53 protein-coding genes, 2 tRNA genes and 1 riboswitch (2 of these 56 running past the window's edge) are annotated in these 57,671 nt (G+C 36.2%); of the genes, 24 read left to right on the top strand and 31 right to left on the bottom strand.

The features are described from left to right. Positions 1-348 carry the start of a thioredoxin family protein gene (locus BUA76_RS13610; RefSeq protein ID WP_072885345.1) on the bottom strand. 834 nt of this gene lie to the left of the window's left edge, so only the first 348 of its 1,182 coding nucleotides appear in the window; its start codon is at positions 346-348; its stop codon lies off the left edge, out of view. 740 nt (positions 349-1,088) lie between these two features. Here BUA76_RS13610 and BUA76_RS13605 point away from each other — a divergent pair. From BUA76_RS13605 to BUA76_RS13585, 5 genes are all read left to right on the top strand, one after another. Next, a complete protein-coding gene (locus BUA76_RS13605; protein WP_072885344.1) occupies positions 1,089-1,691 on the top strand; it encodes an outer membrane beta-barrel protein in 603 nt (200 codons plus the stop codon). Positions 1,692-1,694: 3 nt separating this feature from the next. Continuing rightward, positions 1,695-2,096 (top strand): hypothetical protein, encoded by a 402-nt coding sequence (locus BUA76_RS13600; protein WP_072885343.1) that lies wholly within the window; start codon positions 1,695-1,697, stop codon positions 2,094-2,096. A 10-nt stretch (positions 2,097-2,106) separates the two neighbouring features. Further along, positions 2,107-2,514: a T9SS type A sorting domain-containing protein gene (locus BUA76_RS13595; protein WP_072885342.1), complete on the top strand. Its 408-nt coding sequence runs from the start codon at positions 2,107-2,109 to the stop codon at positions 2,512-2,514. Between the two features lie 4 nt (positions 2,515-2,518). Beyond that, a complete protein-coding gene (locus tag BUA76_RS13590; protein ID WP_072885341.1) occupies positions 2,519-6,577 on the top strand; it encodes a beta strand repeat-containing protein in 4,059 nt (1,352 codons plus the stop codon). 168 nt (positions 6,578-6,745) lie between these two features. Next, on the top strand, positions 6,746-7,453 hold the full coding sequence (locus BUA76_RS13585) for a hypothetical protein (protein ID WP_072885340.1): 708 nt from the start codon (positions 6,746-6,748) through the stop codon (positions 7,451-7,453). A gap of 148 nt (positions 7,454-7,601) precedes the next feature. Here BUA76_RS13585 and BUA76_RS13580 read toward each other — a convergent pair. The 4 genes from BUA76_RS13580 to BUA76_RS13560 form a co-directional block, all read right to left on the bottom strand. Further along, positions 7,602-7,674: transfer RNA gene (locus tag BUA76_RS13580), tRNA-Phe, on the bottom strand. Between the two features lie 116 nt (positions 7,675-7,790). Beyond that, positions 7,791-7,863: transfer RNA gene (locus BUA76_RS13570), tRNA-Phe, on the bottom strand. A 97-nt stretch (positions 7,864-7,960) separates the two neighbouring features. Next, positions 7,961-9,802: a lysophospholipid acyltransferase family protein gene (locus BUA76_RS13565; protein ID WP_072885338.1), complete on the bottom strand. Its 1,842-nt coding sequence runs from the start codon at positions 9,800-9,802 to the stop codon at positions 7,961-7,963. 22 nt (positions 9,803-9,824) lie between these two features. After that, positions 9,825-11,063: an aspartate kinase gene (locus BUA76_RS13560; RefSeq protein ID WP_072885337.1), complete on the bottom strand. Its 1,239-nt coding sequence runs from the start codon at positions 11,061-11,063 to the stop codon at positions 9,825-9,827. A gap of 315 nt (positions 11,064-11,378) precedes the next feature. Between BUA76_RS13560 and fbp the strand changes: the two genes are divergently transcribed. The 5 genes from fbp to BUA76_RS13535 all read left to right on the top strand — a co-directional run bounded on the left by fbp (position 11,379) and on the right by BUA76_RS13535 (position 20,171). Next, complete coding sequence (gene fbp / locus BUA76_RS13555) at positions 11,379-12,395, top strand: class 1 fructose-bisphosphatase (protein ID WP_072885336.1); 1,017 nt, start codon at positions 11,379-11,381, stop codon at positions 12,393-12,395. Continuing rightward, positions 12,395-13,399, top strand: a complete 1,005-nt coding sequence (locus BUA76_RS13550) for an o-succinylbenzoate synthase (RefSeq protein ID WP_072885335.1) — start codon at positions 12,395-12,397, stop codon at positions 13,397-13,399. Before fbp ends, BUA76_RS13550 begins: the two co-directional genes overlap by 1 nt. 565 nt (positions 13,400-13,964) lie before the next feature. Next, the gene (locus tag BUA76_RS13545) at positions 13,965-15,638 is read left to right on the top strand and encodes a glutamine--tRNA ligase/YqeY domain fusion protein (protein ID WP_072885334.1); all 1,674 of its coding nucleotides are present in this window, start codon (positions 13,965-13,967) and stop codon (positions 15,636-15,638) included. Positions 15,639-15,782: 144 nt separating this feature from the next. Next, entirely contained in the window at positions 15,783-17,009 is a 1,227-nt protein-coding gene (locus BUA76_RS13540) for an MFS transporter (protein ID WP_072885333.1), read from the top strand. A 1,131-nt stretch (positions 17,010-18,140) separates the two neighbouring features. Next, positions 18,141-20,171 (top strand): TonB-dependent receptor, encoded by a 2,031-nt coding sequence (locus BUA76_RS13535; RefSeq protein ID WP_072885332.1) that lies wholly within the window; start codon positions 18,141-18,143, stop codon positions 20,169-20,171. A 58-nt stretch (positions 20,172-20,229) separates the two neighbouring features. Here BUA76_RS13535 and BUA76_RS13530 read toward each other — a convergent pair whose 3' ends face one another. Continuing rightward, a complete protein-coding gene (locus BUA76_RS13530) occupies positions 20,230-21,192 on the bottom strand; it encodes a YpdA family putative bacillithiol disulfide reductase (protein ID WP_072885331.1) in 963 nt (320 codons plus the stop codon). A 163-nt stretch (positions 21,193-21,355) separates the two neighbouring features. Here BUA76_RS13530 and BUA76_RS13525 point away from each other — a divergent pair, with 163 nt between their 5' ends. Beyond that, the gene (locus BUA76_RS13525; protein WP_072885330.1) at positions 21,356-22,000 is read left to right on the top strand and encodes a hypothetical protein; all 645 of its coding nucleotides are present in this window, start codon (positions 21,356-21,358) and stop codon (positions 21,998-22,000) included. A gap of 152 nt (positions 22,001-22,152) precedes the next feature. Here the strand turns inward: BUA76_RS13525 and BUA76_RS13520 are convergent, their stop codons facing one another. The 7 genes from BUA76_RS13520 to BUA76_RS13490 all read right to left on the bottom strand — a co-directional run bounded on the left by BUA76_RS13520 (position 22,153) and on the right by BUA76_RS13490 (position 29,190). Continuing rightward, positions 22,153-23,463, bottom strand: a complete 1,311-nt coding sequence (locus tag BUA76_RS13520; protein ID WP_072885329.1) for a glycosyltransferase family protein — start codon at positions 23,461-23,463, stop codon at positions 22,153-22,155. 57 nt (positions 23,464-23,520) lie between these two features. Continuing rightward, positions 23,521-23,826 (bottom strand): GIY-YIG nuclease family protein, encoded by a 306-nt coding sequence (locus BUA76_RS13515; RefSeq protein ID WP_072885328.1) that lies wholly within the window; start codon positions 23,824-23,826, stop codon positions 23,521-23,523. Between the two features lie 72 nt (positions 23,827-23,898). Then, positions 23,899-26,439, bottom strand: coding sequence for a YfhO family protein (locus BUA76_RS13510; protein WP_072885327.1), 2,541 nt, complete (start codon positions 26,437-26,439; stop codon positions 23,899-23,901). A gap of 10 nt (positions 26,440-26,449) precedes the next feature. Then, a complete protein-coding gene (locus tag BUA76_RS13505; protein WP_072885326.1) occupies positions 26,450-26,689 on the bottom strand; it encodes a hypothetical protein in 240 nt (79 codons plus the stop codon). Positions 26,690-26,773: 84 nt separating this feature from the next. Then, on the bottom strand, positions 26,774-27,826 hold the full coding sequence (locus tag BUA76_RS13500) for a DUF6263 family protein (RefSeq protein WP_072885325.1): 1,053 nt from the start codon (positions 27,824-27,826) through the stop codon (positions 26,774-26,776). A gap of 37 nt (positions 27,827-27,863) precedes the next feature. Continuing rightward, on the bottom strand, positions 27,864-28,622 hold the full coding sequence (rlmB, locus tag BUA76_RS13495) for a 23S rRNA (guanosine(2251)-2'-O)-methyltransferase RlmB (protein WP_072885324.1): 759 nt from the start codon (positions 28,620-28,622) through the stop codon (positions 27,864-27,866). 94 nt (positions 28,623-28,716) lie between these two features. Then, positions 28,717-29,190, bottom strand: coding sequence for a DinB family protein (locus BUA76_RS13490; RefSeq protein WP_072885323.1), 474 nt, complete (start codon positions 29,188-29,190; stop codon positions 28,717-28,719). Between the two features lie 251 nt (positions 29,191-29,441). Between BUA76_RS13490 and BUA76_RS13485 the strand changes: the two genes are divergently transcribed. The 10 genes from BUA76_RS13485 to BUA76_RS13440 all read left to right on the top strand — a co-directional run bounded on the left by BUA76_RS13485 (position 29,442) and on the right by BUA76_RS13440 (position 38,224). Beyond that, positions 29,442-30,446 (top strand): AAA family ATPase, encoded by a 1,005-nt coding sequence (locus tag BUA76_RS13485; protein ID WP_072885322.1) that lies wholly within the window; start codon positions 29,442-29,444, stop codon positions 30,444-30,446. Then, positions 30,446-30,901 carry a GNAT family N-acetyltransferase gene (locus BUA76_RS13480; RefSeq protein WP_072885321.1) on the top strand — a complete coding sequence of 152 codons (456 nt, stop codon included), beginning with the start codon at positions 30,446-30,448 and terminating at the stop codon, positions 30,899-30,901. Before BUA76_RS13485 ends, BUA76_RS13480 begins: the two co-directional genes overlap by 1 nt. A gap of 80 nt (positions 30,902-30,981) precedes the next feature. After that, entirely contained in the window at positions 30,982-31,845 is an 864-nt protein-coding gene (locus BUA76_RS13475; RefSeq protein WP_072885320.1) for a DUF58 domain-containing protein, read from the top strand. Between the two features lie 67 nt (positions 31,846-31,912). Next, positions 31,913-32,809 (top strand): BatD family protein, encoded by an 897-nt coding sequence (locus tag BUA76_RS13470; RefSeq protein WP_394332945.1) that lies wholly within the window; start codon positions 31,913-31,915, stop codon positions 32,807-32,809. After that, positions 32,802-33,794, top strand: coding sequence for a VWA domain-containing protein (locus BUA76_RS13465; protein ID WP_072885318.1), 993 nt, complete (start codon positions 32,802-32,804; stop codon positions 33,792-33,794). Before BUA76_RS13470 ends, BUA76_RS13465 begins: the two co-directional genes overlap by 8 nt. Next, positions 33,794-34,801, top strand: a complete 1,008-nt coding sequence (locus BUA76_RS13460; RefSeq protein ID WP_072885317.1) for a vWA domain-containing protein — start codon at positions 33,794-33,796, stop codon at positions 34,799-34,801. The genes BUA76_RS13465 and BUA76_RS13460 overlap by 1 nt, the downstream gene beginning before the upstream one ends. 117 nt (positions 34,802-34,918) lie before the next feature. Then, a complete protein-coding gene (locus BUA76_RS13455) occupies positions 34,919-35,635 on the top strand; it encodes a tetratricopeptide repeat protein (protein WP_317041297.1) in 717 nt (238 codons plus the stop codon). After that, complete coding sequence (locus tag BUA76_RS13450; RefSeq protein WP_072885315.1) at positions 35,635-37,377, top strand: BatD family protein; 1,743 nt, start codon at positions 35,635-35,637, stop codon at positions 37,375-37,377. Before BUA76_RS13455 ends, BUA76_RS13450 begins: the two co-directional genes overlap by 1 nt. 44 nt (positions 37,378-37,421) lie before the next feature. Continuing rightward, on the top strand, positions 37,422-38,024 hold the full coding sequence (locus tag BUA76_RS13445) for a MarC family protein (RefSeq protein WP_072885314.1): 603 nt from the start codon (positions 37,422-37,424) through the stop codon (positions 38,022-38,024). Positions 38,025-38,029: 5 nt separating this feature from the next. Next, positions 38,030-38,224 (top strand): hypothetical protein, encoded by a 195-nt coding sequence (locus tag BUA76_RS13440; protein ID WP_072885313.1) that lies wholly within the window; start codon positions 38,030-38,032, stop codon positions 38,222-38,224. Positions 38,225-38,308: 84 nt separating this feature from the next. Here BUA76_RS13440 and BUA76_RS13435 read toward each other — a convergent pair whose 3' ends face one another. The 9 genes from BUA76_RS13435 to BUA76_RS13395 form a co-directional block, all read right to left on the bottom strand. Beyond that, positions 38,309-39,283, bottom strand: a complete 975-nt coding sequence (locus BUA76_RS13435; protein WP_072885420.1) for a chorismate-binding protein — start codon at positions 39,281-39,283, stop codon at positions 38,309-38,311. Between the two features lie 19 nt (positions 39,284-39,302). Beyond that, entirely contained in the window at positions 39,303-40,199 is an 897-nt protein-coding gene (locus BUA76_RS13430) for an outer membrane beta-barrel protein (RefSeq protein ID WP_072885312.1), read from the bottom strand. A gap of 11 nt (positions 40,200-40,210) precedes the next feature. After that, on the bottom strand, positions 40,211-41,314 hold the full coding sequence (locus BUA76_RS13425; RefSeq protein ID WP_072885311.1) for an RNA polymerase sigma factor: 1,104 nt from the start codon (positions 41,312-41,314) through the stop codon (positions 40,211-40,213). Between the two features lie 112 nt (positions 41,315-41,426). Beyond that, positions 41,427-42,464: a hypothetical protein gene (locus BUA76_RS13420; protein ID WP_072885310.1), complete on the bottom strand. Its 1,038-nt coding sequence runs from the start codon at positions 42,462-42,464 to the stop codon at positions 41,427-41,429. Between the two features lie 87 nt (positions 42,465-42,551). Further along, positions 42,552-42,986 (bottom strand): PaaI family thioesterase, encoded by a 435-nt coding sequence (locus tag BUA76_RS13415; protein ID WP_072885309.1) that lies wholly within the window; start codon positions 42,984-42,986, stop codon positions 42,552-42,554. A 113-nt stretch (positions 42,987-43,099) separates the two neighbouring features. Beyond that, complete coding sequence (locus BUA76_RS13410; protein ID WP_072885308.1) at positions 43,100-43,702, bottom strand: 1-acyl-sn-glycerol-3-phosphate acyltransferase; 603 nt, start codon at positions 43,700-43,702, stop codon at positions 43,100-43,102. Between the two features lie 317 nt (positions 43,703-44,019). Beyond that, positions 44,020-45,741, bottom strand: coding sequence for a PspC domain-containing protein (locus BUA76_RS13405; protein WP_072885307.1), 1,722 nt, complete (start codon positions 45,739-45,741; stop codon positions 44,020-44,022). 10 nt (positions 45,742-45,751) lie between these two features. After that, positions 45,752-46,081 (bottom strand): PadR family transcriptional regulator, encoded by a 330-nt coding sequence (locus BUA76_RS13400; protein ID WP_039367323.1) that lies wholly within the window; start codon positions 46,079-46,081, stop codon positions 45,752-45,754. 211 nt (positions 46,082-46,292) lie between these two features. Further along, a complete protein-coding gene (locus BUA76_RS13395) occupies positions 46,293-47,633 on the bottom strand; it encodes a cytochrome P450 (RefSeq protein WP_072885306.1) in 1,341 nt (446 codons plus the stop codon). 153 nt (positions 47,634-47,786) lie between these two features. Between BUA76_RS13395 and BUA76_RS13390 the strand changes: the two genes are divergently transcribed. After that, positions 47,787-48,377 carry an HD domain-containing protein gene (locus BUA76_RS13390; RefSeq protein ID WP_072885305.1) on the top strand — a complete coding sequence of 197 codons (591 nt, stop codon included), beginning with the start codon at positions 47,787-47,789 and terminating at the stop codon, positions 48,375-48,377. Between the two features lie 200 nt (positions 48,378-48,577). Here BUA76_RS13390 and BUA76_RS13385 read toward each other — a convergent pair whose 3' ends face one another. The 6 genes from BUA76_RS13385 to BUA76_RS13360 all read right to left on the bottom strand — a co-directional run bounded on the left by BUA76_RS13385 (position 48,578) and on the right by BUA76_RS13360 (position 53,783). Further along, a complete protein-coding gene (locus BUA76_RS13385) occupies positions 48,578-48,961 on the bottom strand; it encodes an acyl-CoA thioesterase (protein ID WP_072885304.1) in 384 nt (127 codons plus the stop codon). Positions 48,962-49,067: 106 nt separating this feature from the next. Further along, positions 49,068-49,248, bottom strand: a riboswitch (cobalamin riboswitch). Between the two features lie 41 nt (positions 49,249-49,289). Continuing rightward, the gene (locus BUA76_RS13380; RefSeq protein ID WP_072885303.1) at positions 49,290-50,087 is read right to left on the bottom strand and encodes a hypothetical protein; all 798 of its coding nucleotides are present in this window, start codon (positions 50,085-50,087) and stop codon (positions 49,290-49,292) included. Positions 50,088-50,115: 28 nt separating this feature from the next. Continuing rightward, positions 50,116-50,778, bottom strand: coding sequence for an ATP-binding cassette domain-containing protein (locus tag BUA76_RS13375; protein ID WP_072885302.1), 663 nt, complete (start codon positions 50,776-50,778; stop codon positions 50,116-50,118). Continuing rightward, positions 50,775-51,053 (bottom strand): hypothetical protein, encoded by a 279-nt coding sequence (locus BUA76_RS13370; protein WP_072885301.1) that lies wholly within the window; start codon positions 51,051-51,053, stop codon positions 50,775-50,777. The genes BUA76_RS13375 and BUA76_RS13370 overlap by 4 nt, the downstream gene beginning before the upstream one ends. Positions 51,054-51,137: 84 nt before the next feature. Next, the gene (locus tag BUA76_RS13365; RefSeq protein ID WP_178337339.1) at positions 51,138-51,479 is read right to left on the bottom strand and encodes a YcxB family protein; all 342 of its coding nucleotides are present in this window, start codon (positions 51,477-51,479) and stop codon (positions 51,138-51,140) included. A 156-nt stretch (positions 51,480-51,635) separates the two neighbouring features. Beyond that, complete coding sequence (locus BUA76_RS13360) at positions 51,636-53,783, bottom strand: endonuclease MutS2 (protein ID WP_072885299.1); 2,148 nt, start codon at positions 53,781-53,783, stop codon at positions 51,636-51,638. Between the two features lie 96 nt (positions 53,784-53,879). Between BUA76_RS13360 and BUA76_RS13355 the strand changes: the two genes are divergently transcribed. Continuing rightward, entirely contained in the window at positions 53,880-54,413 is a 534-nt protein-coding gene (locus BUA76_RS13355; RefSeq protein ID WP_072885298.1) for a GNAT family N-acetyltransferase, read from the top strand. Positions 54,414-54,479: 66 nt separating this feature from the next. On the opposite strand, the gene BUA76_RS13350 is transcribed toward BUA76_RS13355, so the two are convergent. The 3 genes from BUA76_RS13350 to BUA76_RS13340 are packed head-to-tail and all read right to left on the bottom strand — an operon-like array spanning position 54,480 to position 56,894. After that, on the bottom strand, positions 54,480-54,986 hold the full coding sequence (locus BUA76_RS13350; protein ID WP_072885297.1) for a hypothetical protein: 507 nt from the start codon (positions 54,984-54,986) through the stop codon (positions 54,480-54,482). Positions 54,987-55,037: 51 nt separating this feature from the next. Further along, the gene (locus BUA76_RS13345) at positions 55,038-56,309 is read right to left on the bottom strand and encodes a hypothetical protein (RefSeq protein ID WP_072885296.1); all 1,272 of its coding nucleotides are present in this window, start codon (positions 56,307-56,309) and stop codon (positions 55,038-55,040) included. A gap of 48 nt (positions 56,310-56,357) precedes the next feature. Further along, positions 56,358-56,894 (bottom strand): YceI family protein, encoded by a 537-nt coding sequence (locus tag BUA76_RS13340; protein WP_072885295.1) that lies wholly within the window; start codon positions 56,892-56,894, stop codon positions 56,358-56,360. Between the two features lie 502 nt (positions 56,895-57,396). On the opposite strand from BUA76_RS13340, the gene BUA76_RS13335 reads away from it, so the two are divergent. Then, on the top strand, positions 57,397-57,671 hold the beginning of the coding sequence (locus tag BUA76_RS13335) for a uracil-DNA glycosylase (RefSeq protein ID WP_072885294.1). The gene runs 367 nt beyond the window's last position; only the first 275 of its 642 coding nucleotides appear in the window; its start codon is at positions 57,397-57,399; the stop codon falls past the right edge of the window.

The following is a 57,671-nucleotide window of genomic DNA, read 5'->3' as shown; positions in this document are numbered from 1 at the left end:
ATTCTGTGAAACAACCTCTCCATCACCATTCAGAAACAGATAGGTAGGGTATGAGCGTACCCCGTATTTCACTGCAATATCTCTTCCTTCACCTTTTTCCATATCAAATCTTGCATTGATAAAATTGGCGTTATAATAATCTCCCACGGATTTTTTAGTGAAAATATTTTTCTCCATCATTTTGCATGGGCCACACCATGAGGTAAACGCATCTATAAAAACGATCTTATTTTCTTTCTTTGCTTTTGCGATAATATCTTTAAAAGGCAGTTCCTGAAACTGAATAGCCTCCTGCGCAAAAACGGTGATTACAGAAAATAAAAACAAAACGGTAACAATCTTCTTCATTTTTCAATAAAAATTTGAAAAGCGAAGATACTTATTTTCAATATAAATGCTGCATAATTAAAGTAGTTTTGATTGATAAAATATCGAAATCATTAGTGTACTCTGTAAAGCATCGTTAACAAAATTAATTCTTCTATTGTAAATTATGAATTTAATTAATTCAATTCGTTTTTTTGAGTGAATTATTTAAATTAACCAATTTTTTATTTATTTTTATTATAAATTAATGTTAAATTTTGAAATATTAATAATTTATATTATTTTTGCTTGATAAGCTTTTGAATTTAACTACACATGAAATGAAAAACGATTATTGTTACTTCTATGTGTTTCGTACACATATTATAGATTTCTTTACAGATAATTCATTATTAAAACTTCCTAAACAATTTAATAGGCAAATAATTTGTCGTCTTAAGGATCACGACATCTATTAAATTCATATAATTCTTATTATATAGTATTATTCTATAACATTCTAAAAAAATATTTAATCTTCAGGATGTTATAGATGAGCCGATAATCCTAGATTAACAATGGATTAGACTTTCCCCAAAAATTTTCTCATATACTTCCCTAAAAAAATCAATCCTATTGGAATTGAAATTATAACTGTATGATGGCAGCCAGAGAAATCTGTTTTGCTAAAGGAAACGTGTTTCAGCTGTTATTCAAATTTCAGTGAATAAACAAAAATGTTCAGTATTGAAATAAGTTAAATATTAATTAAATAAAAAAACATGCGATACTTATTAGTAATTACATTGGTTTTCTGTGCTTCTTTACGAGGGCAGGAGTATAAACATGAAGTAGGCGTAAATGCTTATTATGACAGAGTAAATCAGGATTATATAAAATTTAAAGGTCTTCAGAAACAGAATCTTCTTTATAAAGGAGCATCATCTTTTCAGATCAATTATGATTATAACATCAGTACTACTTTGTATGTGGGAGGAGGTTTAGGGTATAGCAAAAGAGGTTTCATTACCGAAAATAAGGACTATTCGTCGAGCTATATTCAGATACCAGTACGGTTCGGGGTGGAGGTTTACCAGAACAGATATTTTGAGATAAGGCCTTATGCAGGAGGTTATATTGGAATTCCTTTAAAAGCCAATGTAAAGATCAAAGACAATTATTTCTCGATATCTGTAGATAATAAAAGCCTGGATCTTGGAATAGAATCCGGAGTTAACATCGGATTTAAGCTGAATGATCAATATAAAATCAATTTTATTCCAAGGATGCAGTTTGGCTTATCAAATATATACCAGGAATATTATTATGAAAAAAGAAGAAATATTGCTTTCTCCATAGGTCTAGGATTAATTAGAAAAATATAATGTATGAATTATTTTAAGAAAATTAAAATTTTGTTCTCTCTGCTCATACTTATTGCGATTTTGGGATGTAACAGAGATGAAGATTCAGTTTTACTGAAGTTTATAGGAGAGTATACCGTAAGTGATTCTTGTGGATCTGCGAATACAACTTATACGATGATCATCAGGGAAAAAAATGAAAACAACAATGAATTATACCTTGAGAATTTCGGGGGATACGGGCCGACAATTGTAGCAAAAGTGAGTGATCAGAATCCCGATAAAATAATAATTGATACCTATTCTGATAATCTGCAGATCGTTGGTGAAGGAACAATCAATAATGAAAGAGATGAGATTACATTTACTTACGAAACAAGCAATAATAGCAATGCTGTAAGCTGCAGTTCAATAGCAAAAAAATAAAATCTGAATCATGAAGAGAAATATTTATTCTTTAAGTATTCTGTTTGCGTTATCTGTGTCTTCGATATGTCTCGCACAGTCGCAAAATCATGAATATATCATTGAGGAGCTATTTAACAGGTCTGAAGGTTTGGAAATAAATACTTATGCCTTATATCCTGATAATAATATTAAAAGTGAATTATCGGTCGTACTGTATCCTAATCCTGTAGATGATATTTTAAATGTAAATATAAAAGCATTAAAAGGAGATAAAGTTTCATACAATCTAATGGATATGTCCGGAAAACTAATTTCTGTAAAAGAAGAGAAAAATTCAACCTTCAAAATCAATATGGTAAATCTGTTGTCAGGGGTTTACATATTGGTCTTACAGGATGAAGCGTCTAAAAAATCTTATAAAATTATAAAAAAATAACAAAATGAAAATATATAAATATGCCGTATTATTCTTTTTAGGATGTGCCACACATGTCTTAAAAGCTCAGGAAAAGCCTTATAATAGTATGATTTTCCGATCTCAGATATTCGATAAAAGTCATCTTCCTGTTAAAAATGAAAATCTTAGCGTTGAGGTAGAATTGTTTACTAAAGATAAAGTCTGGTATTCTGAAAAGCAACAGATCAACACTAATAATGAAGGTCTGGCTTTTATACAGGTAGGCAAGGGGACATCAATTACTGGAAAATTCAATGAGGTGCCCTTTAGTAATCAGGAGATTAGCCTCAGAGTAAAATACAAGGTGCTAAACAGCAATGGAACGTCGTCCGGTGAATATGTACAGCTTCAGTCTACGGATCTATATGCAGTGCCGTATGCATTTCATGCGCTGACTGCAGATTCAGTCACAGGTAACAGTAAAGATACTGTTTCTACTAGCACTGATTCTACCGGAGACAGCAATTCCACATTAGCTTCCAAAGGAAATACATGGTCTGTGTATGGTAACCGATACGTTGGGATGCGTAATGGATTTTTAGGTACAGTAGATGCATCACCTTTAAATTTTAAAACAAATAATCAAACCCGTATCAATATTACTCCTGACGGAAAAATTAATTTCCTGGGAGACATCAATCTTGGAAATACCAATACCCTCACCGTTACCAATCTTGCAACACAAAATATTACCGCAAATAATGTTGCTGCAAATAATTTGGTAGCACAAACAGGGGTTATAGAATCAACAGCCCAGTCAACAAGCCCGGATACAGGAGCACTTATCGTAAAAGGAGGAACGGGGATAAAGAAGAATTTAAATGTTGGGGAAAATCTTTCTGTTTCCAACAATACAAATCTTTCAGGGAATCTCCAGGTAGCGGGAACTTCAAAATTTGCGGATAAGGCCGATTTTGATAAGGCCGTCAAAATCAATGATATTTCTGAATCGAACAATCTGAATGAAGGATCATTTGTTACAGCAGGTGGTGCCTCTGTAGCTAAAAATCTGAATGTTGGCGGAAACACAAATGTTTCAGGAAATATGAATGCTCTGCAAAACTTGGCAGTTGGACAAAATATTAAAGCAAATGGAACTGATAATGCTACCAATAAAGATCATGGAGCTGTAATTATTGAATCCGGCGGTCTTGGCGTGGAAAAAGATATTGTAGCTGGAGGAAGCATCAGAGCCAATGCAAATATAATATCTGATAACAATCTTACTGTAGCCAATACTACAAATCTTAATACCCTTAATGTTGCCGGAAACAGTACGATACAAGGTATCACTAAAATAGCAAATAATACCTTTTCCACTACTCCTGCAGAAGGCGCTTTGGTTGTACAGGGTGGAGTAGGGATTGGTGAAAATCTTAACGTCGCTCAAAATGCTAAAATCAACGGAGTCCTTACGACAAATAATGTAGCTGTTAATAATGCACTCCAAATTAACGGAACTGCAGATGCAGTTGATCAAAACTCTGGGGCGCTTATTGTGACTGATGGCGGTTTGGGAGTAGAAAAAAACATTTATTCCGGAAAAAATATCACCGCAGTTCAGGATATTACAGCCAATAAAAACTTAACTTCCTTACTTAACACCAATGTTGGTCAGAATCTTACAGTAGCGGCAAATACAACAACCAATAGCTTAAATGTAAATACCATTTCAACACTGGGAGGAGTGACTACCATTACCAACGGAACATCTTCAACAAGCCCTGCAACCGGAGCGTTAATTGTTGGAGGAGGTCTAGGAGTGAATCAAAATGTAAATGTTGGACAAAATCTAAACACTGCTGGAAATCTTAATGTTGCACAAAATGCAAATGTTAATGGAACGCTTACTGCAAACAATTTAACCCTTAATAATACGTTGCAGATCAATGGTACTGCAGATGCAGTCGATCAAAACTCGGGGGCGCTTATTGTGACGGATGGTGGACTGGGAGTTGAAAAAAACATTTATTCAGGGAAAAATATTACAGCAGTTCAGAATATAACCGCGAACGGTAATTTAAATGCACTGCAAAATGCCAACGTTGGCCAAAGTTTAGCCGTTGCAGCCAATACGACAACCAATACTTTGGCCGTAAATAGCACTGCAACAATAGGCGGAATTACCAATATTACCAATGCAACAATCTCCACAAGTCCCTCTACCGGAGCACTAGTTGTTGGAGGTGGTTTAGGGGTAAATGAAAACATTAATGTAGGACAAAATCTTAATGTTACAAAAGATACCAATCTTAATGGTAATCTTTATACGAACAAATTGAGTACATTCAATGATCTTGCTGCTTTCAACAAGCAGGTGGAGATTAAAAGTACGGTTGATGAAGATAACAATAAGGCACTGGAAGTAGACGGAGGTGCGATAATAGGAAAAAGACTCCATATTAAATCTACTTTAAGCCAGCCGTATGGTGATTTTACCAATGCCGCCTTAAAAGTTGACGGTGGAGCGATTATCAACGGAAACCTATCCGTGCTAGGTAAAATCTTTGCACAGAATGCTTCTGTAAATACCCTTACTCCTTTTACGGTAGACACATACACCTATTACAGCAACCCGTTTCAACAACCGCTTTTGAACAACCAGGGATATGGTCCGGATAATTTAATTGATTCCTATGCTTTTAAAGTAAATGCTGTAGATCAGGGGATTGCCATTAAATTAAACAAACATGCAGAAAGCAATTATGGAGCGGCCTATGGAGCCGTAAATTCTACAGATGTTACTACAGGTAATAATTTCATCTCATTTTGGAATAGAGACGGAAAAATGGTAGGTAGAATAGAAGGACAAAATCTTTCAGAACTCATTGATAAAGATGGGGCTTATTTACGAGCCGGTAGGTTTAAAGCTCTTGAAGAGCGTTCTTTAGTACTTAAAATAGCATTTAAAGCTTTTGAAGAGGCTTTAGAGCTCTTAGAAAAACAAAAGTCTGATAAAAGTAAAGAGACCTCAGCAGGTCTAAAACCAGGGGGAGTAACAGGGGGAACTTCCAATGGGGGTTCGGTAGTAGGCGGAGGATCTGCACAGGCTTCTCAGGCACAGGATAGCAAGTCGAACCTTGAGCTTCTTACTGCTACGAAATATGCCGAAAAAGTTGTATCACTTGCCAAAGATATTCTGATAAGTGTAGAAACAATTGATGTATTCTCAGATCTGAGAGAGGGACTTGAAAATACTGTTGGTGTAGTATACTCTTCAAGTGCGGGAGATTATGCAGAATATTTGGAATTGACGGATCACAGTGATTTTAAAAAAATTATTCCTGCACAGGTGGTTGGGGTTAAAGGCGGTAAAATTTCTCTTAACACAAATGGCAGTGATAAAATAATGGTAGTTTCAACAAATCCTGCGGTAGTAGGTAAAACTCCTTCAAAAGAAAATGAGAAAAAATTCAAGGCGGTGGCTTTTATGGGGCAGGTTCCTGTCTTTGTACTTAATAAAGCAAAAATCGGAGATTACATTATCCCATCCGGGAACAATGACGGATATGCTGTGGCAAAATCGAAAGATATGATGGAAATTGATGATTATAAAAATATCATAGGAATTGCTTGGGAAGAAACAAATGTTTCGAAACTGATTAATGTCGTAGTGGGTATCAATACCAATGATGTCGTAGGCGTCATTAAAGAACAACAGACTAAAATCACAGATTTAGAATCCAGACTGACTAAAATTGAGAATTATTTATCAAAAAATCCTGATGCAGCATTTACTACAAAACAAGTTAACAATGATCAGGAAATAATCAATGATGATTCAAAATTGACATCATCCAAAAATCTTATAAAAAATGATTCTTTTAATAAAATAGTTGCGAGTATTGTGCAGAGCCTGAAAGAACAAAATATTGATGCATTAAAAAATAAAGACTTATATATTGAAAATGAGGTTAATAATTATTTTGCAGGTATTTTCTTTGCCAAAGAGCTTAATCAGAAACTAAACTCCGATGAACAAAAGTTTCTTAATCAGTGCTTTAAATTTGTTGTAAATCAGGTAAAGGCAAATTTACTTTAAATAAAAAATCAATTAAATCTATTTAAAAACTTTCATTATAATAGATATTTTCATTACAGAAAACGCTTATAATATATACAATTGAGTTATAAGCGCTTCTGTTTTTAATGACCGTACTTTATAAATGAAAGAATTCAACATATTGTAATGATTAAAAAATAAAACGGAATGAGAATTTTAAATGTATTAATATATTTTTGTGTCGGTACAAATCTCTTTTTTTCTCAGCAAACGATAGAGAAGAAAAATATTTACTTTCCTATGGATGAAAGGCTTATACAAAGAAAGGCTTTGCCAGATCCTGTACAGGATAGTCTGCTTTTGGAAAGTTTTGAAAAAATCCCTTTTTACAAAGCGGTATACACAGAGAAAGATTTTCCCTATGCAAGCAAAGAACATTATTATTTCCCTACGGATAGTATTTCATCATATAGTCCGGGTTTGGTAGATCATCAGGCAGCTTATATACCGGATATTTATTCCAATACTGATAAAGTAATTTATAACCGCAATGTTGATCTTCTTGAGCTTACAATGCCTAATAAACATAATTTAATAGTAGGGGATTATATAATGCTTGAAACAAAAGACGGAATGAAATTGGAATCTAAAGTTGAAAAAGTTCCTAACGAATTTACATTTTCAATAAAAAATAATCTTCCTAAGTCCTATTCTTATTTTGTAAGAGGAAAAAAAATTTCTGATTTAAAGCATCTTGATAGAGATGAGCTGATCGTTCTGAATATGAAAATCAGCCAGCTTTTGGAACTAAAGATGAAAGAGTGGGCGAAACGAACTGAACTTCTTGAAAATAAGATGGAGTCTATGGAAAAAGAATTGAGAAGAATAACAAGCATTTTAAATAAAATTCGATAATGTCAGTATCAGTGGTATACTTTGTAAACAATTGATTAACCCGGTTACGAAAACTTGACGGGGTTCAACTTGAAAGAATTTGATTTGCTAATTAAAAGAAAAATCCTTCAGAATAATTTGAAGGATTTTTTGTAATTGTTATTGATTGTGGTTTCTCCAGGAATCGAACCAGGGACACATGGATTTTCAATCCATTGCTCTACCAACTGAGCTAAGAAACCATTTAATTTTTACTTCTTTTTTTGAAGTGCTGCAAAAGTAATAATAAATATCACATCCCGCAATTAATTTTAAAAACTTAGAAAAGAAAACCACCTTTTGGTGAAGGTGGTTTTTGTGGTTTCTCCAGGAATCGAACCAGGGACACATGGATTTTCAATCCATTGCTCTACCAACTGAGCTAAGAAACCATTCTTTTACTTCGTTGTTTTAAAGTGATGCAAAAGTACTAAGTTTTCATATATGAAGCAAGTATTAACATTACTTTTTTTAACAAAAATTAAAAACCTATTGATTTTCAACCGAATTATTTTCCTGTTCCCTGCGGATCTGCTCACTCATCTCTTCCAATACAGGCTTTATCGTGTTTTCAGGCAGATCACTTATTCTGATATACATCAATCCGTCAATCGCGTCATTAAAATTCGGATCAACATTGAAAGCAATTACTTTCGCATTTTGCTTGATGTATTTTTTAATTAAAACAGGCAGTCTTAGTTCAGGTTCAAGATCATCAATGATTTTATCCAGCTTGTTCAGGTCAGATTCCATCTCTTCGAAAAAAAGATGCTTATCCCTGTCACGAAGCTTTACTTTGTATTCATTTCTTGGCGTAATGTATTGAGCTACTGCCGAATCATAATAATTCGAGCGCATAAACTCAATCATCAGAGATTTGGAAAACTCGGAAAATTTATTGGAAATGCTTACGCCGCCCATCAGAAATTTATGATCCGGATTTCTCAGGCAAACATGCACAATTCCTCTCCAAAGAAGGAAAAGCGGAAGCGGTTTCTGCTGATAATCCTGGCAGATATATGCTCGTCCCATTTCAATCACCTTTTTAAAAAAAGGATGTATGTCCTGTTCAAATTCAAACAATGAGCTGGTGTAAAATCCTTTGATTCCGGATTTTTTCATCACCTCTCTTCCTAAAGCCATTCTGTAAGCTCCTACCAGTCTTTCTTCGGCGCTGTCCCATAAAAAAAGGTGATGATAATGTTTATCATATTCATCCAGATCGAAAGGAAGGTTGCTGCCTTCTCCCACAGCACGGAATGTAAGTTCTCTTTGTCTGCCGATTTCCCTCATAATGGAAGGGATTTCCTCATATTTGGTAAAATAAACTTCATAGTTTCCATTGCTGAAAAACATCTTATCGGTACCTTTCAGCTTTTGGATATCTTTAAGAATATCTTCTTTAGGCGTTTCGTCGATGATGTTCTGAACAATATTTTCTTCCTTCAGCAAAGGAAACTTTACTGAAAGATTTTTAAGATTGATGCTTTGTGCCAGAGATTTTCGCTTTTCATAGTAAGATTTCATCATATAAACCTTACGTTTCAGAAAATCGCCAAGCTCTTCAATACTTTCCATATCATCCATTGCCTTTACGGCAATTGGTCTTCCGATACGAATCCTGATCGGCTTTTCCCTGTCATTCATCATTTCCGCAGGAAGCATAAGGGTCTGTAAACTCGGATGGATTTTCGCCATCTGATAAAAAAGCCTGCTGTTCTTGGCATGAAAATACATAGGAACAACCGGCACTTTGGCCATTCTGATGAGCTTAAGCGCCGGTTTTTCCCATTCCTTATCTAAAATTTCTCCGTACGGATTATTTTTATTGGAAACTTCTCCTGCCGGAAAAATACCTACACAGCCTCCGTTTTGAAGATGTTTTAAGGTTTCACGCATTCCGGATGAGCTGCTGTACGCATCTTTCCTTTTTTCGAAAGGATTTACCGAAATCACATAAGGTTCCATGGGTTTTATTTTTTCCAGCAGGAAATTTCCCATCACCTTGAAATCGGGGCGCACCTCGGAAAGAACTTTGCACATCAAAATACCGTCTATCGCACCAAGCGGATGATTGGAAACAAGAATGAACGGCCCCGTTTTCGGGATTTTTGCCAGATCTTCCTCAAATGCTATGTAGCTTAAATTTCGTTCTCTTACGAATGAATCGAAAAAGTCTTTGCCTTCCTTGTCTTTTAATTTATCGTATAATTTGTTTACTTCATTTATTTTGGCAACGCTCATCACAGCAGATGCCACAGGATTCTTCAAAAACCCTATTTTATGTAAGCCGGAAGCCTTTATCAAATCGTTTTTCGATATTAAACTCATGTGTGTTTAGTCGCAATTAGTTTTATTGTGTTACCATTTGAAGGGTATTCTTTGAAATCTGCTCCAATAATACACTTTTTTCCTGGTAAAATTGATCTATATGATCCATCTTCGCATTCCTTACCGTAAATAAAGATACGTTTTTTATCACTTCCGTGCGGAATACTTTCTGAAGTTCTTCATTCAGCTCATCAATATTGTTGAATTTATCTTCAAGGCACAAAGCCAGGGAAATCGCTGAATTCTGCATCAAAGAAACCTTAATTTTATTTTTCGATAAATACCCGAAAATCAGACTCATGTGATCTTCTGCAATAAATGAAAAGTCTCTTGTTGAGATTTTTAAAAGAGTCTGGTTTTCTTTTAAAATATAAGTTTCCTCACTCTGGTTTTTCTCGGAAGCACCTACTTTGGTTCCTTCTTTAGTAGGATCTATAAAAGATTTTACATAAAATGGAATATTCTTTTGCTGAAGCGGCTGAAGTGTTTTCGGGTGAATGACACTCGCTCCGTAATACGCCATTTCAATAGCTTCTTCGTACGAAATATGAGAAAGCAGTGTTACATCTTTAAACTTTCTCGGATCTCCGGTCATTACACCCGGCACATCTTTCCAGATCGTCATCGCATCTGCATTTAAGCAATATGCGAAAATCGCAGCAGAGTAATCCGAACCTTCTCTTCCCAGCGTTACGGTAAAATTATTATCATCAGAACCTATAAAACCCTGGGTTACATAGCAGATTTCCTTGTTGAGATTTGAGATGAATTCTTCAGTTTTAGCCCAGTCTACAACACCTTCTCGGTAGGAATTGTCGGTTTTTACATAATCTCTTGCATCCAGCCACTGGTTGGTAAACTGGATTTCGTTTAGATATTCACTCACAATTTTGGTAGAAATCATTTCCCCACAGCTTACCACCTGATCATATACAAAGTTGTAGTTAGGAGATTTATTTCTTCTTAAAAAAGAATCAATATCATCAAAAAATAAGTTGATCTCTGCAAACACAGCATGATTTTCAGGGAAAAGCCCTTCCGCAATCTCAATGTGTTTTCGTTTTATCTTTTCAATCTCAGTTTGATAGTTATCTTTCCTGAAATAAAGCTCCACTACTTTTTCCAGTTCATTCGTTGTTTTTCCCATTGCTGATATTACCAGCAGACACTTTGCAAATCCCTGGCTTTTTAATACCATGGCTACATTTTTTACACTTTCGGCATCTTTTACCGATGCTCCACCAAACTTGAAAATTTTCATTAAATTCTTAATAATAAAATTGTTAGATAAAATTTGTGGGGAATATTTTACGGGTGACAAAATTATAAATTTACAACGAGATATGAAATAGCGTTGAATCACAACAGCCTTAAGATTTCATTAAAATCATTAATGCTGAGAAATTATCATAAGATCATTTAGTGATTTGGGGCTCATTTTTTATGATAAGGGGTGCGTTAAAAACAGAGAAAGCCATGTATTGTATTGATAAACAAAGAGTAAGCTCTTTTGTTAATAATTCTTTTAAATTGCGATAAATTTTACGAAATTTGAGGAAAACGTAAAAAGGAAAATATGTCAGAAAGACCATTACAGACTTTAGGAGAATTTCTTATTGACAGACAGGATGATTTTCAATATTCCACCGGGGAGTTTTCCAGGCTGCTGAGCGCAATAAGACTGGCTTCTAAAGTAGTAAACAGAGAAGTAAATAAAGCAGGAATTGTAGACATTGCAGGCGCTGCCGGAAACCAGAATATTCAGGGAGAAGAACAGCAGAAGCTCGATGTGATTGCCAACGAAATTTTTATTACCGCTCTGTCTCAAAGAGAAGTGGTCTGCGGAATTGCCTCTGAGGAAAATGATGATTTCATTGATATAAAATGCGGTGAAAACGGTCATTTAAGCAAATACGTTGTATTGATTGATCCTCTGGACGGCTCATCAAATATTGATGTAAATGTTTCCGTAGGAACTATTTTTTCTATTTACAGAAGGGTTACAGAACCCGGAACTCCGGTTCAGCTTGAAGATTTTTTGCAAAAAGGAATCAATCAGATTGCTGCAGGATATGTGATTTACGGATCATCAACCATGATTGTGTACACTACGGGAAATGGAGTAAATGGATTTACGCTTGATCCTTCGTTAGGTACTTACTATCTTTCTCATCCGAACATGATGTTCCCAAAAACAGGAAAAATTTATTCCATCAACGAAGGAAATTATATCAAATTTCCGCAAGGCGTAAAAAATTACCTTAAATATTGCCAGATGGAAGAAGGAGACAGGCCTTATACTTCCCGGTATATAGGTTCGCTTGTTGCAGATTTTCACAGAAATATGCTGAAAGGAGGGATTTATATTTATCCGTCATATTCTCAGGCTCCGAACGGGAAACTAAGGTTGCTGTATGAATGTAACCCGATGGCATTTCTTGCAGAACAGGCCGGAGGAAAAGCAACGGACGGATTCAGAAGAATTCTTGAAATAGAACCGGAAGAGCTGCATCAGAGAATTCCTTTCTTCTGCGGAAGTGTTGATATGGTGGAAAAAGCGGAAGAATTTATGAGAATCGACAGCGTAAAATAATGACAGCAGAATATTTCAGATATGTATTAGAATTCAAGCGCCCGAGTGGAACATCTCGCGGCGTTTTGTATGAAAAGGAAACTTTTATTCTTACGATCTATGAAAATGAAAATAAAGGAGTAGGAGAATGCGCAGTTTTCAGAGGGCTCAGCTTTGACGACAGGCCGGATTATGAAGAGAAGCTTCAATGGCTTTGCGAAAATATTCAGCAGGAGTATGAATATTTAAAAAAAGAACTGAAAGATTTTCCTTCGATATGGTTCGGTTATGAACAGGCTATTTTAAACCTGAAACACGGAGATCGTATTTATTTTCCCGGTGAATTTACTGAGGGAGATAAGCCTGTGGTCATTAATGGTTTAATATGGATGGGAGATATTGGATATATGGAAGAGCAGATTCAGGATAAATTGGATCAGGGATTTCATTGCATCAAATTAAAAATCGGGGTCGACTGGAAATCCGAACATGAGATTCTTCAGAAATTAAGACAGAAATTTTCAAATGAGATGCTGGAGTTGCGCGTTGACGCCAACGGAGGTTTTACAAAACATGAAGCCAAAACGGTTTTGCAGCAGCTGTCAGATTTACATATTCATTCCATTGAACAACCCATAAAAGCGGGAAACTGGAATGATATGGCTGAATTGTGCGCAGAAACTCCTACAGCTATTGCTTTAGACGAAGAATTAATAGGAATTGTTGATATCGATCAAAAAGCTGATCTTCTTGAAGCTATAAAGCCACAGTATATTATTTTAAAACCATCATTAATTGGTGGATTTTCAGGTTCGGACGAATGGATTGAGCTGGCAGAAAAACGCAATATCGGCTGGTGGATTACTTCCGCACTGGAAAGCAATATCGGCCTGAATGCCATTGCCCAGTACACATTCACCAAAAAAAATCCGATGCCGCAGGGTCTGGGTACCGGATCTTTATTTGTTAATAATTTCGAATCCAATCTTGATTTGAAAGGAGAATTATTATACTTTAAAGTTTAGTCAGAAGATTGGAGCCTTTCAGATTACTTTTACCTTATCCTTATTTTAAATGAAATATAGGATAATATAATTTCATACTGTGAGATTCATTTCTTGCTAGATAACATCTTCTACGAAAATTGCCTTTTTAATGTATTCTAAAAATGAAGAAAACGTTCTTTTAACCTTTTTCATAACAATATTATTTAGTTTGTGTGCGCTTATTTGTTTGCAATCTTTGTGCCATAATATGGTATTTTTCAGTATTGAATGTGATATATTTCAGGAGGTTTTTATAAATAGCTGTTTAATAGGATATTGACCTTTCCAGTGTTTTTTTGTTTAACGGAAAATTAAATTACAGTTAATCTTAGACTTCAGAATGATTTTGAAAATAGAGGTCCTTTTCAGAGTATAGAATGGATATGGACATAATGTATAATTTAGCTATGGTTTTAGTTAGGGCAAAGATAAACTAATATATCGAATAATACCACTAAAACCCATTAACTATAATTTCCGTAAAACTTTAAAATTTCCTAAATTTGCAAATTGTCGCAGATGCGGCATCCTTAAAGCGAATTCAATGGAAGAAGAAAAAAAATCACTCAATTTTATTGAGCAAATTATCGAAGATGATTTGGCAAACGGCCTCAAAAGAGATCAGATCCGTTTCCGTTTTCCGCCTGAACCCAACGGTTATCTGCATGTAGGGCATACAAAAGCCATCTGCATCAACTTTGGATTGGGCGAAAAATACAACGCTCCCGTGAACCTTCGTTTCGACGATACGAATCCTGAAAAAGAAGAGCAGGAATACGTAGATTCTATCATGAAAGATGTTGAATGGTTAGGTTTCAAATGGGATAAAGTGTTGTACGCCTCCGATTACTTCCAGCAGCTTTACGACTGGGCGGTTCAGATGATCAAAAATGGTAAGGCTTATGTAGATGAGCAACCGTCTGAAGTGATTACCGAACAGCGGAAAAATCCTACCGAACCGGGTATTGAATCTCCATACAGAAACCGTCCGGTAGAAGAATCTTTAGACTTATTCGAAAGAATGAAAAACGGAGAATTTGAAGAAGGCTCAATGTCTCTTCGTGCAAAAATAGACATGACGTCGCCCAATATGAACATGCGTGACCCTGTGATGTACAGGATTTTAAAAAGACCTCACCACAGAACAGGTACTGCATGGAAAATTTACCCGATGTACGACTGGGCACATGGTGAATCCGATTATATTGAACAAATTTCACACTCCTTATGTTCTTTGGAATTTGAAAACCACAGGCCGTTGTATGATTGGTATCTGGATCAGGTATACGACGAAACGAAAGTAAGAAATAAGCAGAGAGAATTCGCACGAATGAATGTCTCTTATATGATTACTTCCAAAAGAAAACTGCAAAGACTGATTGCTGAAAAAGTAGTAAACGGATGGGATGACCCAAGAATGCCTACTATTTCAGGAATGAGAAGAAAAGGATATACTGCAACAGCGATCAGGAATTTTATTGAAAAAGTAGGAGTTGCCAAAAGGGAAAACCTTATCGAAATTCAGCTGTTGGAATTCTGTGTTCGTGAAGACTTAAATAAAGTTGCAAAACGGGTAATGACGGTCGTAGATCCTGTAAAATTAGTCATTGAAAACTATCCTGAAGAAAATGAAGAATGGCTGGAAACGGAAAACAATCCGGAACAGGAAAATGCAGGAACAAGGCAAATACCTTTCTCAAGAGAATTGTATATCGAGCGTGAAGATTTCAAGGAAGAAGCCAATAATAAATTCTTCAGACTGAAACTGGGTGGAGAAGTCCGCTTAAAATCTGCTTACATCATTAAAGGAGAAAGAGTGGAAAAGGATGAGAACGGGAATATTACCACCATCTACGCAACGTACGACGAAAAGTCCAAGTCAGGCAGCGGAACGGAAGAAAGTCTGAGAAAAGTAAAAGGAACCATTCACTGGGTATCTGCAAAACACGCTATTCCTGTGGAAGTCAGAAATTATGATAAACTCTTTACGGTGGAACAGCCGGATGCAGAGAAAGAAGTAGACTTTTTAAACTTTATCAACCCGGAATCTGTAACCGTGGTAAAAGGATTTGCAGAGCCAAACCTTAAAGATGTTGAAGTAGGAGAACCGCTTCAGTTTCAGAGAATTGGCTATTTTACAAAAGATCAGGATTCTACCGAAGACAATTTGGTATTCAACAGAACCGTGACTTTAAAAGACTCTTATAAGCCGGAGTAATAATTTATTTATACCAATATAAATGAACAGGGCTTAATTTTTTAAGTCCTGTTTTTTTATTTAAACAGATAATAGTGAAGAAAAGAGTCCCGAAGGGACGACTTAAACCAAAATAGGATAAAATCCTATTAAAAAAATAAAATCATGAAATTAATATATCTATATACCAATTCATTCAAAGGGCTTTCCAAAGAAAGCTGGATGCTGGCCCTGGTAATGCTCATCAACCGGGCCGGATCCATGGTACTTCCGTTTTTGGGAGTATATATGACCAGCCATTTACATTTCAGCATAGAAAATACGGGAATTGTATTAAGCTTTTTCGGGATCGGTTCCGTTATAGGCTCATGGCTGGGCGGATTTATTACCGATAAAATCGGAGAATACAAAGTGCAGTCTTTCAGTTTATTGCTGAGTGTACCTTTGTTCTGCCTCATTCCTGTTTTCAAGACGGAAGTTGGGGTCGCAGCCATTATTTTGGTTCAGAGTATTGTAAGTGACGCTTTCCGGCCGGCCAACTCCGTAGCCATTACCAAATATGCGAAGCCCGAAAACATTACCCGTGCATTTTCATTAAACAGGATGGCGGTCAATTTGGGGTTTTCTATTGGTCCCGCATTGGGTGGTATTTTATCGGCGATTTCTTACGAATTCCTGTTCTTTGCCAATGCTTTAACCGCTTTGTCGGCCGGGATTCTTTATATAGTTTTCTTTAAAAAACGAAACAAACTCGCCCGTCTGAAGGCCCAAAAAGTAAAAGAAGTAATCGAAATTAAAAAGGACAGTTCTCCGTACCGGGATGGTAAATTTTTACTATACTGTTTTTTCTGTATGTTGTTTTCCATCTGTTTTTTTCAGTTGTTCAGTACACTCACTATCTTTTACAAAGATACGGCTCATCTCAGTCAGCAAAATATCGGTTATCTGTTAGGCTACAGCGGCTTTGTAGTGGTGTTACTGGAAATGGGGCTCGTTCAGGTGGCGGAAAAATATTTCAGTCTTGCCGTGACCATGTTTCTCGGAACTTTTATCTGCGGAATTTCCTATGCAATGCTGGGTTTTGATCACAGTATGCTTACTTTGATCGTCTCCATGAGCTTACTATGCGTTGGGGAAATCTGGGCGCTGCCTTTCATGTCTACCATTACGGCATTGCGATCCGGAAAAAATAATAAAGGTGCTTACATGGGGCTAAACGGGATATCATTTTCCATAGCATTTATCGTAACCCCTTATCTCGGAACTTTAATTGCGGAAAAACTAGGTTTTACCACCTTGTGGATCGGAACCGGAATTCTAGCGACAGCCATTGCTATGGCATTTTATTTCATCGTTCCGTGGATGATTGGCAACAGAAAACACGCTGAATAATTTTTTGGGCGTGTCCCTCATGCCAAAGCTAAACCTCATAGGTTTTTAAAACCTATGAGGTTTCCCTACAATTCGGGCCGGGCTGCTTTGGGGTCCGCTTCGCTTCCGTACGCGTTCGTTTCTCACGCGCACCGGCTCCTGCGTCGCCGCCCGCCGCATCCCTCACGCGAGGACATGTTATAAAAGAACCTGTCAAATAGAACTTGACAGGATTTTATAATTACTTAAATTGAATATACATAAGCATCTCAATGCCCTTTTAAATAAATCTATGTAAATCTGTAAAATCAGTGGGAGAAAATAATAAGTTTTACAGAAGCAACTGCACACAGTTTGTCATCCTGAAAGGATCTCAACGCTCTTATTAAACTGAAACTATTTTTAAGTTCCCACAGATTGCACAGATCTCACAAATGATTATGTATATTTAAATTAATCTGCTTCATCCGTGCAATCTGCGGGAGAGACATAATACTACAGCATTAATCAAAAAAAATTGTCATTCCCTAAGCATCTCAACAACATTTTAACAAAGCTTTTAGGATAAATTAATCTGCCCAATCCGTGCAATCTGCGGGAGAGACATAATACTACAGTATTAATCAAAAAAAATTTTTGTTATTCCCTAAGCATTTCAACAATATTTTAATAAAAGCTTTTAGGATAAAATAATCTGCTTCATCCGTGCAATCTGCGGGAGAATCATAATACTACAGCATTAATCAAAAAAAAATTTTGTTATTCCCTAAGCATTTCAACAATATTTTAACAAAAGCTTTTAGGATAAAATAATCTGCTTCATCCGTGCAATCTGCGGGAGAATCATAATACTACAGCATTAATCAAAAAAAATTGTCATTCACTAAGCATCTCAACAACATTTTAACAAAAGCTTTTAGGATAAATTAATCTGCTTCATCCGTGCAATCTGCGGGAGAATCATAATACTACAGCATTAATCAAAAAAAAATTTGTCATTCCCTAAGCATCTCAACAACATTTTAACAAAGCTTTTAGGATAAATTAATCTGCGCCAATCCGTGCAAATCTGTGGTAAAAAAAATCACAAGGTCACCATAAAATTTTAAAAATATTAGACAGAAAAGAACAATTTTTGCTTACACCTACGCAATGAAAAAAATCTACCTTCTTCTACCCACCATTTTTACAGCTTTCCTGTCAGCACAAAAAAGAGATTCCGCAGAACTGATCTCAGAAGTGCAGATCGATGCCTATAAAAAACCGGCAGTTTTTATCTCTTCCACAAAGTCCGTCTCTGTGGTTTCACAAAATCTCCTGAACCAGAATCCACCCGAAAGAATGCTGGAATCCATCAACCAGACAGCCGGGGCAAGAATGGAAGAACGGTCTCCAGGAAGTTATCGGATTTCTCTTCGCGGCAGCACCCTTCGTTCGCCGTTTGGAGTACGGAATGTAAAAGTCTATCTTGACGATTTTATCTTTTCCGATGCTTCAGGAAATACCTATTTCAATGTGATTTCTCCCGAACTCATTAAAAAAATGGAAATTTATAAAGGCCCGGAAAGTGGCGATTATGGAGCGGTCACAGGAGGTACCGTATTGTTGAAAACCTTAGATTCAGAAAATACTTCCGCTAATCTGGAATTGGGAAGCTACGGAACATTTAACCAGAGTTTTGATCTTTCCAGACAATTGGGAAAACATTTTGTGGAGGTTTTTCAGAATTATTATCAGACAGATTCTTATCGCGAGCAATCCAAAGTCATACGAAAACAGATCTTCCTGAAAGATCATTTTCAATATTCACAAAGAGGTATACTGAAAGCAATGGTGTTATATGCTGATCTCGATTACCAGACTCCGGGCGGATTAACTTTTGAGCAAATGCAGATCAACAGAAAGCAGGCAAGACCTTCAACCAAAACACTCCCGGGAGCAAAAGATCAGGATGCAGGAATTCGAAATAAAATGATATTGGCTGGTGTTTCCCATCAATATAATTTCAGTCCGGATTTTTCCCATTTCATTATGATTCAGGGATCTTATGTAGACTTTGAAAATCCGTTTATCACCAATTTCGAGAACCGGTTTGAGAAAAATTTTGCCTTACGGACCCATCTGAACTATGAAAGAAGCTGGGAGCATATTTCACTGGCGTACCGCTTCGGTTTTGAAGGCGGAATTAATGATATCTTCGTTAAAAATTATGATAACAACAGAGGAAAAGAAGGAAATCCGCAAAATTTCGATAAGATTAAAAATACTTCAGGATTTTATTTTCTTTCACAAAAACTGAATATTGATGAAAAACTTTTCACGGATATTTCTTTAAGCCTGAATTCAAATGTTTACGAATGGGAAAGGCTTTTTCCACGCAACGAAATGGGGAAAACCCGGTTTAATAATCAGTGGCTGCCCAATTTTGGACTCAACTATCTTTTTGCAAAAGGATTTTCGGTACGAGCCAAGATAGGAAAAGGCAATTCCGCTCCGACAAACGAAGAAATCCGGACATCTGATCAGCAGTTTAATACAGAACTCCGTCCTGAATACGGATGGAATAAAGAAGTTGGGATACGCAAGCAATTCGGAAATGCAGTTTTCGTAGAAGGAAGTTATTTCGATTTCAGGATGAAAGATGCTATTGTAAGAAGACAGAATGAGGCCGGACAGGAATTTTTTGTCAACTCCGGAGCAACCGTTCAGAAAGGACTGGAAGTATTGCTGGAATCCAAAAGTTTTAACCTTAAAAATGATATTTTCAGCGGGTTTAAATTCAGGTTTTCCGGAAGCTTTTATCGCTTTACCTTTGAAAATTACCGGCAGAATGACAGTGATTTTTCCGGAAATGATCTCACCGGTGTTCCCCGGACAACGGTAAACAGTTTGATCAATTTTATCCTGCTTAAAAAACTGTCTGTTGATTATTCCCATTTTTATACCTCAAAAATACCACTGAATGACGCCAATTCAGTCTGGTCGGAACCAAGCCTCGTGGGAAATATTCAATTTAGATTTCCTGTAGAACTTGACAAAACAAAACTAAATCTCTTTCTGCAGATCCAGAATCTGTACAACGAAGATTATGTTTCGGGTTTTGATATCAATGCTTTCGGAAACCGATATTACAATCCGGCGGCTAAAAGAAATTTTATTTTCGGAGTAAAGGTTAATTTTTAGTTATACAGGCGTTTTAAGTCAGAAAATCTGCACAATTTTTAAAGGCTTTTTTAGTGAATTACTTGGATAGAATATGCCGGATAATCATTTCCGCATGAATTCTGGAATTTTCAATAAACCACAAATGGGTATCTTTTCCTCCGCAGACAACGCCGGCAAGATAGAGATTTTTAACATTAGTTTCCATCGTTTCGCTATTATAGAAAGGATTGAGGCAGTCTCCCTGTAATTCAATTCCTGAATTTTTTAAGAAATCAAAATCGGGAAGGTAACCCGTCATGGCCAAAACAAAATCATTTTCAATTTCATGAATCCCTCCTTTTTCATTCTTAAAAGTAACGGTTTTCTCCTTAATCTCGAGAAGCTCCGAATTAAAATGGGCGCTGATGCTGCCTTCCTCAATTCTGTTTTCAATATCCGGTTTTACCCAATATTTCACACTTTTAGAAATCTCAGAGTGTCGGATAATCATTGTCACTTCTGCTCCTTTCCGGTACGTTTCCAAAGCAGCATCCACCGCCGAATTGCTGGATCCCACCACAACAATTTTCTGTTTTGCATAAGGATAAGGCTCCGTGTAATAATGTTTTACTTTATCCAGATTTTCTCCCGGAATATTCATCATATTCGGAATATCGTAGAAACCGGTTGATATGATTACATTTTTTGCACTATATTTTCCTTTAGTCGTCTTAATTTCAAACAGATCATCTTCCCTGGAAACTTTCTCTACCTTTTCATAAAGTTTGATATTGATATTCCGTTGTCTTGCAATTCCCTGGTAATATTCCAAAGCTTCTTGTCTTCCGGGTTTCGGAGCGGTGGAAATGAATGGAATCCCATCAATTTCAAGTTTTTCTGCTGTAGAAAAGAAACGCATATACAAAGGATAATTGTACAATGAATTGACAATGGTGCCTTTTTCGATGATAAGATAGCTTAAATTATTTTTCTGTGCTTCCAGAGCGCAGTTTAGACCGATCGGTCCGCCCCCGATGATAAGAAGATCCAACGTTTCCATTTCACAAAATTACAAAAAACGAATCAGGTAACGCCTTTTGACAGCTTGTTAAAACCAATACTTCTGATAATGCTCATCTCTTCCAATTTGCCAGGTAAAAATGTTATTTTCTTTTGGAAATGTGGTATTATTTTTGGTGAATTAAGGAAAGACATTTTAAATCATGAAAAAATTACTTTTTTCGATCATTATCTTCACGGCAGTAGCCTGTACCAAGAATCCTGAAAAATTTGTAAACGATCATAAAGATTCGTCAGCCCAGGCAACTGATAGTACAAAAAAGACAAACGCAGCCATTGCACCTTTAAGCAAGCAAGAAACTCTTAAGAAACTGAATGAAGCCATTATTCAGTCATTGAAAGATAAAAACTATAAAAGCTTCGCAGTATATATTCATCCTGAAAAAGGAGTGCGGTTTTCAATGTATGCATTTGTAAATCCCGAACAGGACAAGAAGTTTTCAAGAGCAGATTTCGAAAAATATCTACCTACAAAAACAGTTTTTACCTGGGGAACGCTGGACGGAAGCGGTGATCTGTATAAAGCCACGATTAATGAGTATCTGGAAAATTGGGTGTATTCAAAAGATTTTGCGGCGGGCCAGGTTTCATTAAATGAATTTCAGGGCAGTGGAAACTCGCTGAATAATTTAAAAAAGATCTATCCTAACGCCGATTTCACAGAAAATTTCATCAAAGGATCCGAAGCCAGTTCCGGAATTGACTGGAAATGTCTTCGCCTTGTTTTTGAACAGTCTCAGGGCAAATATTATCTGGTAGCGGTAATAAATGATCAGTGGACGATTTAAAAGTTATATGTTAAAGCACTTATACAGGCTCACTGTGACATTACTAACACTAACTGTTTTTTATGCATTGTCAGGCTGAGCCTGTCTAAGCCTTATTATCAAAATAAGCATGCTTTAGCCTCAACCTTAATCTTAGCCTTAAGCATTTAACCTCATTCCAAAATCTCAGCCAGTTTCCGGGTAAGATTCCTTCTGGAAAACTGCTCGATATTTTTTGTGTTTTCTACTAAATTGCTGTTCTGCCACAGTATGAATTTCTCCAAAATAAAATCTTTAATTGTATCAGATTCATTATAGCTGAAATGCTTTCCTGCATGAGTTTCATTTAAAATCCTCGAAACATCTGCATCATCCGGCCCAAAAGAAATGATCTGTTTTCCGGTTGCGAGATATTCAAAAATTTTCCCCGGAATAATCCCTTTGGAAGATTCATTTGGAAAATTAGTAATCAGTAATATATCCGAAGTCTGCATCTCTTCAATGGCTTTGTCATGTGACAAATAGCCAAGATTCAGGATGTGATTTTTTAAGCTTGAATGTTCTATATCCGCTAAGATTTTGTCATCAATTCTTCCCGCAAATTTTAAGACAAAAGTTTCAGCAAAATCAGGATGTTGTTGTACCAGCTCGTCGAGTGCTTTCCAGAGATTTTCTGGATTTCTCAGCTGTTCGAGCACTCCGATATAACTTAAGGTAAAAGTTGGAGTGTTTGAGTGTTTGGGTGTTTGAGTGTTTGAGTATGTTGTTTTTTGAGAGTCACTTTCATCAAATCCGTTGGTGATACAAAATGAATTGGCTCCATTTCTTCTGAAATTTTCTGCATCGGTATAGCTTGTTGCCAAAGTAATATCAGCATTTCTGAAAACTTCACTTTCCAGTTTCCGGTGCTTTCTGTCGGAATTTTTAGTTAATTTCAGATGCTTATAATAGGAAATTTCCGTCCACGGATCCCTGAAATCGGCAATCCATTTCAGGTGCGGTAGCTGTTTTTTCAGGTTTAATCCAATCAGATGCAGGGAATGCGGCGGACCTGAAGTTACCACCACTTCTATTTTATTCTCTTTTAAATAATTTTCCAGAAATTTTACGGAAGGCTTCACCCAGAAAACTCTCGCATCTGGAATAAAAAAATTGCCTCTTACCCAAATTGAAAGCCTGGACTTCCAGCTCTGGTTTTTGCCCACATCAAATTGCCCTGCCTTGAATTTTTTGTTACTTTTGTTAAGCTTTTCGGCGAGCTGATATGGTTCCCATATTTTTGTTTTTACAATTTCTATATCTTTCGGAACATCTTTTATTAAACTTTCATCCAGCAACGGATAGCTCGGATTTTCCGGGGTATAGATCACCGGTTTCCATCCGAATTCGGGGAGGTATTTCGCAAACTTCAGCCACCTCTGAACGCCGGGTCCTCCCGCTGGCGGCCAGTAATAGGTGATGATGAGTATTTTTTTTTGTTCCATTAACTATAATTTCTCCTCTGTCATTCTGAATGAAGTGAAACGCAATGAAGAATCTCATTAAATTTCGTCATTAAGAAATTTCCATTTTGGATTAAATTCATTAATCAGATTATCTTTTTTACTTCTAATCCAACCTTTAATTTGCTTTTCTCTTGCAATGGCAGTATCAATATCTGCGAAGAGTTCAAAATATATCAAAAAGAAACATTTGTATCTGAATGTAAAGTTTTTATCTATGGCTTCCGGATTCTGATGCCAGTATAATCTTTTCTTCAAATCATTAGTAACTCCAGTATACAATACGGTTTTATACTTATTTGTCAGTATATAGACGTAATAATTGTGAGTTCCTAAGGTTTTCATTTTTGTGTTTTGCTGTATTTATATTTTTGAGATTCTTCACTTCGCTTTGCTTCGTTCAGAATGACAATTGCTTTATTCTTCCTTTATTAGAACTTCTCCTTTCCCTTTTTTGCGGTAAATAAAATAAATTCCGGCTCCACTCAAAAGAATAAATAATCCGAAGCAAATCAATGAAATCCATTTTCCTTTTTCAATCACTTCCGGTTCAAAGACCATTCTGATATTGTGGTTTCCTGCGGGAACATGCACTGCACGAAGAAGATAATCTGCTTTTATATAAGGAACTTCTTTTTCATCAATAAAGAATTTCCAGCCGTGAGGATAATAAATCTCTGAAAATACGGCTAGCTGCGGTGTTTTCGACTGAGATTTGAATTCCAGTTCATTGGGTTGGTATTTCGTTAAATTAATAAAAGCTGTAGCATCCGGCTGAACCACTTTTCCATCAAAATATTTTTTGTCCGAAGAAGCAATAACGGCTGTTTTTTTACTGTCAATTACCCCGATGGATTTGATTTCCTGATTGGGGGACTCTACAAATTTAAGATCGCTCACAAACCATGCGTTTCCGTTGGCTTTAGGATTCGGAATGGCCTGTGGTTGTTCCGGGCCGCCTAAAACCAAATATTTTGCATTTAAGAGATTCAGGATATTAGGCACTTTTACTGAATCCATGATCTGAAAATATTCATTAATCACATCATCATATCTTCTCAGTTTTACTGCGTGGTAACCACCGATGGAAGATTTGAAATAAGAAGTATTTGTTTCGCTGAAGGTTCCTAAAATATTATTGAAAACTCTGTAATGCGTTTTGTCTTTTTCAGCAATGGTTTCCAGTGTTTTGTTGACATTTACGTTCGCTAAGATCGGTTCCAGATTCGGATTTCCCTGAACTTTTTCGGCCATAAGATCTGAACTTTCGGTCTGGAAAGGGTTTTCCGCAAAAATTTTATCAACATAATTATCGTCATTCAGATAACGCTTATTTACAGTCCATAGATCGAATAAACTTACAACACCGATGATTACCAAAGCAATATTCTGATTGAGTTTCTGCTTTAAAACCATAAATAAAACACCGGCAGCAATCGCAACATAGATGAATGCTTTAAGAGCATCAATCCTGAATAATTTAAAGCGTTCTTCCGTCAGATAATCGAGCAGAAAAGGAGGGAGGTATGTTTTTTCGTTTTCGGTATGGAACCCTAATAAGGATTTCCCGAAGATCAATAAAATTAATACAAAACCCAGCGTTCCGCCTCCTACATAAAGAAGGATTTTTTGCTTGTATTCTGTAGTTAATTCACTGTCTTTGAAGAATCTGTACAATCCGATAATGGCAATTAAAGGAAATAAAAGTTCTACAACTACCAAAATAGAAGAAGGAGCCCTGAATTTATTATAAAAAGGCACAAAATCAATAAAGAAGTCGGAGAGCGCCATAAAATTGCTTCCCCATGCTAAAAATATCGTCAGAACCGTTGCTCCGAGAATCCAGTAGCGGTATTTTTTCCAGGCAAAGAAAAACCCTAAAAGCGCTAAAAAACAGACAATTGCACCCTGATAAGCCGGTCCTGAAGTTCCGGGCTGGTCGCCCCAATATGTAAGACTTCCGAAGCCTTTGGAAATCCTGTCCATCTCAGCCTGTGAACCTACATTTTCCTGAACAAGCTCCTGAACTCTGTTCATCATTTCTTTTCCTTCCGGCTCCTGGCTTCCGCCGCCCATTAGTCTTGGAATGAAAAGATTCAAGGTTTCCAGCTTTCCGTAGCTCCACATCAGCATGCTTTCTTTATCCATTCCTGAATTTCCTCCTGTGTGACTGTCATTGGTTAAGATCTGCTTTCCACGAACTGTTTCTTTCACATATTCGGAGTTGGCCATGATTCTCTGGGAGTTCATTCCCACACCGATCATGCATGAAGCAGCGATAATTCCTGAAGAAATCAGAAAATGTTTCATCGGAGTTTTCTTCTGAATGGCGCGGATTAATTCAGACAGGAATAAAAATCCTAACGCCAGGAACAGATAATACGTCATCTGCGGGTGGTTGGCTGCAATCTGCAGTCCCATAAACAGGGTAGTGACAATGAATCCCCAAATATATTGTTTTCTGATGTAGACGAGTAGAATCCCAGCCAGAAGCGGGGCGAAATATTCAATGGTATTGATTTTACCGTTGTGGCCTGCCGCAATAGCAATATAAAAATAAGTGGAAAGCCCAAAGAATGTGGCTCCCAGTAATGCATATTTCCAGTTTCTTACGGCAACCATTCCGAGAAGGAAAAAGCCGGCGAAAAGCATAAAAATATAATTAACCGGCCTTGGGAAAAAGTTAAGCGCGGAATCTATGTTTTTAATAATGTCCCCTGTAAAACGGCTTCCCATCTGGTAGGTAGGCATTCCTCCGAACATGGAGTCGCTCCAGTAGGTTTCTTTTCCGGTGTCGGCTCTGTAATCGATGAGTTCTTTTGCACCTCCGCGATACTGTACGATATCGTGCTGAAAAAGCTGTTTTCCCGTAAAAACAGGAGTGGAATATAAAAATGCTAAAACTATAAATGCAATTATAGAAATCGCAATATAAATCAAGTTTTTATTTTTCGCCATGTGATGGTTATTATCTTTTGTTTTCGGAATTACCTTTATCAGTACTGTCTTTTACTTCTTCGTAATCTACGGTTTCAGCATCCCAGTTGATATTGTTTTTATTTGAGTTTCGTATATCCTGCTGCTTATCATTTTGATTATTATTGTTAAATCTGTAACTGTAAAAAGTTTTGAAGAAAATTCTTTTCAGAATATTCCAGACAAAGAAAATAATAATGGCGGCCAATACCAGCTCAAAAATATATTTCATAATAATTAAATGTTTTTGGTTCAGGGTTTAAAATTTTGTGCTCAGATTTGAAAACTTTAAACCTAAACCTTGAATTTAAAACTTTTATTTTGCAGACGGATTTACCATCACAGAAGAATTGGAAACGCTTTTCATGGATTGTGATTCTTTTCCATTAGAAATAGTTTCAATCTGTGTTGTTTTTACAGAAATGTTCTGATTGCTGATCCATCCTGTGTTCTGATCAAACTTTATGGTTCCGTTCTGGCTAAGTTCACTGCTTAAGCTGTGCGTTACTTCACCCTGGTTCTGCTTTTCTACTTTTTTAGGGATTCCTCCGGTTACTGCAATTTCTGCAATACCATTTCCTACACTTTTTAATAGATAATTAGAGGTAACTTTTATTTTACCCTGTGCATCCGCATTTTCACTGTTGGTCCATTTTTCTCCTACTTTTACTCCTTTTTTCGGAATGATGGTAAGGTTTTTATTGAACTGGTCTTTCAGAACTTTTTCATTGAATGATTCTTTCAGACTTTCAATAATGCTTTCTTTCTGATTTTTATCTTTTACAATCGTTCCTACAGAGTTGCCAACCTTGTTGTAAACCGCATCAAAACCTGTAATGGAAATAACGTTTCCTTTCGTATCCATTTTCATATTCAGCTTATTCCCGGTAAGCGCTCTGTTGATATTCCAGATCATTTTCAGATCATCTTCCTTAGGAATCGGCAATTTGGTGTCGACAACAATTGTTTTTCCCTGGGCCGTCTGAGAATTTCTTTTTGAAATCAGGTTCAATGTAATATCATACACATTTCCTTTGATATCATTTACCGTGAAAGACATCTCGTCCGTCGCCTCACTGGTTGCATTTAATGTTTTTCCGGTAGGGTCGGTCATGGTTTTTGTATCCCTTTGGTAAGTAGTCAAAGGATACGTTTTCCCTTTTTCAAGTTTAAAAGTCTGCTTGTAAATTCCCGCAGAATCTTTTATCGCAGGGTTTTCTTCTACTTTTGCTACAGAATCGGCAGGAACTTCCACCGTAATTGTTTTTCCTGTTTTAGGATCTATTTTAGTGATTTTTGCCGTTTCTTTTTTGTTGCAAGAAACTAAAGCTATTGTTGAAATCAGCGCTAATGCTGTTATATTTTTCATTGAATTTTTTTTAAATTTTACTACTTTCTTTATTATACTACAATCCTGCTTTGGCAGTCATTTTCTGTCTCACCGCTTCATACAGAATCGCACCGCAGGCCACGGAAACATTCAGTGACTGTGTTTTTCCTTCTATCGGTAATTTTATTTTTTCATCCGAATGATGAAGGACTTCTTTTGAGATTCCTGTTTCTTCATTCCCCATCACCACTGCACAAGGCTCCGTAAAATCAACATCATAAATTAACTTTTCTGCTTTTTCGCTGGCTGCAAAAACAGAAATACCGCTTTGTTGAAGAAAATCCACAACATGCGCAAGATTTGGTGCTTTGCAGATTTTAACATTATAAAGGGCTCCGGCAGAGGTTTTTATCGCATCGGAGTTAATCGGTGCAGCTCCTTTTTCAGGAATAACCACGGCATCAATCCCTACACATTCTGCGGTTCTGCAGATGGCTCCGAAGTTTCGGACATCTGTTAATCGGTCTAAAATGAGTAAGAAAGGAGTTTTACCTTCTTCAAATAATTGTGGAACAATATCCTCAACTTTATGAAACGGAACGTCTGAAATAAAAGCTACCACACCCTGGTGGTTCTTTCTTGTAAACCGGTTCAGTTTTTCAACCGGAACATAATTGGGACGGATTTTATTTTTGGCTAAAATAGCTTTAAGCTCAGCATAAATGGGACCCTGCAATGCATTCTGCACAAAGATCTTGTCAATCGTTTTTCCCGCTTCAATAGCTTCAATCACGGGACGAAGCCCGAAAATAAAATCGTCTTTTTTATCTGTCATTTTGATATTTTAAATTATGAAATGTCAATTGTCAATATGCTTCTTAGTTGGTGTTTAAAATTCACCATTCACTGTGAAACTAATTCACTTTTAACTATCTTCCTTTTTCTCCTAAAATTGCCCTTTTCTGTGCCATGGCATAGCCATAATGCAGGCTCTCATGCATATTATTGAAAATAATGGCATCCTGAATACTTTTAAGATCCATTCCGAAACTCGTAGTGTAAGGTGTGTAATCTGAAAAGAAATCACTGTCATAATCCCTCATTAAAATCTTTGAGGTTTCCGTTAGTAAAAACTCAAGATCTTCCACTTCAGACTTTTGAACATTCAGGTTGGGCAGCGTTCCTTTTTTGTAGGTTTCAATCCAATATTTATCAATTCGGAAAGGATTACCGCTGAGGTAATAATGCAGAAGTTGCTGGGTGGCAACCGTATGCGCAATGTTCCAGTAAATATTGTTGTTGAAGCCGTCCGGAATCAGCAAAAGATCTTCATGAGAAGTGTTCTGTAAAATATCCAGAAGATTCTTCCGTACCTGTCTGTGGGCTTGAAAATGATAATTCATTTTGCAAAAATTTTTAATCACCAAAAATAGTTTAATAAACTGGAAATGACAATTTTTGGACATAGGATTCAATTAAAATTTATATATTTTTATGAAAATATCTTTTATTATTGAAGGAATCAGGATTATATTTATTTTCAATATCGCAGTGATGCCGGAATATTTAACAAACTTTAACTCAAAAATGGCACTGATTGTGTTGATTAATGCAAGTATTTATTAGAAATTTACAAATTATTTTAAATTAGACTATGTCAGATACATATCAAGCAGAAGATATTCGTCAGCTCACCGAGCAGGTGAAAGAGGCGAACTTCTATTTTTCCCGCCTCCGCGAAGAAATCAATAAAGTGATCATCGGCCAGGAATATATGATAGACCGCCTTTTGGTAGGACTTCTGGGAAACGGCCACGTCCTTTTGGAAGGGGTTCCCGGACTGGCAAAGACACTTGCTATAAAAACACTTGCAGAAGCTGTTGACGGTGAGTTCTCAAGAATTCAGTTTACCCCGGATCTTTTGCCTGCCGATGTGGTAGGAACCATGATTTACAATATTAAAGAAAACGATTTTTCGATAAAACGAGGTCCTGTTTTTGCCAATTTTGTACTTGCGGATGAGATCAACCGTGCTCCTGCAAAAGTACAGTCGGCACTTTTAGAAGTAATGCAGGAAAAGCAGGTAACTATTGGTGATGAAACCATGAAACTTCCAAAACCGTTTTTGGTATTGGCAACACAAAACCCAATCGACCAGGAAGGAACTTATCTTCTGCCGGAAGCGCAAAGCGACCGTTTCATGCTGAAATGTACGATTGATTATCCTAAATTTGAAGATGAGCGAATGGTGATGAGAATGGTATCAACATCGCATCAGCCTTCGGTAAAACCGGTTATTTCACTTGAACATATTGTTGCTGCAAAGGAATTAATCAACCAAATTTACCTTGATGAAAAAATAGAAAAATATATTCTGGATATGGTTTTTGCAACCCGTTTTCCTGAAAATTACGGTCTTTCCGAACTTAAGAATTACATCAGTTTCGGAGCGTCTCCAAGAGCATCAATCAATTTAGCCATTGCTTCAAGAGCGTATGCGTTCCTTAAAGGAAGAGCCTTTGTCATTCCTGAAGATGTAAAATCTTTAGCAAAAGACGTTCTGAGACACAGAATCGGCCTCACTTTTGAAGCGGAGGCAGAAGAAATTTCATCAGAAGAAATCGTCAACAGAATTTTAACGAAAATTCAGGCTCCGTAATGGATGAAGTGATCATTAGAAAAGCGGTTCAGGAAGATTGCGGTCCCATGCTGGAACTCATTAAAGAGCTTGCAGCTTATGAAAAGGCATTGCATGAAGTAACCTTAACATTAGATCAGTTCATCGAAGACGGATTTGGGAAATCTCCTGTCTGGGGTGCTTTTGTGGCTGAATATAATGCTGAAATAATCGGAATTTCACTGTATTATGACCGCTATTCTACCTGGAAAGGAAGAAGATTGTATCTTGAAGATCTGGTAGTGACCGAAACATGCAGGGGAAAACAGGTTGGGAAGAAATTGTTTGAAGCGACCATGGAATACGGCAAGTCTGAACAGTACAGCGGAATGGTTTTTCAGGTACTTAATTGGAATGAACCTGCGATTAATTTCTATAAAAAATACAGCCCGAAATTTGATGATGAATGGTTTAATGTGTCTATTGAATTTAATTAGAATGTCGGCTGGAAGCGTGATGATGGAAGTTTGTAAAAACTCAGAAAATACTCAAACACTAAAACTCTCAAACTGAGAAGATGCAGATAAAAGATATTGTAAAAAAAGTCAAACAAATAGAAATCCGTACCCGAAAGAAGACGGAAGCTACTTTGATGGGGCAATATCACAGTGCTTTTAAAGGGCAGGGGATGACTTTCTCGGAAGTGCGCCCTTATCAGTTCGGAGATGAAATCCGAAGGATCGACTGGAACAAAACCGCCCGATTCCGTGAACCCTTTGTGAAAGTAATGGAGGAGGAGAGAGAACTCACCATGATGCTTTTAGTAGATATTTCCGCCTCAATGGATTATGGAACCAAAAACCAGCTGAAACGCGAGTATGTTGCGGAAATTGCGGCAAGCCTGGGGTTTTCGGCAGCCGGAAATAATGATAAAGTAGGCTTGATATTGTTTGCCGATAAAGTGTACAAGGTAATTCCGCCACAGAAAGGCAGAAAACATATTCTTTCCATCATCAGTACGATTCTTACAGCAGATTATGTTCCGGCGACGGCCCAAATTGATAAGGCCCTGGAATATATGATGGGAATTTTTAAAAGGAAATCTCTCGTTTTTATGTTTTCAGATTTTGAAGATGAATATGATTCTAAAATGCTGAAAGCGACCTCTAAAAAACATCAGCTGTTAGGAATGAGGATTTTTGATGAAAAAGATAATGAAATTCCGGATGTGGGATATACTTTATTATATGATGCTGAAACCGGGAAACAGATATGGGCTAATACATCCAATGCAAGATGGAGGTATAATTTTGCAGAAGCTCAGAAGCAGAAACTGAGAGCGCTGGAAGATGATTTTGCCAATAGCTCGGCCAGTTTTCTGAATATTGATACAGGTTCCGATTATTCGAAATTGCTGTACAATTATTTTCAGAAGAAATAAATTTAGAAGATAGAAATCAGTTATTAACTCTGAATTTTAGCTTTAAACTTTGAATGATTAATTGAAATTGAAAAAATTATTATTTATATTTTGTTTTTTACTCTGTGCAAACGCTTTTTCGCAGATTCTTTCTTCGAGTGTGGAAAAGAAAACCATTGCGCTCGGAGAGGTGGATCATATTATTGTGACCATCAATAACCTTAATGACGAAAAAGTTTCTGCAGCCCCGGAAAACGAACTGCTGCCTTTTCATTTTGAGGAAGTGAAAGACAGTATTTCGCAGACGCAGGATATCTACTACAGAAGAATAGAATTTGCCGTTTTTGAAGAAGGGAAATTCACCATTCCTGAGCTGGAGTTCAAAGTCGGAGGAAAGATCCTTAAAACGATTCCGTATGAAATTGATGTCATCAATACTGCTCAGAAAGATGATCAGATCAATGATATCATGAATAATAAGGAAGTAAAGCTTGAAGCTACCGATTACTGGGAGCTGTATAAGTTTTATATTCTGGCAGCTATTGCAGTTATCGCCCTGATTATCACCATAATTATGTTCGTGAAATATGGAAGGAAACGAAAAGATTCACCGGTGGTAGCCACTAATCAAACCCTTAAAGAGCTTGATTCCCTTCAGAAGAAAAAATATGTGGAAACCGGGAACTACCGTTCGTTTTATGTAGAGCTGATTGACATTTCAAGAAAATTTATCGTAAAACAATACCATTTGCCGGCAGATGTTTTATTAACGGATGATCTGGTAGACCTCATGAAGAAAAACAATACCATTTCTCAGGAAAATGAAAGGGTGGTGGAAGAGGTGTTCGTAAGAGGGGATCTTGTAAAGTTTGCAAAAACATTCCCGGATAAAGAAACAATGGAGAAAGACCTTGCTGATATCAGAGAATTTGTAAAGCGCTCATCAAAAGATTTGGAATTTGAAAATTTGAGAAAAGATGTTTGATTTTGAGTTTTACAGTCCCTGGTTTCTGCTGCTTTTCCTGCTGTTGATTCCCATTCTGATCCGCGATGTCAGCAGCCAGAGGAGAAAAGGAATTAAAGTTCCTACCGTCAACAATATGGGGGAAAGCGGAGGAATCCGGTTTGTCATGTTTTTGCTGAAAATTTCAAAGTACATTATTCTTTCTGCGTTAATTATTGCCATGGCAAGGCCGAGAACGTTTACCATATCTCAGGACCGCGACGATACAAAAGGAATAGACATTATGCTTTCTGTTGATGTTTCTCTGAGTATGCTCACAAAAGACCTTACTCCGGACCGTATTACAGCTCTAAAAGATATCGCCGTTAAATTTGTTCAGAAACGTCCGAATGACAGAATCGGGCTGGTTAATTATTCTGGAGAGGCATTTACAAAAGTTCCGGTGACTTCTGATCATCAGGTGGTTATTGATGAGCTGCAGAATCTTAATCTTCAGGAACTGGAGCCTGGAACGGCCATCGGAGAAGGACTTTCCGTAGCGGTAAATCATCTCAAAAATAGTAAAGCCAAAAGCAAAATCATTATTTTGATGACGGATGGAGTTAATACCATTGAAAATGCAATGCCTCCTGCTATCGCTGCTGAACTGGCAAAAAATAACAATATAAAAGTCTACACCATCGGAATCGGAACAAATGGATATGCACTGATGCCAACACAGATTGATATTTTCGGAGATCTTGTTTTTACCGAAACAGAAGTGAAAATTGATGAACCTGTTTTAAAAGAAGTTGCCCAGATGACGGGAGGAAAATATTTCAGGGCAACATCAAATACAAGTCTTGAAGAAGTGTACGACGAAATTAATCAGCTGGAAAAATCTGATGTGAAAGTGGCTAAATTATTCAATTATCAGGAGTATTTTAAAATCTTCCTGTGGATTGCCTTGGGAATGTTGTTTCTGGATGCCTTGTTAAGATGGGTATTGTATAAAATTTTAAGTTAATGGATTGGTATTTAGGGAATTATTGGTGTTTGTTGTTGCTGCTGCTTTTGCCGCTGTTAGCCGTTTTTCTGGTCCGTTATTTAAAATGGAAAAAGAAAAAAAGGGAACTCTTTGCGGATAGTCGTTTTCATCAGCAGCTTTTTGAAAAGCCTACAGGTTTCACAAAGTTTTTTCCTGCTTTATATCTATTGGGAACACTTTTTCTTATTTTCTCAATCATTGATCTTCTAAATGGTTCTGAAGAAATCAAGACCAACCAGAAACTGAATAATGTGATCTTTATGCTGGATGTCTCCAATTCAATGAATGCGGAAGATATAGATCCGAGCCGCTTGACAGAAGCAAAAAATCTTATCATCCAGACCATGCAGCGGATGAAAAGTGATAAAGTGGGAATTGTAATGTTTGCGGGCCAGGCTACCTCCATTATGCCTTTAACAACAGATTATACTTCAGCAGAAACCTATGTGGGCGCTATTGAGACTAATTCAATGCAGATCCAGGGAACCGATTTTCTTAATGGGATGAAAGTCGCCGTTCAGAAATTTAAAAATGTAAATAAAGATGCCCGGAAGGTCGTTTTACTCAGTGACGGGGAAGATAATGAAGGAAATGAAGATGCTGCGATTAGGCTGGCTAAAAAAGAAGGAATCATGATTACTTCCGTAGGAATTGGTTCAGATGAAGGAGCTCCGGTTCCTGAGTATGCTTTTGGACAGCTGATGGGGTACAAAGCAGATATGTCCGGACAAACAGTTATTTCCAAAAGACAAACCGAAGCTTTGAAAAAAATGGCTGAGTCTACGGGGGGAACCTATATTGACGGAAATAATATCAATGAAGCTCCCGATCAGATCATCGACGCTTTGAAAAAGAAAACGGGATCTTCTGAAACTATGGTAAAATCGCAGAATGCTAATCATTATTATCAATATTTTCTGGCAGTTTCTATATTTTTCTTCTTCTTGATATACATGTTTAATCCGAAAAGAGATTTTAATGTATAAACGGAAAAACTAATCTTCATTCAAACGCCTACTTTAACCCAATTTTAACAAATAAGGCGCTGTTTATTAACATATAAAGGAATAATTTTGCATTTGATGAATACTAAAATCTTTTTTTTGTCGTTTATTACTGCCTTATTGAGCTCGGGACTGCTTTTCGGGCAAAAAAACTATCGTACACTGGTGTATGAAGGCAATGAAAAATTTAACGGTAAAGATTATGATGCGGCGTCTGCAAAATATATGGAAGCCATAAAAACGAATGAGAAAGATTTTACAGCCCACTATAATTTAGGTAATGCCCTTTATAAAAGTAAAAAATACGAAGAGGCAAAAGCGGAATTTGAAAAAGCTCAGCGGCTTTCTCAGACCATTTCTGATAAAGCTGCGGCGCTACACAATCTCGGAAATGCTTATATGCAGATGAAACAGCCTGAAAAGGCAGCAGAATTTTATAAACAATCTCTGAAACAAAATCCTTACAGCGAGGCTACAAGAAAGAATTACGAAATAGCCAAACTGAAGGAAAAAGAAAACCAGCAGAAAAAACAACAACAAAATAACTCCGGCAAAGGAGGCGGTGGTGATAACCAGCAGAAAAATGATGATCAAAAAGGTTCCAAAGATCAAAAAGATCAGGGACAAGGGCAGCAGAATCAGGGAAAAGGACAGGGTGATAATCCTGATCAAAAACCTGACAATGAAGGAAAAATTCCGAAAGGACTTGAAAATCAGATACTCAATAAAGTAAGCGATAAAGAGAAAGAAACCGCCAGAAGAATTTTAAATAAAAATTCTTATTCGATGCCCGAAAGCAACGAGAAAGATTGGTGATGCAGAGCAGACTTACCTACATAATATTCCTTTTATTATCCGTAATTTCTTATGGACAGGTAAATCTTAGTGTAACTTCCGATAAAACCACCTACACCGCAAGAGATGTTATCAATCTCACGATCGTACTGGAAATTGAAGGCAGTGAATACAACAGCCAGCAAACTAAGCTGAGACTTCCGGATTTTTCAAAATTCAATCTTATTGGGACAGGTTCTATTACGAATGGCTTTATGGATCCGGAAACCAATACCGTGATTTCTCAGTCTGTTACAAGGCTTGCTTTAGAGCCAAAACAAAAAGGAAAAGTAAAAATCGGTTCATTTCTGATCACCATCAACAATAAGATTTATAAAACCGAACCTTTCGATATTCTTATTAAAGATGTTGATAAAAAAGCTTCCGTGGCTGTCAATACCTCAAAAGAAGTTTACCTGAATATGGAAGTGGAAGATCGCGAGGTATATCAGGATGAGCCTACCATTGCTGTGCTGAAAGTATATTCCAGGAATATGGATAATCTGAGAAAGATAAAGAATATCCGCCTTCCCAAAGATCATGACCTGGATGTCTATCCGGTAAGTTTTGCAAAATCTGAAATTGATCCGTCAGACTACGGAAACATGTCGTCTCAGGTACTGGCCATCTTTTTGATTTTCCCTAATGAATCCGGGTTTGTAGAAGTGCCGGGAGCTTCTGCTTCAGTGAGTACTTTTGCGGGAAAAAACAAAATTGTTTCCAATAAAGTTAAAATCAATGTTAAAAAACTTCCTGAAGGTTCTCCCGAATCTTTTAAAAATGCCGTAGGAAATTTTAAGGTGAGTATTTCTAATGTTTCAAAGGAAAAAGCAGAGGTAAAAAAGCCGATTAACGTCCTGGTAAAAGTAAGCGGCGAAGGTAATCTGAAAAATATGGAACTTCCAAAGCTTGCCGAATCGCCGGATTATGAAGTATTTGCTCCTAAAATTACCTCCAACGTAAAAACGGAAACTACAGGAATGAAAGGTGAGATCCTTGCCAATTATCTTGTTATCCCTAAAAAAGCAGGAGGAATTTCTATTAAAACAGAAAACTTTTCTTTTTTTGATCCGTCTAAAAAAGAATATGTTGATCTTGGGCAGGAAGTACTTACTGTCAATGCATTTTCACATGATCAAATTCTGGAGTCTCGTACTACAGTTGAAAAAGTAAATGAATATACCAATACTTTCCTGGAGACGGTTAATACACCTGTTCTTAAAACAACATCTTTTAAAGTTAAAGAGAAAAGCAGGCTGCACTGGAATATTCTTTTCATCAATATTGCTATATTAATTGCACTGTTTATTGCTTATCTTATATTTAAAAACTGGCAGAAAAAACGCCGGATGCAGAAGGCAGTTGAGCCTGTAAAACCTTTAGGAACGATAGCTGAAACAGAGAAAGAAATCAGAGAACAGCTGAGAACAGATGTAAATGATTACTTTAGTTATTTGGAAAATCTCAAGGATAAAGAAGATTATGAGAAGTTTTTTCAAACGTTTGAAGAACTGGATTCTGAAGTCCGAAATCAATATTTCCAAAGCTCCGCACAAGATTTTGCCGGCTTCCTTGAAAACTATAAAGGTGCTGCAGTTGCCGAAGAATACAGAAGTCTTACTCAGAAAATACAGATTGAAAAGTATGCCCCTGTAAAATCTTCGGAGGGAATGGATATTCTCTTAAATTCTATTGTGAATTTATATTCTCAAATTAGCAAATAGTTAATTTATTTTCATATTTTTGCGAAATTAATAATTGTAAAGGCATGGAGATTTTCAATGATTTTTCTATTAAAGAAATCGTTACCTGTTTTATGGTGCTTTTTGCTGTGATTGATATCATAGGATCTGTTCCTATTATTGTAAGTCTTCAGCAGAAATTCGGCAAGATTGAAGCCGAAAGAGCTACTATTACCGCGGGTCTGATTATGCTTGTTTTCCTTTTCGTAGGAAATAAGATCCTGAAATTTATCGGGGTTGATGTAAATTCATTTGCTATTGCCGGAGCTTTCGTGATTTTTATCATTGCACTGGAAATGATTCTGGGGATTGAAATTAACAAAACTTCCGAAGCAAGGTCTGCATCTATTGTTCCCATTGCTTTTCCTTTGGTAGCAGGAGCCGGAACTTTAACCACCACTTTATCTCTTAAAGCTGAATTTCACGATATTAATATTATTTTCGGGATCATTCTCAATACAATTTTCGTATATTTGGTGCTGAAATCTGCAAACTGGCTGGAGAAGAAAATAGGAGATGCCACACTGGCAATCCTGCAGAAAGTTTTCGGAATTATCCTGTTGGCAATTTCAATTAAATTATTTACCGCAAATTTTGCCGAATTGGTAAAAACATATATTAATTTTTAAGAATCATGCAGAAGTTTTATAAAGTATTTTTAGTAGTATTTCTAGTGTTCATCGCAATTAATCTGTATGCGCTGGATTGGCAGACTGATTTATTGTCAGAAGATAACCTGAAGTTTGTATTTTCAGCTGCTTCAGCGTTTATTGGTATTATTTTACTTTTTGTAATGAACACATGGAGTAAAGTAGGCGTTAAAAAGTAAAAATTTATTTAATATCTATAGGACCTCTTTCTTTGCTGAAAGAGGTTTTTTTATGAATAATTGAAGCTAAAGTAAGGAGTGAATCTATTCTGTTATAATTACGAGATTTTTCAGAATCGCTTCAGATTTTAGCTCTGTTTCGTGCCATTCTTTTTCAGGGCTGCTCTTAGCGGTAATTCCTCCCCCTGCAAAAATATGCACAGCATCCTGATAAAGCTTGCAGCATCGAAGATTGACAAAGTAAAAGATGTTTTCTTCCGTTTCAATTTTAATATAGCCTGCGTACAATTCCCGGGGAAATTTTTCCAGTTCCCGGATTTTCTCTTTACAAAAGTCTTTGGGAATACCGCAGACTGCCGGAGTCGGATGCATATGTTGAATAATGCTGTCAAGATTTTCCGGCTGAATCATGGCTTTGAAATCGGTACGGAGATGTTTTATATTTCCTGAGACATGATCATAGGTTGCAGATTCTTCAATATCATCAGAATAATTTTTCAGAATATTTCTAATGTATTCCGTAACGGGTTTCTGCTCTTCAATTTCCTTTTCAGACCAGCTTTCCGAAACAGGAAGCGTTCCGGCTAGGCTCATCGTTTCAAAGTCGTATGTCTTTTTATTGAATTTGCCTAACACCTCAGAGAAAGCTCCCATCCAGGCATTTTTTTCATCAATAAAAATATACCGGAATGCATTCGGATAAGAATCACAAAGATTTTTAAAGCTTTTTGAAAGATCAATTTTGTGAAAATCTGTTATAATCTTTCTCCTTGAATACACCAGTTTCGGAAGCTTGTTTTCCTTGATCACGTCAATCACATCTGCGAGGTTTTTAAGATATTCATCTTTTGTTTCCGGAATGAATTGATTGCTGTCTTTTGGAAGAGTACTGCTTATAAGTTGAGTGAGATCTGTTTCTTCAGATTTTATTTGTATGATTTTTCCAGGATGTACAACTGTTTCAAATCCATCAAAAGGATGAAAAACAATATGGGTTTCATCGTTGTTGTTATTTGTCGAATATAGATTTTCGTCGAATGGAAGTTTAAAATAAATCATTGATAGTATCTTTCTAAGATCAGCGTCCGGAAATAACATAGGAAATTCCAAAGTTGATTTTTCGTTCTGCAAAGGTATTATTCGTCTTAAAAATGTCAAAATCAAACGTGCTGTTTTTTAAGGAAAGATTTTTCATATTGTATTGCTGATATTCTAAGGATAAATATACCTTTCTCATAAGTCTGTACTGGACTCCCAAAATAAAGCCGAAATTGGTCTGGTCGCTTTTAAAATCGTCCATTTTGCTCAGAATATTGTTTTCAGGGACTAAAAACTGCATTTTATAGGTGTTATGGTTCAATAAAATTCCTGCAAACGGACGGATGTTTTTCCATTCATATAAAAATTTTAGCTGAGCTGAATATTCAAAATGCTTGTTGTTGAATTTTTGAAATAATAAAGGCTGGCCATCGCGTGTAAAATAGAATCCGTTGAGAATAGTATCATCTTGATTGGCGTCAAGATCAAATGTTGAATTCCAGTGCCAGATTCCGGCGGAAAGCAGTAAATAGATTTGTGGTGAAAAGATTTTTTTTGAAATCCAGATATTGAAATTTTCTCCAAACTGTGCTCTTTCTGTAGAAATGGCTTTTATCCAGCTACTGTTTTTTATTCCCAATCCTCCCTCAATTCCGTATTCGAAGATCCCGGATCTTTGTTTTCTGATTCTGTTTTTTGCACGCTGCTTTTCCAGTTCTTCCTTATAAATATTACGAACGAAAAACTTCTCTTCTACTTTAGGTTCCGAAAACAGGGGTCCATTGGGTGTAAGGCGTACCGGTTTAAGAAGGTAAATCGTATCGTAAACGACAACCTTTTCATACACATAAACGGTATCTACTTTCTTTCGTTTTTGTGAATGGAAAAAGCTAATCAATAATATAAGTAAAAGAAAAAGAATCTTTTTGAAAATCATGGCCGATTTGTTTACTTTTCAATAAATATGGTGTCTCTACTGATTACTTTTTTCACAACAATTACTTTTTGTGGAGTCTCATCAAGAGAATCTCTGTTGATTACATTCTTTATGCTTTTAGAGATTATCCTGATTTTCTCATCATTCCTATGTTGTTTTTGTGAAGAATGCTCTGTGGGTTCAGATTCTATATCATCAAATGTATTTTGAACTGACGGTTTTACAGATCCTTCATCTGCAAGGCCGGGATTTTCATTTTGTACAGGGATTTCATCTATCTCTTTAGAAGTATTGCCGGAGCCATTAGCTGAAACTGTGGGGTTTTTAAATGGTACATTTGTTTTTCGATTTACTAAAAACAAAGAAGTTATGATGATAAGAAGAAAAGTAAATCCTATTACCGTTTTATTTTGTAAAGATCTGTTTGAAGAAGAGATCATTACGCTGCCGGTTTTTATATCTGAAGGAATCTGAAGTTTTCTGGAAGATGCTATTTTAAAATCTGCAAATTTACTTTGGAAAGTCTGCGCCCAAAGCAATCCTCCAAGCCCGAAAATAACAAGAACCTGTGCTATTTTGTTTTTCGGCGTATGTTGATTTACACAATTATTCAGCAAATAGTTTTGTATTGATTTCTTAGCTCTTAAAAGATGGGACTTCGAGGTATTAACCGTAATTCCCAATAATCCGGAAATTTCAGCATGTGAATGATTTTCAATAAAGTACAAATTGAAAACAGATTTATGGTGAGGAGGAAGACTGTCGATGGACGACAGCAGTTCTTCATTGGTAAAATCGTAGATGAAGATATTTTTATCTTCCAAAATAGGATGGTCCATTTCTGATGAGGTATCTGGAATTTCTGATGGTTCTGTAGAGATAAAGGTATCTTTGCTGTGCTTACGGATATGCTGAAGGGCATTGTTGACGACAATTTTTTTTAGCCAGGCAAATAAGGCTTTTTCATCATTCAGCTGATCGTTTTTCTGGATGGCCGTAATGAAACTATCGTGCACAATATCCTCTGCAGTATAAATATCCTGTATATATCTGCGGCAAATCCCCAAAAGTTTTGGGGAGTAATTGATATAAATTTTTTGCCAGTTTTCTTGCATTAAATAATAATTAAATTGAAGTATTCATAGTTGTTAATTTCTGAAATGATGCAGACTTTTGAAAAGGTTGTAGCAGAAAACAATTTAAAAAGTGTTCTAAAGATTCAAACAATTAGTTTTGTACAGCAAAAATAGCTTTTAAAATTTGTTTAGTGCCCTGTGGAGCATGCGGGAGGTAAAAAGTTTCAACATTATTGATATAAATTTTTCCTCCTCTATTCTGAGAATCAACTGCTCTTACTGAATAGATATTCTGATCTAAAATAAACATATCGTAGCACAATTCAAATTGTGGATCTATGTTTATAGAATAATAATTCCCGTTCTTGAAGTAACTTTGATATTGTAAAAGATAGAGGTCGTTACCGTCAAGCCTTATTAAAGGAAGAAGGCTGGATGGAATTGTTTGGTTGGGCTGAGTATCGACTCCAGTCAGAAGATTTCTATAATATACTACTGTATTTTTACGAATAGCAATATATAAATTATTGGCATTCGAAGTTAAATTACCAATTGAATCATAGTATTCATCTTCTATTGTAATAATCGGGTGAAAGGTAGTGCCTTCATAATAGCCTTCGTAGGGCACATTATTAATGATTTTTCTTCCTGTAGTATAAACTTGGGAATTGTATATAGACATTGAAATAATATTGTTAATATATCCAAAAGTAATATCAGCAGTAGTATTGAGTATAGTTTTTACGCCATTTTTCCAATAGCAGTATTCGTATTTTTCATTGGGTGTTGCCGGAGAGGGATTTTCGATAATTCCACAGAAATAAATGTCATTATTTACGACAGTAAAATCAGCTATTCTTAAGTATACATTTGATGGAACATTAAGATACTGTCTGAAACTATATCGGATGTTATTTTTCCAGAAGTATTCTTTAAAATAATCATTTTGACCATACCCAATGATATAAATATTATTATTATCAAGGAAGATATCAGTCGGTGTAATGTCATCACCTGATGAAAGATAGGTTTGCTGATTATTTTTCCAGTAGCAAGCTTTATTATTCTCAATACCGGCAACATAGACATCAACTGGATTTACCTTACTTTCTAACGCATCTATACCATCATGTTGGCATGAAACAACAAAAGTTACTAAAAATAAAAAAGACAAAATGAAAGTTTTCATGGTTATTTATTTCTTATAAGATGCAGCATTCCAAAAAGGTTGCAGTAAAAAATAAAAAAAGCTCAATTTTTTTGAGCTTCAGAAAATTTATCTGTTGATAATGGTATTCGTCATAGTAGTGTGACTGATGAGCTGGCCTTTTTCATCCCTTATTTCGATTTCGGAAACATGCATTGTTTTTCCTTTCCGGATAAATCTTGCTACAGCGGTTACCATTCCGTCTTTTTTGCTTCGTAAATGGTTGGTATTGATATTGGTTCCCACTCCGAAATATTTTTCGCCGTCAATAAAAATATTAGACAGGCTTGAACCCATGGTCTCTGCCAGAACGCAGCTTGCACCGCCGTGCATAATCCCGAAAGGCTGATGAATTCTGGGAAGAACAGGCATTGTTGCTGTTAAGGTTTCATTTTCAACGTCGATATCGGTAAATTTAATATCTAAAGTTTTGGCAAATGTTTCTCCGCCCCAACCGTTGATGAATTGTAATAAATCTTCCTTGTTTTTATCTTTAAGATACATGTTTGCTATAAATGATGATTGATGAATGATGATTGGTTTATATTGTGAATTGTGAATCTGAACAATATGTTAATAACAATCAATAATTTTGTTAACTTCTAACTTCTAACTTCTTACATCTCCCCTCTCCCCTCCGAATCATTTCCCATAATATTCGGGTTCCAGTTTGCGGGAACTTTGGGTACAATATCGTTTTTAATATAATATTGCTGGATTTCCTCCATAATTTCGGAAAACGGAACCGAGGCTATTCTTTCGTAAGGAATGGTATAGCCGAGATAAATAATTTTACGTTTAAAATCTCCGGCAGCAAGAACGATCGGAACTTTTGCCGCTAGTGCCATATGGTAGAAGCCTTTTCTCCATTTCGGAACCCAGCTTCTTGTTCCTTCAGGGGTAATCACCAGGCTGAAATCGTCTTTGGCAAATTGTCCGGCCACAAAATTCACAAGGTCATTTTTCTGTTTTCTGTCGATGCCGATACCGCCGAGACCTTTTACTACGCTTCCGTACCAGGCTTTGGTATGGGCATCTTTAATGATTACTTTCAATGGCTTTTCAAGAGACCAATAAGCCAGGTTTCCCAAAATATATTCCATGTTATGGGTATGGGGTGCCACCACAAGAATACAACGGTTAAGGTTGTTTAAATCGCCCTGCAGGACGACCTTCCAGCCCATTAATTTTAATAGTATTTTGCCAAAAAGCTTTCTCATATATCTCAATTAAAAACAAAAAAGTATAACCAAAGTGGTTATACTTTACAAATATATTGAAATATTATCGCTCTTAAAACAAACCGCTGATTAAATCTACGATTTTCATTACAATTTCTAATGCCAGTTGTATCATGATTAGTTAATATTTTTTTGAGTGTTTTTGGTTATAATTTTTATCTACACAAATGTAAAGTTTTTTATTTACATAGCGAACTAAATTTTATTTTTTTTTACTTAATTGTGAGAGAAGAAGGATGTGAATTTCAAACGGTTGTGCTATCCATTCACACCTTCTGCCACTCTCTGCAGTTTAGTTATTTAGTTTGTATGGAAATTTCATTTTTACCTTCGTCTACTTTAAAGTCGATGTTAGCTCCTTTCATTTTTTTGATGCTGTGCTTCATAGAGTCGATCACTTTGTCGGCTTGGTTGCTCGGAACTTTTTTTCCGTTTACAATGATGCTGTCTTCATCATCAGAATTGTACTCAATCGTAGAACCGTTTACCGTGATTTTATTGTTTTCGATTTTAATATTTCCTTCATCATCTCTTTCCTGATCGTTATCATTAATTCCGTCTGCATTGAGGTCGCCATCGAAATTGATTCCGTCTTTTTTGGCCGGGATTACAATGGTTTTCATTGGAAGTACCAGTTCATAATCAATGCTGTAATCTCTGAATCGGTGTTCATAAGGATACTTGATGTAGTTTGGAAGGATAACTTTATTATTAACTATTTCCACAGGAACATTAACATTTAGCGGAAGATTATACCCTTTAGCTTCTTTTTTAATAATCAGATAAGGGGTTTTAATATCTGCTTTTCTCGTTACATCAACATGGATCCAGTCTTTTTCGTATACGGAAACTTTATCGGAATAAATATCATCATCGTAACCTTTGAAGTTCTGAGGAATGGTAACCTGCTTGTAATCAACATAAATGGTGTCCGATTGTGTGTTAATGGAAACCTCTTCCGTATCTTCTTTATGACCTTTCAGGAACATTTCTTTTTTCGCCATACTGAATCCGAAATAGCTGCCAAGAGCAATCAATGCAAGGAATAACGCTCCTATTACCCAACCTGTATTTCTTAGTTTTGTTTTAGGTGAAATCAATTTAATACTTAATAATCCGAATAGCATGGCTGGTAATAAACTTCCGATGGTAATCAACCCCATAATGACGTATTTCATATTATCATTATCAAAATAGAAATTCATTTCACTCACAGGAGGGAAGTCGCTGTCTGCTCCCATGAAACCGAACACTACGAATACACCGATCAGGCAGGATAAAGACATGAATGCAAAGATTCCACCTAAAATATACCGTACCACATTCCACAATCCGCTTCCTGCGTTGTTGATGTAAGGTTTGTTTTCGATATAGATTTCTCCGACCCTCTGAGTAGACTCATTGGCAAACTGTACCAATTTGTTAGACTCATTCTTAAGATTGTCGAAGTTCATAGGCTTTCCCTTCATTTTCAGGAAATCTGCTGCAGTTTCTGCTTTTGGCAATACAGCCCAAAGGATGATATATAATAAGAAAACCAATGTAGATGATACAGCCGCTGTGAAAATTCCTAAAATAAAGATTCCCAGCCAGATGGCTCTCATTGCAGTAATATCCATTCCTACGTAGTGGGCAAGACCTGCGCAAACTCCAGCGATTTTTTGTCTTTCAGGATCCCGGAACAGTTGTTTTTTATCTGAATATTCAGTTCCGGCGCTCCCTGTTTTTTTGGTATTCTTTTCAGAATAATAAGCCTCTTCCTGTTCTTCAATGGTTTCAGGACTTCCGATCTGGGCGATTACTCTTTCCACATCAGAGTCGTTAATTACTTCACGTTTTGCCATAGAATCTTTGAAGATTTCTACCATTCTGATTTCTATATCGTGCATTACCTCGTCTGCTTCAGAAGCGTCCAGAGAGCTTCTCAGAGCGTTCAGGTAATCGCTGAGCTTTATATATGCGTGTTCTTCTATCGTAAAAGAAAAACCTGCGAGTCCTATTGAGAGTGTTTTGTTCATAGCTTTGTTTTTAATGTTTTTGAGTAATTTGGTTTACTGAATCTGTTAATTCGTTCCAGGTATTCTGAAGTTCATCTAAGAACAGTTTGCCTTTTTCAGTGATCTGGTAGTATTTCCTTGGAGGTCCTCCTGTAGATTCTTCCCATCTGTACGAAAGAAACTCGCCGTTTTTTAATCTTGTTAAAAGAGGGTAGAGTGTTCCTTCCACTACATCCAGTTTTCCTTTTTTCAGCTCATCGATTAAGTCGGAAACATACATTTCGCGATGATTGATGAGACTTAAAATACAGAATTCCAGAATTCCTTTTCGCATCTGCGCTTTGGTATTTTCAGTATTCATCTTTAATAAGTTTTGTTAATTAGTTATATCAATTTCGAAATTCGGAACCTAGCTAGATGAACCTATTTCGATTTTACATTACAAAGATATATAATTAAAATGGTATTATGCAATACAAAGTAGTGGAAAAATTTTGTTTTATCATGTAAGTATCTGAAAATGAGGTTAATTATTTTTATATGGAATTTTGGGGAATTGAAAATTTTTGAAATCAATCCCGTTTTTTGATAATTTTACCATGTAAGCTGACGGCTCTCAATGTAACAAGTGCTTTTTTTTGCAGTTCTTTCTGAGAAGAAATGAAGGTGTAATTATAATAAAATTTACGGATAATAAGGGCCATTTCCATCATGGCAAAATGCTCACCGATGCAAAGTCGGGGTCCGGCTCCAAAAGGGTAGTATGCAAAATTTTTAGCATTTTCATCATCAAAACGTTCCGGAATAAAAGAGTCAGGCTGCTCCCAGTATTTTGGATTTCTGTGAAGTCCTGCAATATAAAGGATAATTAATGTGCCTTTTTTCCATGAATATTCCTTAAAGCTGTCGTCTTCCAAAGCCTGACGGTCAATGGCCCAAGCCGGAGGATGCAGCCGCATGGCCTCTTTAATAATATTCACAGTGAAAGATTTTTTCATTAAATTTTCTGCTCTGAAAACATTTTCGCCTTCTTCTGCAATTTCTTGTTTTAATTTTTTCTCTGCTTCCGGATGTTGGCTGATTTCAAAAAAAATAAAGGTTAAAGCATTGGCTGTCGTTTCATGGCCGGCTATGAAAAGGATAAGCATTTCATCCACAAGCTGCTCATCAGACATTGGAAGCTGTGTATCTTCATATTTTGCATGAATGAGCATATCCAGCAGGTCGTTCTTTTCTTCCTTTGAATTTCTTCTTTTATCCAGAACACTTTGAATAATATGCTTTGCCTGGTTGCTTTTTCTTATATTCTTATGTGTTATTCCAAGAATATTTAAGGCCTGCGTGTAAAGTGGTATTCTCACTTCTTTCGCAAAAACTTCCTGAATTTCTGTGATAATTTTTCCCAATTCTTTCACTTTTTCTTCATCAATATCCGAGCTGAAAAGGGTTTTAGCTACTATATTGAAAGCCAGCGTATGAAAGAAATCATACAGATCAATATCCGTTTCATTATTAAAAGACTGAAATGCTTTATCCATTTCCTCTTCCATGATGGAAACCAGATTGGTAATTTTAATCTTACTGAAACCGGGCTGAATCAATCTTCTTTGCTTCAGCCAGTCTTTTCCGTTATTGGTCAGCAAACCGTTGCCGAGGTATTTTCCTAATGTGACGGATTGTATTTCAGATTTGAAATAGTTTTTATGGTTCTGCTTTAAAATATATTCTACCAGTTCTTTATCCTGGGAAAAAATAAAGTGTTTGTTTGTTAAACTGGCTTTGAGATGATAACTATCTCCCGAAATGGTATGATTTCCACTGATAACACCCAAAGGATCCTTCACCCCGTTAAAGAGAGAATACAGTTTTCTGCTTCCTTTGATTTCTGCCGGGTATTTGTATTTCAATGCCATGATAAATATTTACAATAAAAATAATACTAATCTGTTAATTTGTATAGCTTTATATTTAAAGTTTTATTTTTGTATCTGATGAAATTTGTCATTTATTAAATAAATAATTAATACTGGAGGCAATTTCAAATATTTACATATAAACTTAGAGCAATGAAGATCCAAAAGGAAATCGATTTTATTCTGGCAGTAGATGCCCTGAAAAATGTCCAAAGAAGAAACTATAATGCAGATGATACCAGAAGGGAAAATACGGCGGAACATTCGTGGCAGATCATCATTCTGGCGCAAATTCTGTTTCCGTATGCCAAAAACAGGGCGGATATTGACTTATTGAGAGTCATCAGAATGCTTTCCATTCACGATCTTGTTGAAATTGAAGCAGGGGATACCTTTTTGTTTGATGAAGCGGCGATGGTTGGAAAATTTGAAAGAGAAAAAGCTTCAGCTCAAAAGATATTCGGAATTTTAGATGAACCTTTACGATCAGAATTTTTCAATCTTTGGCTTGAATTTGAAGAAGAGCAGACTCCCGACGCTATTTTTGCCTGTGCCATCGACAGGATTATGCCTTTCATTCTGAATTCACACACTTCCGGAAAAAGCTGGACGGAAGCAGGTGTTACGGAAAAACAAATCCGAAATATGTTGGAGCATGCGATCAGCAGGGCTTCTGATGAATTGGGAGAAGCTTTTCAGTTGCTTTTGATTAAGAATTTGGAAACTGAAAAAGTGCTAAAGTAAATTTTAGCTCATCTTTATATATGGTTTAAAAAATCTTCCACAAATTTCGCAAATTCCACAGATTTAGTAAGATAAAGTAGACCGCAGATTCCACAAATTACACTGATGATTGTATATATTTTAGCTGAGTATTTATTAAACAAAATTTGTGAAATCTGCGGGAAATAGAAAGTTTCGGCGGGCAAAGGCCGCCGAAACTTTTATAAAATCTGAATCGGTTTCTTAAATTCATCAATCGCCACAAAAGTAAAATCCCCTACGATCGCTCTTTCTCTTTCATACGAATACATCTGCTCGGTGTAGATTTCAACATTTACTTTCAGGCTTGTTCTTCCGACGTGCATCACTCTCCCGATCAGCTCTACAATCGTTCCGGCAGGAATAGATCTTTTAAAATCAATCTTATCACTGCTTACCGTTACCACGCGTTTTCTGGCAAAGCGTGTTGCTGCGATAAAGGCCACTTCATCCATCAGCTGCATCGCAGTTCCTCCGAAAAGTGTATCATAATGATTGGTTGTGTTGGGGAAAACGGCTTTGAAAATTCTGGTTTCCGAGGCTTCAATTCTTTCTTCTGTAGTCATAGTTCATTATTTAATTAAAGCGAAATGAAAAGTTGGAAACAACAGAAAAAGCAGAGCATAATATCTCTGAACATCCATAGATCAACAAACTTCAAATCGCGAAAGTTGTATGGTGAAGAAAAAGGCAGGTCTCCTGACTTGTAACATCTTTATTTCCTTCCCGTAAAAATACACAGTGGATTATTTAATAAAGACTTCGGTTACTTACAGTTGCGCGACAGTTCATGATTTTCACACGATTCCCTTTTAATCTGCAGTTAAGCAAAACCAATTTCCTGAAAGCCAAAAAGCTGGACTTCCGGCAGCAAAAATAATGAATATTACTGAATTATTCCGGGTTTTTATAAATGATCTGGCTTTGAACTTTTCCCTGTTTGATAGTCCAGATGGTTGTATACCTGTTTTCTCCTGAACCGTTGGTCATGTAAAGGAAAATATGGTCGTTATCAATGGCTGTTACCCCCACATTTTTGAAATCCATTGTAGGCTGGAACATATTTTTGATAGCATCTCTCACGAAGACAGAGCCTCTTCCCGGCTGTTGAACCCGTACCGATTTTATTTCCGTTATTCCTTCAGGAATTTCTTTACCAACACCCCAGGATTTTACCTTGTCAATTTTGATGATATTTCCTTCAGCATCTTTTTCCTGCTTTTTAAGTTTTGCATAGGAAGGATAAACATCAATAATAACTTTTGTTCTCTGGTTTCCCGGAATTTTAGGATTGGTATCATCTGTAAAAATAAGAGACTTTCCGTTTTTTGATTTTGAAGGCGTAAATGGTGGCAGCTTATCCACAAAAACCACGCGGTTTTTATTCACCATTCCTTCTTTAGTAATGCTGTCGTAGCGTACAAAAGGCTTGTCGGTGTCATCTTTTTCAGGATATTTGATCCAGATCCATTCTGTTTCCCCGGGAGCAGGTTTCACATAAATAAAAACATCACCGGTTTTCATTCGTATTTTATCAATGATTTTACGGTAATCGTCTTTATGAACACGCACCATAGCGTATCCTTCTTCAGCTTTTACGACGCCGAAAGGAACTTTATCCTGCCCTTTGGCAAAAAACACAAAAAGAAAAGTAAAAACGGATATGTATAATGTTTTATTTACGGACATCATGAATTTTTTGGATTGTCAAATATATAAATTAAATGTTTTTCGGAAAATAATAATGCTGTTGCAATTCTTTTAAATCTTTCATTTGTTTTAAATAAGTGTTGGAAAGAAGGTAAAATTTATCCGAAATTTTTATCGCTTCCTCCACGTTAAAATCTGAAATGATAAAGCCTTTTTCCCGAGATAATTCCTTGATCATATTCATAATCTTTTCTGTTAAAATGGGTGACAGACCGCTGTAAGGCTCTTCCAGTAAAATAAAGTCAGCATCGGAATGGATGATTGTTATTACTTCTACCATCCTTTTTTCACCTCCGGAAAGATTTCTTATGGTGCTATTTAATAAAGGTTTAAGAAGATCGGAATTAAAAAGTTTTTGACTATTCTCTTCATTACAGAATAAAGAAATCAGGTTTTTAATTTTAATATCTTTTGGAAACATAGACGTTTGTGGAAGATAGGCAATCTTATTTTTTCTTTCGGATTGCTTTGTAAGAACCTGATCATTGAATTTAATAAACTGAGAATCTCCTTTCAGCGTTCCAAAAATAATCTGTAACAATGTTGATTTTCCTGATCCGATTCCTCCCAATAAAGCCAAAATTTTTCCTGTTTCACAACTTAAATAAATATCCTTTAGAATTGTTTTTGAACCGTAAGATTTTGTGACACTGTCTATATGGAGCTTGCTCATAACAATTTAGAAATAATATTGATAACAAATCCAATAGAAGCGGTGATGATCCAAAGAGATGCTCTTGAAAAACCGAAATTGGCAAAAAATACATATTCTCTTTTCAGTCTTAATTCATAAATTAAAAAATGAAATGCAGGCAACATAACCAGAAAACAAAATCCGAAATTCCCGATAGAAAAGCCCGTCTGAAAAGCCAGCAGCAAAGAAAACAATAGGGCCGGAATTAATAATTTCAGATAGAAAATCCAAAGAATTTTTATGGTTTTGATCATATTTCAAATGTAGCAATATAACAGAATACTGTACTAATTTTTATAATAAAAAAGAGTGCTTTTAGGGCACCCTTACTATTTTATTCAGTCATTCCTGAGCTTTGCTTTCACCTTATTCTTTCTGATGAGATCTCTAAGCCCTGAAATCTGATCCTTTGTAAAAAACTTTTTAGGAACCATGTTCATGGTCCGGGCACTTTGGTAAATCAGAAACCATTCTTTGTTTTCCTTTACTTTATACACCGAATTCCATGTAAAATCTCCGTCAAAAGTTTCGCCTTCCGTGCGGATTTTGTCATCCGTAAAAGTATAGGAAATAATTTCCTGGATTTTTTTGTTGGAATTAAAAATATTCTTTACGCTAAAATAAGTGCGGATAATGATGAAAACAAAAAAAACCAACAACCAGATCGATGCCGATTCCATAAATTCCCGATTGTCATTATCTGCATTGTAATAATTTATTCCAAAAAAAATTAATGCAATTATTGGAAATACAATGATTCGGATTAATGAATTTTTTAAATTAAACATCAAAAAATCCTTAAAAGTAATCAGCGTTTTTACAGTCATTGTTTAACATTAAATTCTCTCCAATTCATCCGCATCAATGGTTGTTTTGAATGTTCCATAGTTAACCACCACCTTTTTCTTGGAAATCTTCTCAATGGTCCCCACGCTTGTGCTTCCGGCAATGCGAACTCTCTGACCCACTTTCATCCACAGTGAACGGTCAGTTTGCCGTTTTTCCTCCAGTTTCTCGTTGGTTTCAGCAATTTTTTCAATTACTTCTTCTTTTTTCAGCTGTTGGGTGATTTTCCGCTTCACCACCTGCAGCCGCTTGCTTTCATCTTTGTCAACACCCAGCTTGCGGAATTTTTCCTGTTCCAGGAGTTTTACAAAATCTTTCACTACATCTTTTCTCGATTTGCCTTTGGTGTAGCTGTCAATAAAAGTTTCAATCTTGTTCCCGAACTGCAGTTTACGGTGTTCTTCTTCATACAGCTTCTGGAAATTATACAACTTTTGCTGAAGCTGCTCATTAAGCTTTTGTAGATTATCACGCTTGTCCTCAACAGATTCCTTTCTTTCTGCAAGATCGGATTTCAGCTTTTCAACCTCATACTTTTCCTGTTGAAGCTTGACAATGGTTTTATCAAGATTGACAATGTCGTGCTCAACTTTTTTCTTAGCGGAATGGATAATGAACCTCGGGATTTTATTTTTCTCGGCTACTTCAAAAGTAAATGAACTTCCCGCTTGTCCCACTTCAAGTTTATACATCGGCTCCAGCGTTTCTTCATTGAAGAGCATGGCTGCATTTTGGGCATTCGGAAGCTGTTCTACTACCAGTTTGATATTGGTGTAATGCGTAGTAATGATTGCAAAACTCTTTTTATCGTAGAAAAACTCCAGGAAACTTTCGGCTAAAGCACCTCCTAATTCAGGATCGGAACCGGTACCGAATTCGTCAATCAGTAAAAGCGTATGGGCATCTGCTTCACGGATAATTCCCGACATTTTCCTCAATCTCGAAGAATAAGTTGATAAATGATTTTCAATTGACTGATTGTCGCCGATATCGGTCATTATTTTATCAAAGAAAAACATTTCGGATTTCGGATGAACGGGAACAAGAATTCCACTCTGGATCATCAGCTGCAGTAAACCGACAGTTTTCAAAGTGATGGATTTTCCACCTGCATTGGGTCCGGAAATACAAATAATTCTGTTATGTTCCGTGAATGTTAGGGTCTGGGGATGAATCGTTTTATTTTCCGCTTTATTTCTTAAAAATAATAATGGATGAAAAGCATCTCTTAATCTCAATGTTTTATGGCGGTTGATTTTTGGTAAGATACCATTGATCAGCTCTGCAAATTTTGCTTTAGCCCTCGTTAAATCAAGGTCGAAAATGTATTTCTGATACCTCCACAACTGAGGTTGATATTCTGCCAATTCTGCAGTAAGCTGGCGTAAAATTTTATCAATTTCTTTTTTTTCTTCCTCTTCGTTTTCTTTAAGCTTAAAATAGTGTTTCACTACAGAATCCGGCTGGATGTATGTAATAGAACCGGTTTTTGATAATCCAAGCACTCTTCCCGGAACTCTTTTCTTAAAACCTGATTTTACAGCTAAAACCCTCTGGTCATCAATAATGGTTTCACGGATGTCGTCTAAAAATTCACTCTGACCGTAATTGAATAAAGCTCGGTTAAAGTTTTCCTGGATTGCTTTTTTCGCATGCTGGATTTCCGTTCTCAACCCTTTTAAAACCGGAGAAGCTTCACTTTTTACTTCACCAAAACGGTTAAAAACTTTATCCACCTTATCAATGATTTCTTTTCTGAATTCTAAAACAGAAGCATCTTCCATTAAAGTAGGAAAAGTTTCCGGCATGGTTGGGAAAAACTTCTGAAGTTTCCCGATCTGTTCCGTGAGGATTTTTATTTTGATGAAAGCACCGTTTTCCAGGCGGTAATTTTCAATCAGCATTAATTTAAGTTCGCTTTCAATATCTTCATACTCGTCAAAAGGAATGGCATTGGAACTTTCAAAACTGGATAAATATTCTGAAGTTTTTTTCAGGGAAAGTTCGGCCTCATCAATTTCCATCGGGCGAAGCTGAAGAATTTTTTCTCTTGTTTTTGGAGAATATGCAAAAGGGGAGATCTCCGCGAGCAATTGCGGAAACTCTAATTCATTTAAATCTTCTTTATTTATAAACACAGTGCAAATTTAGTGAAAAATGTGCATTTTAATTTGAAAATGAGCTAATTTGAAGATTTGAAAATATCTATTAATCATGTTTATTATATTTGAGCTATGAAACTGGAAACTGAAAGACTGCAATTAAAAGAAATCAACGAAAGCTATGTCGATGATATTCTGAAAATTCGCAGCAACGAAATTATCAATCAATATGTGCAGAGAGTTTCTCCCAAAAATAATTACGATGCGCTGCAGTTTATTCTAACGATTAAAGAAAACACCCGAAATCATAAAACATTTTACTGGGGGATATCTTTAAAAGACCAATCTAATCTTATTGGTACCATCTGTCTCTGGAATTTTTCTGAAGACCGGACGGTTGCAGAAGTGGGGTATGAACTGTTACCTGATTATCACAGGAAAGGAATCATGTCGGAGGCATTAAAAGCTGTTATAAATTTCGCTTTTAACAGTTTGCTTTTGAAAGAAATTGTGGCAATGACTCACCGTTATAATGATAATTCAAAAAAACTTCTTTCAAAACATGATTTTGTATTGGAAGAGGGAGGGATAGATGATGGGATTCCGGAAAATATGGTTTTTAGCCTGAAAAATGATGGGGTTTACAGTTCCAAAAGCCTGCAGTAACTGAATACTGCAGACTTTATCAATCTTTAAACATTTCTTTGTAATCTAAAATAAATTGTGTTGTTTTTATTGCGTGTTTGTAGCAAGGGCAAAGACGAGATTAAGATCATCCTTTACTACAATCATCCCACCCATTCTTTTTGGAGGTGATATATCAAAATCACTGAATTTAACACTTCTTCTGCCAGTAAGCTTTCCGTTTTCAAGACACAATGTGATATGGTATATTTTACTTCGGTTAATCATCTTTACTTCTATCTGTGCATTGTATAGTGCTTTATTCCTGTCTAAAGAAATAAACTTTATATGAAGGTACGGATGATCTTCCGCTAAAAGAGTTTTCTGAAAATCAGAGGTCATTATTTTGTTGTGGCAATCGAAATCGTCTACTTTCAGTGCAATGTTTGGAAGACTTTTTTCACTAATTATGAAATTGCCTCCAGGCGTTCTGAATGTAGTGTTGGTACATTTGAAAGTATTAATATTAGTGCTTCCATTGATCTGAATGTAGTTTTCCTGGGCATTCATAAATATTCCGACTATAAACGGAATTGCTGCTAAAAAAGGTTTCATAATTCAGGTAGTTTTGAAAAAACTTTGGATAGCTTTTTCTGTGATTAGCATTTAGAAAGAAATGGCAGCTTCCAGAACAAATCCATTGAATTTGCCGTCATACAGGATGCTTGATGTTGGGTAGCCGTCGTATTTCTGATTGACATATTCTGCTTTGGTAAGAATGTTTTTGGTCATAAACCATCCTCCGCCGATATTGTAACGGGTTACATCTACCTTATTTCCTGTCGCCAGTTCACCTTTTACCAGGTTGTATCTTCCCCCGAAGTACAGATTGTCATTATTTCCGAATCGGTAAATAAGTTCCGCGGCATACTGGTTCCATGTTCTGCGGTCGATTTCTGTCGTATTTCTGCCTGAAGCGTTTTCAAAAGTTCCGAAGAATTCCAGACCTTTATATCTTACAAACGGGTTGATCATAATGGAAGTCACTTTGTTTTTAAAATCCGGTACTACCTGTCCTGATCTGAAATTGGCAGAAGAAGTGGCGGCGGCATTTTCCATCACATAATAGTATCGTGATCCGGCTCTGTCACCATCATAGAAATCCAGTCTTTGGGTATTGGCGGTGTTGTAAACGGATCCTGTAAGACGTACTCTGAGATCGCTGTTCAGTTGTTTGTCGTAGCCTATTTTAGCATATAAAGAAGGGCTTGTTCCTCCGTTGGCATTCTGGTTGAGTCTTCCGTTGGTAATACCTCCCATTCCGATGAATCCGTCTCTGCGGTAGTAATATTCAGCAAAAACCATTGTTGCATAGGCGTCCATCAGGTAATTTCCAACAAACGGGTTTTGGGTGGTGTAGGCATTATCGCTTCTTCTGAAGTGCACGTCCCCGTAATTAATTTCATCATGACCGAATTTTATGGTTGAATATTTCATAAAGTCACTCAAAAAATCTTTTTTGATAAAATCAAGCTTGTCAATTTGAAGGTAGCCTCCTTTTACATAGGTTTCATTGTGGTGGCGGGAACTTAAAAATGTTCTTAAATGTAAATTGATGCCGTCATATAAAGCCACATCAATATCAAGGTTCGCTGTAGCAAGGTTAAAGTTATTTCCGATGTCGTAAAGTTGGGTTGCCGGAACGGATTGATCTGCGCCGCTTTCATGTTTCAGGCCTTGGAATTGTAGGGCGAATGCTCCGCCTATTCTTACTTTAAGTTTCTCAAAGCTTGTTACAGAATCTTTAGGATTTTCAAAAATATTGATTCCTCTCTGGTCTCTTGGTTTAAGATTATCTAAAGGAAACTGTTGAGCCTGTGCAGTATTAGCAAGTAAAATAGTTCCTAAAAGTGCTGTTTTTATGTAAATGGTTTTCATAACGTTTATTTTTTAATATTGATTAATCATGGTTTTGATGCTGATTTCTTACTGGGCTGTAATATTCACTTTGATGGTGACTTCATCTCCTGTTTTTATACCCATAAATCCGGGTCTGCTCATTCCGAAATCTGAAAGTTTTACGGTTTCGGTTCCATAAATGGTGTAAGTATTTTCATTTTTAACAACACTTACGGGAAAAGAAACATTTTTGGAAACTCCTGCGATAGTCAGTTTTCCGCTTACATTGCTTTTGCCGAAATTGATAGAAGCTGCTGTAAAACTGATGGTGGGATATTGTGAAGATTTCAATGCTTCATAAGCTTTATTATCCATGGTACTTCCTTTTTTGCTTTTCAGGTTTTTCACAGGCATGGTAAAAGTGGCGTTGGATATGTTATTTCCATTCACGGTTCCTGTAAAATAAGCTGCTGAAGAATTCATTTCCCAGTCGTGTAAAGGAGAAGTTCCGTTAACAGCAATTACTGTTGTCTTCTGATTTATTTTTTGAGCCTCTGCATTTTGATAAAAAAATAATGTTCCGCATAGCATTGTAGCATTCAAGAAAATTCTTAAAGTTTTCATATCGACAAATATTTATTAATTATGTTGTGTAATATTCTTTTGTTTTGTGATATAAAGGTATATATTATGTTAATTTTATGATAATTTTTAAATATGATATAAATCCTTAATATAATTGTGGTTATTTATTTTTCAATAAAATCAAAACATAAGTTAAAGATTGTTAAAGACTGGATGATAATTGTGATTTTTCAGCTGCTTATTTGCTTAAACGTATCAAAAAAAATAAATCATATAAATCTTTGAAGGATGAATACTGATGAAAGTCACTGGAATTATCTTGTTGGATTGACAATGAATGATTACTTTATAAATGCTGATCAGAGCTCATTTTTGGATATCCTGATATATTTTTATATTTGGCAATTATAAACAGTGATCGAGAAAAAGGTTGCATGATACTTTTTTATAAAATTTTTAAATTCATGGCAATACTTTTGATCTTACAGAGCAGTTGAGGTTTAAAAACTATCAATAAAAAACATCTGATAAATTATTCAATATGACTTGGACAGAAATATTAGCCCCGATAAAAAATACCGAATACTTTACCAATCTTTGGGAAAAAGTAAAGGAGGAGTATAAAACCACAAAAGTGTTTCCTCCGAAAAGCCAGATTTTCAGAGCGCTGGAAATCACGCCTTTCGATGAAGTTGAGGTGGTAATTATCGGACAGGATCCTTATCATAATGATTATCAGGCAAATGGTCTTTGCTTTTCCGTTTCGGAACAGGTTACTGCGCCGCCTTCCCTGAAAAATATTTTTATCGAGCTTAA

This window comes from Chryseobacterium takakiae (assembly GCF_900129385.1).
GTDB classification, from domain to species: Bacteria; Bacteroidota; Bacteroidia; order Flavobacteriales; family Weeksellaceae; genus Chryseobacterium; species Chryseobacterium takakiae.
This window is presented reverse-complemented; position numbering and strand designations above follow the sequence as displayed.

Bases quoted from the DNA above. Each gene is read 5' to 3' on its own strand.
- BUA76_RS13605 (WP_072885344.1), top strand. From the start codon at position 1,089: ATGCGATACTTATTAGTAATTACATTGGTTTTCTGTGCTTCTTTACGA.
- BUA76_RS13600 (WP_072885343.1), top strand. From the start codon at position 1,695: ATGAATTATTTTAAGAAAATTAAAATTTTGTTCTCTCTGCTCATACTT.
- BUA76_RS13595 (WP_072885342.1), top strand. From the start codon at position 2,107: ATGAAGAGAAATATTTATTCTTTAAGTATTCTGTTTGCGTTATCTGTG.
- BUA76_RS13590 (WP_072885341.1), top strand. From the start codon at position 2,519: ATGAAAATATATAAATATGCCGTATTATTCTTTTTAGGATGTGCCACA.
- BUA76_RS13585 (WP_072885340.1), top strand. From the start codon at position 6,746: ATGAGAATTTTAAATGTATTAATATATTTTTGTGTCGGTACAAATCTC.
- BUA76_RS13565 (WP_072885338.1), bottom strand. From the start codon at position 9,802: ATGAGTTTAATATCGAAAAACGATTTGATAAAGGCTTCCGGCTTACAT.
- BUA76_RS13560 (WP_072885337.1), bottom strand. From the start codon at position 11,063: ATGAAAATTTTCAAGTTTGGTGGAGCATCGGTAAAAGATGCCGAAAGT.
- fbp (WP_072885336.1), top strand. From the start codon at position 11,379: ATGTCAGAAAGACCATTACAGACTTTAGGAGAATTTCTTATTGACAGA.
- BUA76_RS13550 (WP_072885335.1), top strand. From the start codon at position 12,395: ATGACAGCAGAATATTTCAGATATGTATTAGAATTCAAGCGCCCGAGT.
- BUA76_RS13545 (WP_072885334.1), top strand. From the start codon at position 13,965: ATGGAAGAAGAAAAAAAATCACTCAATTTTATTGAGCAAATTATCGAA.
- BUA76_RS13540 (WP_072885333.1), top strand. From the start codon at position 15,783: ATGAAATTAATATATCTATATACCAATTCATTCAAAGGGCTTTCCAAA.
- BUA76_RS13535 (WP_072885332.1), top strand. From the start codon at position 18,141: ATGAAAAAAATCTACCTTCTTCTACCCACCATTTTTACAGCTTTCCTG.
- BUA76_RS13530 (WP_072885331.1), bottom strand. From the start codon at position 21,192: ATGGAAACGTTGGATCTTCTTATCATCGGGGGCGGACCGATCGGTCTA.
- BUA76_RS13525 (WP_072885330.1), top strand. From the start codon at position 21,356: ATGAAAAAATTACTTTTTTCGATCATTATCTTCACGGCAGTAGCCTGT.
- BUA76_RS13520 (WP_072885329.1), bottom strand. From the start codon at position 23,463: ATGGAACAAAAAAAAATACTCATCATCACCTATTACTGGCCGCCAGCG.
- BUA76_RS13515 (WP_072885328.1), bottom strand. From the start codon at position 23,826: ATGAAAACCTTAGGAACTCACAATTATTACGTCTATATACTGACAAAT.
- BUA76_RS13510 (WP_072885327.1), bottom strand. From the start codon at position 26,439: ATGGCGAAAAATAAAAACTTGATTTATATTGCGATTTCTATAATTGCA.
- BUA76_RS13505 (WP_072885326.1), bottom strand. From the start codon at position 26,689: ATGAAATATATTTTTGAGCTGGTATTGGCCGCCATTATTATTTTCTTT.
- BUA76_RS13500 (WP_072885325.1), bottom strand. From the start codon at position 27,826: ATGAAAAATATAACAGCATTAGCGCTGATTTCAACAATAGCTTTAGTT.
- rlmB (WP_072885324.1), bottom strand. From the start codon at position 28,622: ATGACAGATAAAAAAGACGATTTTATTTTCGGGCTTCGTCCCGTGATT.
- BUA76_RS13490 (WP_072885323.1), bottom strand. From the start codon at position 29,190: ATGAATTATCATTTTCAAGCCCACAGACAGGTACGGAAGAATCTTCTG.
- BUA76_RS13485 (WP_072885322.1), top strand. From the start codon at position 29,442: ATGTCAGATACATATCAAGCAGAAGATATTCGTCAGCTCACCGAGCAG.
- BUA76_RS13480 (WP_072885321.1), top strand. From the start codon at position 30,446: ATGGATGAAGTGATCATTAGAAAAGCGGTTCAGGAAGATTGCGGTCCC.
- BUA76_RS13475 (WP_072885320.1), top strand. From the start codon at position 30,982: ATGCAGATAAAAGATATTGTAAAAAAAGTCAAACAAATAGAAATCCGT.
- BUA76_RS13465 (WP_072885318.1), top strand. From the start codon at position 32,802: ATGTTTGATTTTGAGTTTTACAGTCCCTGGTTTCTGCTGCTTTTCCTG.
- BUA76_RS13460 (WP_072885317.1), top strand. From the start codon at position 33,794: ATGGATTGGTATTTAGGGAATTATTGGTGTTTGTTGTTGCTGCTGCTT.
- BUA76_RS13450 (WP_072885315.1), top strand. From the start codon at position 35,635: ATGCAGAGCAGACTTACCTACATAATATTCCTTTTATTATCCGTAATT.
- BUA76_RS13445 (WP_072885314.1), top strand. From the start codon at position 37,422: ATGGAGATTTTCAATGATTTTTCTATTAAAGAAATCGTTACCTGTTTT.
- BUA76_RS13440 (WP_072885313.1), top strand. From the start codon at position 38,030: ATGCAGAAGTTTTATAAAGTATTTTTAGTAGTATTTCTAGTGTTCATC.
- BUA76_RS13435 (WP_072885420.1), bottom strand. From the start codon at position 39,283: ATGATTTATTTTAAACTTCCATTCGACGAAAATCTATATTCGACAAAT.
- BUA76_RS13430 (WP_072885312.1), bottom strand. From the start codon at position 40,199: ATGATTTTCAAAAAGATTCTTTTTCTTTTACTTATATTATTGATTAGC.
- BUA76_RS13425 (WP_072885311.1), bottom strand. From the start codon at position 41,314: ATGCAAGAAAACTGGCAAAAAATTTATATCAATTACTCCCCAAAACTT.
- BUA76_RS13420 (WP_072885310.1), bottom strand. From the start codon at position 42,464: ATGAAAACTTTCATTTTGTCTTTTTTATTTTTAGTAACTTTTGTTGTT.
- BUA76_RS13415 (WP_072885309.1), bottom strand. From the start codon at position 42,986: ATGTATCTTAAAGATAAAAACAAGGAAGATTTATTACAATTCATCAAC.
- BUA76_RS13410 (WP_072885308.1), bottom strand. From the start codon at position 43,702: ATGAGAAAGCTTTTTGGCAAAATACTATTAAAATTAATGGGCTGGAAG.
- BUA76_RS13405 (WP_072885307.1), bottom strand. From the start codon at position 45,741: ATGAACAAAACACTCTCAATAGGACTCGCAGGTTTTTCTTTTACGATA.
- BUA76_RS13400 (WP_039367323.1), bottom strand. From the start codon at position 46,081: ATGAATACTGAAAATACCAAAGCGCAGATGCGAAAAGGAATTCTGGAA.
- BUA76_RS13395 (WP_072885306.1), bottom strand. From the start codon at position 47,633: ATGGCATTGAAATACAAATACCCGGCAGAAATCAAAGGAAGCAGAAAA.
- BUA76_RS13390 (WP_072885305.1), top strand. From the start codon at position 47,787: ATGAAGATCCAAAAGGAAATCGATTTTATTCTGGCAGTAGATGCCCTG.
- BUA76_RS13385 (WP_072885304.1), bottom strand. From the start codon at position 48,961: ATGACTACAGAAGAAAGAATTGAAGCCTCGGAAACCAGAATTTTCAAA.
- BUA76_RS13380 (WP_072885303.1), bottom strand. From the start codon at position 50,087: ATGATGTCCGTAAATAAAACATTATACATATCCGTTTTTACTTTTCTT.
- BUA76_RS13375 (WP_072885302.1), bottom strand. From the start codon at position 50,778: ATGAGCAAGCTCCATATAGACAGTGTCACAAAATCTTACGGTTCAAAA.
- BUA76_RS13370 (WP_072885301.1), bottom strand. From the start codon at position 51,053: ATGATCAAAACCATAAAAATTCTTTGGATTTTCTATCTGAAATTATTA.
- BUA76_RS13365 (WP_178337339.1), bottom strand. From the start codon at position 51,479: ATGGAATCGGCATCGATCTGGTTGTTGGTTTTTTTTGTTTTCATCATT.
- BUA76_RS13355 (WP_072885298.1), top strand. From the start codon at position 53,880: ATGAAACTGGAAACTGAAAGACTGCAATTAAAAGAAATCAACGAAAGC.
- BUA76_RS13350 (WP_072885297.1), bottom strand. From the start codon at position 54,986: ATGAAACCTTTTTTAGCAGCAATTCCGTTTATAGTCGGAATATTTATG.
- BUA76_RS13345 (WP_072885296.1), bottom strand. From the start codon at position 56,309: ATGAAAACCATTTACATAAAAACAGCACTTTTAGGAACTATTTTACTT.
- BUA76_RS13340 (WP_072885295.1), bottom strand. From the start codon at position 56,894: ATGAAAACTTTAAGAATTTTCTTGAATGCTACAATGCTATGCGGAACA.